Origin of the sequence: Streptomyces sp. NPDC051940 (assembly GCF_040680895.1) — a bacterium.
GTDB lineage: Bacteria > Actinomycetota > Actinomycetes > Streptomycetales > Streptomycetaceae > Streptomyces.
The window spans coordinates 1-44,970 of record NZ_JBFAXR010000073.1 but is presented as its reverse complement, the minus strand read 5'-3'; the positions used below and the strand labels follow the sequence as shown (position 1 = coordinate 44,970).

General features: G+C 72.6%; 36 protein-coding genes. 18 read left to right on the top strand and 18 right to left on the bottom strand.

All coding sequences use genetic code 11. From position 1 onward, the window contains the following. Positions 1–318 precede the first annotated feature (318 nt). Together AB0M28_RS25480 and AB0M28_RS25475 are read right to left on the bottom strand one after the other, a co-directional pair. Positions 319–693, bottom strand: coding sequence for an RNA polymerase-binding protein RbpA (locus AB0M28_RS25480; RefSeq protein WP_365409318.1), 375 nt, complete (start codon positions 691–693; stop codon positions 319–321). 257 nt (positions 694–950) lie between these two features. Beyond that, on the bottom strand, positions 951–1,667 hold the full coding sequence (locus tag AB0M28_RS25475; RefSeq protein ID WP_365409315.1) for a hypothetical protein: 717 nt from the start codon (positions 1,665–1,667) through the stop codon (positions 951–953). 100 nt (positions 1,668–1,767) lie between these two features. Between AB0M28_RS25475 and AB0M28_RS25470 the strand changes: the two genes are divergently transcribed. Beyond that, positions 1,768–3,267 (top strand): PLP-dependent aminotransferase family protein, encoded by a 1,500-nt coding sequence (locus AB0M28_RS25470; RefSeq protein ID WP_365409312.1) that lies wholly within the window; start codon positions 1,768–1,770, stop codon positions 3,265–3,267. Between the two features lie 110 nt (positions 3,268–3,377). Then, positions 3,378–4,208 carry a DUF1028 domain-containing protein gene (locus AB0M28_RS25465; protein WP_365409309.1) on the top strand — a complete coding sequence of 277 codons (831 nt, stop codon included), beginning with the start codon at positions 3,378–3,380 and terminating at the stop codon, positions 4,206–4,208. 23 nt (positions 4,209–4,231) lie between these two features. Here AB0M28_RS25465 and AB0M28_RS25460 read toward each other — a convergent pair whose 3' ends face one another. After that, positions 4,232–4,651: a DoxX family protein gene (locus AB0M28_RS25460; RefSeq protein WP_365409306.1), complete on the bottom strand. Its 420-nt coding sequence runs from the start codon at positions 4,649–4,651 to the stop codon at positions 4,232–4,234. Between the two features lie 148 nt (positions 4,652–4,799). Here AB0M28_RS25460 and AB0M28_RS25455 point away from each other — a divergent pair, with 148 nt between their 5' ends. After that, positions 4,800–6,380: an FMN-binding glutamate synthase family protein gene (locus tag AB0M28_RS25455; protein ID WP_365409303.1), complete on the top strand. Its 1,581-nt coding sequence runs from the start codon at positions 4,800–4,802 to the stop codon at positions 6,378–6,380. 16 nt (positions 6,381–6,396) lie between these two features. Here the strand turns inward: AB0M28_RS25455 and AB0M28_RS25450 are convergent, their stop codons facing one another. Continuing rightward, complete coding sequence (locus tag AB0M28_RS25450; protein ID WP_365409324.1) at positions 6,397–7,554, bottom strand: anhydro-N-acetylmuramic acid kinase; 1,158 nt, start codon at positions 7,552–7,554, stop codon at positions 6,397–6,399. Positions 7,555–7,818: 264 nt separating this feature from the next. On the opposite strand from AB0M28_RS25450, the gene AB0M28_RS25445 reads away from it, so the two are divergent. The 8 genes from AB0M28_RS25445 to AB0M28_RS25410 all read left to right on the top strand — a co-directional run bounded on the left by AB0M28_RS25445 (position 7,819) and on the right by AB0M28_RS25410 (position 19,115). After that, complete coding sequence (locus tag AB0M28_RS25445; protein ID WP_365409300.1) at positions 7,819–8,814, top strand: hydroxyacid dehydrogenase; 996 nt, start codon at positions 7,819–7,821, stop codon at positions 8,812–8,814. A gap of 154 nt (positions 8,815–8,968) precedes the next feature. Further along, positions 8,969–10,255 carry an extracellular solute-binding protein gene (locus tag AB0M28_RS25440; protein ID WP_365409297.1) on the top strand — a complete coding sequence of 429 codons (1,287 nt, stop codon included), beginning with the start codon at positions 8,969–8,971 and terminating at the stop codon, positions 10,253–10,255. Then, a complete protein-coding gene (locus AB0M28_RS25435; protein ID WP_365409294.1) occupies positions 10,252–11,217 on the top strand; it encodes a sugar ABC transporter permease in 966 nt (321 codons plus the stop codon). The genes AB0M28_RS25440 and AB0M28_RS25435 overlap by 4 nt, the downstream gene beginning before the upstream one ends. Positions 11,218–11,230: 13 nt before the next feature. After that, positions 11,231–12,043, top strand: coding sequence for a carbohydrate ABC transporter permease (locus tag AB0M28_RS25430; RefSeq protein ID WP_365409291.1), 813 nt, complete (start codon positions 11,231–11,233; stop codon positions 12,041–12,043). Between the two features lie 39 nt (positions 12,044–12,082). Beyond that, positions 12,083–15,244, top strand: a complete 3,162-nt coding sequence (locus tag AB0M28_RS25425) for an alpha-mannosidase (RefSeq protein WP_365409288.1) — start codon at positions 12,083–12,085, stop codon at positions 15,242–15,244. 198 nt (positions 15,245–15,442) lie between these two features. Next, a complete protein-coding gene (locus tag AB0M28_RS25420) occupies positions 15,443–17,128 on the top strand; it encodes a hypothetical protein (protein ID WP_365409286.1) in 1,686 nt (561 codons plus the stop codon). Further along, positions 17,125–17,991, top strand: coding sequence for an ROK family protein (locus AB0M28_RS25415; RefSeq protein ID WP_365409283.1), 867 nt, complete (start codon positions 17,125–17,127; stop codon positions 17,989–17,991). The genes AB0M28_RS25420 and AB0M28_RS25415 overlap by 4 nt, the downstream gene beginning before the upstream one ends. A gap of 104 nt (positions 17,992–18,095) precedes the next feature. Next, positions 18,096–19,115, top strand: coding sequence for a LacI family DNA-binding transcriptional regulator (locus tag AB0M28_RS25410; protein ID WP_365409280.1), 1,020 nt, complete (start codon positions 18,096–18,098; stop codon positions 19,113–19,115). A 126-nt stretch (positions 19,116–19,241) separates the two neighbouring features. Here AB0M28_RS25410 and fdhA read toward each other — a convergent pair whose 3' ends face one another. After that, complete coding sequence (gene fdhA / locus AB0M28_RS25405; protein ID WP_365409277.1) at positions 19,242–20,468, bottom strand: formaldehyde dehydrogenase, glutathione-independent; 1,227 nt, start codon at positions 20,466–20,468, stop codon at positions 19,242–19,244. A 152-nt stretch (positions 20,469–20,620) separates the two neighbouring features. On the opposite strand from fdhA, the gene AB0M28_RS25400 reads away from it, so the two are divergent. From AB0M28_RS25400 to AB0M28_RS25390, 3 genes are all read left to right on the top strand, one after another. Next, on the top strand, positions 20,621–21,466 hold the full coding sequence (locus AB0M28_RS25400) for an IclR family transcriptional regulator (RefSeq protein WP_365409274.1): 846 nt from the start codon (positions 20,621–20,623) through the stop codon (positions 21,464–21,466). Between the two features lie 154 nt (positions 21,467–21,620). Continuing rightward, positions 21,621–22,856, top strand: coding sequence for an MFS transporter (locus AB0M28_RS25395; protein ID WP_365409271.1), 1,236 nt, complete (start codon positions 21,621–21,623; stop codon positions 22,854–22,856). A 52-nt stretch (positions 22,857–22,908) separates the two neighbouring features. Further along, positions 22,909–24,150 carry a family 16 glycosylhydrolase gene (locus AB0M28_RS25390; RefSeq protein WP_365409269.1) on the top strand — a complete coding sequence of 414 codons (1,242 nt, stop codon included), beginning with the start codon at positions 22,909–22,911 and terminating at the stop codon, positions 24,148–24,150. A 183-nt stretch (positions 24,151–24,333) separates the two neighbouring features. Here AB0M28_RS25390 and AB0M28_RS25385 read toward each other — a convergent pair whose 3' ends face one another. The 4 genes from AB0M28_RS25385 to AB0M28_RS25370 all read right to left on the bottom strand — a co-directional run bounded on the left by AB0M28_RS25385 (position 24,334) and on the right by AB0M28_RS25370 (position 28,390). Next, positions 24,334–25,620: an extracellular solute-binding protein gene (locus tag AB0M28_RS25385; RefSeq protein WP_365409266.1), complete on the bottom strand. Its 1,287-nt coding sequence runs from the start codon at positions 25,618–25,620 to the stop codon at positions 24,334–24,336. Between the two features lie 78 nt (positions 25,621–25,698). After that, on the bottom strand, positions 25,699–26,616 hold the full coding sequence (locus AB0M28_RS25380; RefSeq protein WP_365409264.1) for a carbohydrate ABC transporter permease: 918 nt from the start codon (positions 26,614–26,616) through the stop codon (positions 25,699–25,701). 2 nt (positions 26,617–26,618) lie between these two features. Next, positions 26,619–27,545, bottom strand: a complete 927-nt coding sequence (locus AB0M28_RS25375; RefSeq protein ID WP_365409261.1) for a sugar ABC transporter permease — start codon at positions 27,543–27,545, stop codon at positions 26,619–26,621. Further along, the gene (locus AB0M28_RS25370; protein WP_365409258.1) at positions 27,542–28,390 is read right to left on the bottom strand and encodes an IclR family transcriptional regulator; all 849 of its coding nucleotides are present in this window, start codon (positions 28,388–28,390) and stop codon (positions 27,542–27,544) included. Before AB0M28_RS25370 ends, AB0M28_RS25375 begins: the two co-directional genes overlap by 4 nt. A gap of 210 nt (positions 28,391–28,600) precedes the next feature. Between AB0M28_RS25370 and AB0M28_RS25365 the strand changes: the two genes are divergently transcribed. Next, positions 28,601–29,794 (top strand): family 16 glycosylhydrolase, encoded by a 1,194-nt coding sequence (locus AB0M28_RS25365; RefSeq protein ID WP_365409255.1) that lies wholly within the window; start codon positions 28,601–28,603, stop codon positions 29,792–29,794. A gap of 52 nt (positions 29,795–29,846) precedes the next feature. Here AB0M28_RS25365 and AB0M28_RS25360 read toward each other — a convergent pair whose 3' ends face one another. The 8 genes from AB0M28_RS25360 to AB0M28_RS25325 form a co-directional block, all read right to left on the bottom strand. Beyond that, a complete protein-coding gene (locus AB0M28_RS25360; RefSeq protein ID WP_365409253.1) occupies positions 29,847–32,096 on the bottom strand; it encodes an FAD-dependent oxidoreductase in 2,250 nt (749 codons plus the stop codon). A 123-nt stretch (positions 32,097–32,219) separates the two neighbouring features. Beyond that, the gene (locus AB0M28_RS25355) at positions 32,220–32,939 is read right to left on the bottom strand and encodes an SDR family oxidoreductase (RefSeq protein ID WP_365409250.1); all 720 of its coding nucleotides are present in this window, start codon (positions 32,937–32,939) and stop codon (positions 32,220–32,222) included. Then, positions 32,936–33,850 carry a dihydrodipicolinate synthase family protein gene (locus AB0M28_RS25350; RefSeq protein WP_365409247.1) on the bottom strand — a complete coding sequence of 305 codons (915 nt, stop codon included), beginning with the start codon at positions 33,848–33,850 and terminating at the stop codon, positions 32,936–32,938. The genes AB0M28_RS25355 and AB0M28_RS25350 overlap by 4 nt, the downstream gene beginning before the upstream one ends. Then, entirely contained in the window at positions 33,847–35,028 is a 1,182-nt protein-coding gene (locus AB0M28_RS25345; protein WP_365409321.1) for a mandelate racemase/muconate lactonizing enzyme family protein, read from the bottom strand. The genes AB0M28_RS25350 and AB0M28_RS25345 overlap by 4 nt, the downstream gene beginning before the upstream one ends. 147 nt (positions 35,029–35,175) lie before the next feature. Next, positions 35,176–36,408, bottom strand: a complete 1,233-nt coding sequence (locus tag AB0M28_RS25340; protein ID WP_365409244.1) for a phosphodiester glycosidase family protein — start codon at positions 36,406–36,408, stop codon at positions 35,176–35,178. Between the two features lie 91 nt (positions 36,409–36,499). Continuing rightward, entirely contained in the window at positions 36,500–37,090 is a 591-nt protein-coding gene (locus tag AB0M28_RS25335) for a peptidoglycan recognition family protein (RefSeq protein ID WP_365409241.1), read from the bottom strand. Positions 37,091–37,256: 166 nt separating this feature from the next. Then, the gene (locus tag AB0M28_RS25330; protein ID WP_365409238.1) at positions 37,257–38,444 is read right to left on the bottom strand and encodes an ROK family transcriptional regulator; all 1,188 of its coding nucleotides are present in this window, start codon (positions 38,442–38,444) and stop codon (positions 37,257–37,259) included. Further along, on the bottom strand, positions 38,441–39,067 hold the full coding sequence (locus AB0M28_RS25325) for a TetR family transcriptional regulator (protein ID WP_365409235.1): 627 nt from the start codon (positions 39,065–39,067) through the stop codon (positions 38,441–38,443). Before AB0M28_RS25325 ends, AB0M28_RS25330 begins: the two co-directional genes overlap by 4 nt. Positions 39,068–39,232: 165 nt before the next feature. Here AB0M28_RS25325 and AB0M28_RS25320 point away from each other — a divergent pair, with 165 nt between their 5' ends. After that, positions 39,233–40,837, top strand: coding sequence for an MFS transporter (locus AB0M28_RS25320; protein WP_365409232.1), 1,605 nt, complete (start codon positions 39,233–39,235; stop codon positions 40,835–40,837). Between the two features lie 386 nt (positions 40,838–41,223). Here AB0M28_RS25320 and xylB read toward each other — a convergent pair whose 3' ends face one another. After that, positions 41,224–42,645 carry a xylulokinase gene (xylB, locus tag AB0M28_RS25315; RefSeq protein WP_365409229.1) on the bottom strand — a complete coding sequence of 474 codons (1,422 nt, stop codon included), beginning with the start codon at positions 42,643–42,645 and terminating at the stop codon, positions 41,224–41,226. 113 nt (positions 42,646–42,758) lie between these two features. Between xylB and xylA the strand changes: the two genes are divergently transcribed. Together xylA and AB0M28_RS25305 are read left to right on the top strand one after the other, a co-directional pair. After that, on the top strand, positions 42,759–43,922 hold the full coding sequence (gene xylA, locus AB0M28_RS25310) for a xylose isomerase (protein WP_365409226.1): 1,164 nt from the start codon (positions 42,759–42,761) through the stop codon (positions 43,920–43,922). A 418-nt stretch (positions 43,923–44,340) separates the two neighbouring features. Continuing rightward, a complete protein-coding gene (locus AB0M28_RS25305; RefSeq protein WP_365409223.1) occupies positions 44,341–44,571 on the top strand; it encodes a hypothetical protein in 231 nt (76 codons plus the stop codon). Positions 44,572–44,970: the final 399 nt, after the last annotated feature.

Here is a 44,970-nt window from a genome sequence, read left to right as displayed (position 1 = left end):
GTGGCCGTGCCGGGTGCGGTTCGCACCGCTGCGGGCGGCTGGGCCGCCCAGGGGGCGGCACGGGCGGGCGCAGCGGCCCCGCACGGCGCGCGCCCCCCGGACCACGGCGCGAAGCAGGCGCGCAGCGCCGACACGGTCGCAAGGCGGTCGGTGCGGGTCCGCCGGACCACGGCGCAAGGTGCCCCGTGCGGGTCCGCCGGACCACGGCCGAGGCGGGGGCCCCTGCCTAGGTGCGGTGGACCCGTCGCGCGCGGCCACGGGCGCGCAAAGGGCCCGTCCCCCGGGTGGGGGACAGGCCCGAAACGCTGGATACCGCCGTCAGGCGGACTTGCGCGTGTCGCGTGGATGAACCGCGAGGTTCATCGCGCCGGAACGCAGGACAGCCAGCCGCTCCGCCAGGACCTCCTCGAGCTCGTCGCGGGTGCGCCGCTCCATGAGCATGTCCCAGTGCGTACGCGCCGGCTTGCTCTTCTTCTCCTCGGGGCCGTCGCCGTCCACCAGGAGAGCCGGGGCCCCACAGGTCTTGCATTCCCACTCCGGCGGGATCTCCGCCTCCACCGAGAACGGCATCTCGAACCGATGCCCCTTCTCGCATGCGTACTCCACGGCCTGGCGCGGGGCCAGGTCGATGCCGCGGTCCGTCTCGTAGCTGGTCACCACGAGGCGCGTGCCGCGAAGAGCTCGCTCACTCATGAATCGTGCCTCCCGGGCTTGTCGCCCACAGGACAGGTGTCGCTGTCGTCGTCATCCGGGTCAACGTCCGGTCGGCGATGAAGATTCCCGTATCGGGACATGCGTCGCCCGTCGTGCCGCCCCATTGCTTCTACCCGCAGTCGTCCGGTTCGTCACATCTGACAGGAGATGTCACCCTCTGAAGTCATCTCACGGCTTGCAGTAACGGTCCACCAGGCGGGCCAAGGGCGTACCCTACCGGTCCTTGCCGCCGACATCTAAATTGACGCGGCCGGGGCGGCGTCGCCAGCCGGCTCCGCCGTACGGCCCACCGCGACCACCTCAGAGGGTTCCCGGATCGCGAAAACCCGCAGGAAGAGCTGTGCGAGGGGGCCGATGGCCAGCGCGTACACCACCGTCCCGACGCCGACCGTGCCGCCGAGGACGAAGCCGGTGGCGAGCACCGTCACCTCGATGAGCGTGCGCATCACCCGGATGGACCGGCCCGTACGGGCGTGCAGCCCCGTCATGAGGCCGTCCCGGGGGCCGGGGCCGAAGCGTGCCGTGATGTAGAGGCCGGTGGCCACGCCGTTCAGGAAGACGCCGGCGAGCAGCAGCGGGATCTGCAGCGCCAGGCCGTGCGCGTCGGGGACGAGGTACATCGCGCCGTCCATGGAGGCGCCGACGAGTATGACATTCGACACGGTGCCCAGACCCGGGCGCTGGCGCAGCGGGATCCACAGGAGCAGCACCAGTGCGCCGACGAGAATCGAGACCGTGCCGATCGAGAGGCCGATCCGCTCCGAGAGGCCCTGGTGGAAGACGTCCCAGGGGTCGACGCCGAGCCCGGCGCGCACCGTCAGGCCGCAGCTCGCGCCGTACAGGGCCAGTCCGGCGTAGAGCTGGACCAGTCGCCGGACCAGGTGGTCCTCGCGGGCGGACCGCCGCAGTGAGCCGCCGGCGGTTCGCAGGACAGACAGCCGTACACCGGACAAAGTTCTTCCCCCTCTGGCATTGGTGGATCGTTCCGTGCCACTCTGTGGCCTGGAAACTTCACGCCTCCATGGCCAATCCGGGAAAGGTGGACTGCAAACGATGAGTGAGTGGACCTCCGCCATCGGCGCGGTGCAGCTGGCCCGCCTGCTGCGCTCCCAGCAGGCTCCCGCGTACGGCGGCGGCCGCAAGCCCCCGGCGTACCGGGCGCTCGCGGACGGCGTGCGGCTGCTGGTCCTGGAGGGGCGCATCCCCGTGGCCACCCGGCTGCCCGCCGAACGCGAGCTGGCGCTGGCCTACGAGGTGAGCCGCACCACCATCGCCGCGGCGTACGAGCATCTGCGGGCCGCCGGCTTCCTGGAGTCCCGGCGCGGCGCCGGCAGCTGGACCTCGCTGCCGGCCGGTCATCCGCTGCCCACCCGCGGTCTGGAGCCGCTCCCGCCGGAGTCCTCGGGTTCGATGATCGACCTGGGCTGCGCGGCCCTGCCCGCGCCGGAGCCGTGGCTCACCCGGTCGATGCACGGCGCGCTCGAGGAGTTGCCGCTGTACGCCCACACCCACGGCGACTACCCCGCCGGGCTGCCCGTGCTGCGCAAGGCCATCGCGGAGCGCTACTCGGCGCGCGGCGTGCCGACGATGCCCGAGCAGATCATGATCACGACGGGTGCGATGGGGGCCATGGCGGCCCTGATCCGGCTGTTCACCGGCGGCGGCGACCGGATCGCCGTGGACTCGCCGTCGTACGCCAACATCCTGCAGCTGATGCGGGAGGAGGGCGCCCGGCTGGTGCCGGTGGCCATGGGGGAGGGGCTGACCGGCTGGGACCTGCCGGTATGGCGCCGCATCCTGCGCGACGCGGCGCCGCGGCTGGCGTACGTCATCGCCGACTTCCACAACCCCACCGGCGCGCTGGCCACCCACGAGCAGCGCCGGGCGCTGGTGGAGGCCGCCCGGTCGGCGGGGACGGCGCTGATCGCGGACGAGACGATGCTGGAGATCTGCCTCGACGACGAGCCGGCCGACCTGCCGGCGCCCATGTGCTCCTTCGACCCGGCGGGATCGACCGTGGTGACGGTGGGGTCCGCGAGCAAGGCGTTCTGGGCCGGGCTGCGGATCGGCTGGGTGCGGGCCACGCCGGAGATCATCCGCTCCCTCGTCTCCGCACGTGCGTACGCCGACCTCGGCACCCCGGTGCTGGAGCAGCTCGCGGTGAACTGGCTGCTGGAGACCGGCGGCTGGGACGAGGCGGTCGTGCTGCGCCGCGAGCAGGCGCGCGCCAACCGGGAGGCGATCGCGGGCGCGCTGCGCTCCGAGCTGCCGGACTGGCACTTCGAACTGCCGCGCGGCGGCCTCACCCTGTGGGTGCGCACCGGCGGCCACTCCGGTTCACGGATCGCGGAGGCGGGCGAGCGCTTCGGCGTCCGGATCCCGTCGGGCCCGCGGTTCGGGGTGGACGGGGCGTTCGAGGGGTACGTCCGGATCCCGTTCACCGTGGACGGGCCGGTGGCGCAGGAGGCGGCGTCGCGGCTCGTGTCCGCGGCCCGGTTCGTGGCGGAGGGCGGTACGACGGTGTCGGACCCGCTGCGGACGTTGATCGCCTGAGGGCCCTCAGGGCCCTGAGGGCTTGAGCGCCGGAGGGAGTGCCGCGGCCTGTCGCCGCCATCGACTCCGGCGCTACGATGCGGGCCGATTCCGAGCCCCCAAGGAGTGCCGTGACCTTCTCCATCGTGGCGCGATCCGCCGACGGCGAGTCCCTCGGGGTCGCCGTCGCCAGCAAGTTCCTGGCCGTCGGCGCCGCGGTGCCCGCCGTCGAGGCGGGGGTCGGGGCCGTCGCGACCCAGGCGCATGCCAATCTGGCGTACCGGCCGGAGGGGCTGGCCCTGCTGCGGGCCGGTGCGGACGCGGCCGGTGCCGTCCGGCAGCTGGTCGGGGCCGACGCCGGCAAGGAGGTGCGCCAGCTCGGGGTCGTCACGCCGAACGGGCCGGGCGCCACGTTCACCGGCGCCGAGTGCCACGACTGGGCCGGGGGCGTCGCCGGCGACGGCTACGCGATCCAGGGCAACATCCTCACCGGGTCCGGCGTCGTCGAGGCCATGGAGGCCGCCTGGCTCGCGTCCGATCCGGCCGCGACCCTGGCCCGGCGACTGCTGGCAGCCCTGGCCGCGGGGGACGCGGCGGGCGGCGACCGGCGCGGACGGCAGAGCGCGGCGCTGCTCGTCGCCCGGCGGGGCGGCGGATACGGCGGGCAGAGCGACGTCGAGGTCGATCTGCGTGCCGACGACGACGCCCGGCCGGTCGACGTGCTCGAGCGCCTGCTCGGCCTGCACGAGCTGTACTTCACGCGCCCCGACCCGGCGACCCTGCTGGCACTGGACGGCGAACTGGCCGCCGAGGTGTCCGGGCTGCTGGCCGGGCTCGGGCACACCGGTGAGCCGGACACCGCGCTGGCCGCCTGGGCGGGCATCGAGAACCTGGAGGAGCGCGTCGTACCGGGGCGGATCGACCCCCTGGTCCTCGACTGGCTGCGCAAGGCGGCCGGCTGAGGGCCGGCTGCGGGCCGGGTTGATCAGCTGATGTCGAACAGCGGCCCGGTCAGCGTCAGCCCAAGGTCGCTCCCCGCGAACGAGATCAGGGCCAGCAGCATCAGGGCGGCGCCGCCGAGCGCCATGTCCTTGTTGAACTGGACCATCTCCATCTGCCTGGCCTGCGGATCGCTCTCCTTCCAGAAGGCGTGCATGACGATCGCGGTCGGGAACAGGAACGCCGCCAGCAGCAGCGCCCCGAGGTCCGCCCACACGCCGAGCAGCACCATCAGCCCGCCGGCCACGATCAGCGCTCCGCTGCCGAGCGTCGTCGGCTCGGCCGCCGGGACACCCCGGGTGGAGGCGTAACCGGCCATGGTCTTGGTCTGCGACAGATGGGCGAAACCGGAGCCCAGGAAGAGGGCGGCGAAGAGTATCCGCCCGATGAGTACCAGGACGTCCACGATGACCTCCCAGGAGTATTTGAACCTACAACTACAGTGTGGCACCACACCGCCCTGAAGCGGTCATGCCGCTCACCGGGAAAGCTCGCCCGGGGCGGCAGCCACGTCGCTCACCGGGACGATTCGCCGCATACGCTTCAATGCGGACATGATCCGTAGCGTCGTCCTCGCCACCGCCTGGGCCCTCGCCGCAGGCGCCGTCGTTCTCGCCCTCGGAGCCTCGCCGTGGTGGTGGACCGCCGCGGGCCCGCTGCTCGCTGCCGCGTTCCTCGCCGTGTACGACTGCCTGCAGCGCCGCCGTTCGCTCCTGCGCAACTACCCGCTCGTCGGACGGCTGCGCTACCTCATGGAGAAGATCCGGCCCGAACTCCAGCAGTACTTCATCGAGCGCAACTACGACGGCCGCCCCTACGACCGCGAGGTCCGCACCTCCGTCTACGAGCGCGCCAAGGGCATCCACGGCCAGGAGGCGTTCGGCACGGAGCGGGACGTCTACCAGGACGGCTACGAGTACCTCCTGCCCTCCCTCGCCCCGCGCGCCGTCGCCGAGGAGCCGCCCCGGGTGCGGATCGGCGGCCCCGACTGCTCCCGCCCGTACGACATGGCGCTGCTCAACGTCTCCGCGATGAGCTTCGGCGCCCTCTCGCCGCAGGCGATCGAGGCGCTCAACCGCGGCGCCGCGCTGGGCGGATTCGCGCACGACACCGGGGAGGGCGGGCTCAGCGACCACCACCGCTTCGGCGGGGACCTGATCTGGGAGCTGGGCACCGGCTACTTCGGCTGCCGGACCGCGGACGGCGGATTCGACCCGTCCGTCTTCGCCGCGAAGGCGGCCGACGACCAGGTCAAGTGCGTGGCGCTGAAGCTGTCGCAGGGCGCGAAGCCCGGAATCGGCGGCGTGCTGCCCGGGGCCAAGGTGGATGCCGAGATCGCCCGGGTGCGGGGGGTGCCCCAGGGGGAGACGGTCATCTCGCCGCCGTACCACAGGGTCTTCGGCACGCCGCGCGAGCTGGTGCTCTTCATGGCGCGGATGCGGGAGCTGGCGGGCGGCAAACCGGCCGGGTTCAAGCTCTGCCCGGGCTCGCGGCGGCAGTTCCTCGCCGTCTGCAAGGCGATGCTCGAGGAGGGGACGGGGCCCGACTTCATCGTCGTGGACGGTTCCGAGGGCGGGACGGGCGCGGCGCCGCTGGAGTTCGCCGACAATCTGGGGACGCCCCTCACCGAGGGCCTGATCATGGTGCACAACGCGCTGGTCGGAACGGGGCTGCGCGAGCGGATCCGGATCGGCGCCAGCGGCAAGGTGGCCACCGGGAGCGACATCGTCAAACGGCTGCTGCAGGGTGCGGACTACACCAACGCGGCGCGGGCGATGATGTTCGCGCTGGGCTGCATCCAGGCCCAGCGCTGCCACACCAACGAGTGCCCGGTCGGCGTCACCACGCAGGACCCGCGCCGCACCCGGGCCCTCGACGTCCCCGACAAGGCGGCCCGGGTGCACCGCTACCAGCACTCGGCGGTCGCCAGCGCCCTGGAGATCATGGCGGCGATGGGCGTGGCCGGCCCGTCCGCCCTGCGCCCGCACCAACTGGTCCGGCGTACGGACCCGGTGACGGTGCGCTCGTACCTCGAGCTGTACGACTGGCTGGAGCCGGGCGAGCTGCTTGAGGGCGCGCCGCGCGAGTGGTCCGACGACTGGGAGGCCGCCCACCCCGACCGCTTCGGCGGTTGAGGCGGCCGGATCCCCCTCAGCCGATCCGCAGCCGGCGCGGCATGCGGCCGGCCGGCTCCGGGAGCCGCAGCGGCGCCGCGCCCGGAGTGAGGGAGCCCAGCACCGACGGCGTGCGGGCGCCGGTGGCCGAGGGGACCGTACCGGGGAGGCCGTGCCAGGTGAGGTAGCCGAGCAGGGCGAAGAGGTACGCCTCCTTGGCCTGCGGCGGCAGGCCGAGCGTGGTGGAGACGTCCACCCGCGTCGGGGCCGCCAGTTCGCCGATCCGCTTCATCAGCACCGGATTGCGCACCCCGCCGCCGGCCACCACCAGCTCCGCCAGGTCGTACGCGCGGCAGGCCTCGGCCACCAGCACGGCGGTCAACTCGGTGACCGTGGCCACCAGATCGTCGCCCGTCACGCCCAGCGGCTCGGCCCGCTCGCGCAGATAGGCCGCGTGGAAGACCTCCTTGCCGGTGGACTTGGGCGCGGGCTGCCGGTAGTACGGCTCGTCGAGGAGGCGGTCGAGCAGGGCGCGGGACACCGTGCCGCGCGCCGCGCGGGCGCCGTCGAGGTCCATCGTCTCGGCGCCGCCGGTCAGTTCCACGACGGCCGCGTCGATCAGGGCGTTGGCCGGGCCCAGGTCGTACGCCACGACCCGCCCGTCGTCGGTGCGGACCGTGATGTTGGCGATCCCGCCGAGGTTCAGCGCACCGCGCCGGTCGCCGTCGGCGGGCAGCAGCAGGGCGTCCATGGTGGACACCAGCGGGGCGCCCTGGCCGCCGGCCGCGATGTCGCGCGAGCGGACGTCCGAGATCACGGGCAGGCCGGTCGCCTCGGCGATCCAGGCGGGCGAGCCCAGCTGCAGCGTCCCGAGGGCGGCGCCGTCCTGTACCCAGTGGAACACCGTCTGGCCGTGCGAGACGACGACGTCCGCCGGGCCGAGGGCCACGGTCGCCTCCCCCGCCACGCGGGCGAAGAACCGGCCCAGCTCCGTGTCGAGGCGGCAGACGTCCTCGAGCGTGGTCGGCGCCGGCGGCAGGGCGCCGGCGATCCGGGCGCGCAACTCCTGCGGGAAGTCCGCGCTGTGCAGGCCGAGCGGCCGCAGGACGAGGTCGTCGCCGTCCACCGAGAACGCGGCCACCGCCGCGTCCACACCGTCGTACGACGTACCGCTGAGCATTCCGAGGACTCTGATCTCCGCCATGCCCCCATCCTCGCCCACGGCGAAGAGCTCACCGCCATCGGGACCCTTGCGCAGGCCGACGGCGATGAGCTCGCGTAGCAAAGCTATAGATTTCCGGCAAAACGGACAATGATCCGCACCGCCCGTCAGGGCGCCGGATCCGTCATTACGGCAGAAAGACCCGCATGGCCGACGCGTCCGCTGCGCGGCCCCGAACACAGCATCTAAGGTGCGGGGCAAACCGAATCGCTGTTCGCCGAGCCGAGGAGGCCACGCATGAGCCCCACCATCGCCGTCGCCCTGGAGGAGGGGCTGCGCAGGCTCTTCTTCACCGCGGAGCAGTGGCGGGAGCTGGAGTCGGCCGGAGAGGTGCGGGTGAGCGGTACGGACCCGGACCGCCTCGCGAAGGACCTCACCGACGCGGACATCGTCGTCACCGGCTGGAACACCCCTCGGCTGGACGGTGAACTGCTCGCCGCCGCGCCCCGGCTGAAGCTCGTCGCGCACACCGGCGCCGCCCTGCGCTTCCTGGTCGGCGACGAGGTGTTCGCCCGCGGCGTACGGGTCTCGCAGGCGGGTGAGGCGATGGCCCCCGCGGTCGCCGAGGTCTCCCTCGCGTTCACCCTCGCCCTGCTGCACCGCATCCACCGCTTCGACCACGCGCTGCACTCCGGTGCCGGCTGGACCCGTACCAAGTACGGCACCCTCGAGGCGAGCGAGCTGCGCGGTTCGGTGATCGGCGTGGTCGGCGCCTCGCGGACCGGGCGGGCGTACATGGAGCTGATCCGCGCGCTCGGCGGCGTCCTGCTGCTCACCGACCCGATGGTGGACGCCGGGGAGGCGGCCGCGCTCGGCGCCGAGCTGGTGTCGCTGGACGACCTGCTCAGGCGCTCGCGGATCGTGGCCCTGCACGCCCCCGCGATCCCGGAGACCCGGGAGATGATCGGGCGGCGCGAACTGGCCCTGATGCATGACGGGGCCGGGCTGGTGAACACCGCGCGGTCGTGGCTGGTGGACTCCGACGCGCTCCTCGAGGAGCTTCGCGACGGGCGGCTCGACGGCGCGCTCGACGTGTACGACGAGGAGCCGCTGCCGGTGGCCAGCCCGTTGCGCGGCCTGCCGAACGTGCTGCTCACCCCGCACGAGGCGGCCGGCGCCGTGCAGGTGCGCCGGCGCCAGGGGCGGATCGTGGTGGACGAGATCGGGCGGTTCCTGGCGGGGGAGCCGCTCCGGCACGAGATGACGCGGGAGATCCTGTCGACCACGGCCTGAGGGGCGCGTCCGCCTGCGCCCCCGGAGCGTCTCCGGTACGTCCCCGTAATCCGCCGTGCGCGATCCATTGACAACCCCGCCCCCGCGGGGCCAAGCTCCCATCCGTGAGTGTTAACGATAACACTCACGTCGCATACGCCTGAGGGAGCCGCCCGTGTCAGGTCGTAATCCGCCAACTCCCACCCGCCGCACCCTGCTTCTCGCCGCCGGCGCCGCCGGACTGACCACCGCCTGCGGGGCCGCCGCCGGCCAGGGCCCCGGCAAGGTCGCCGTCCACGGCGACAACCCGGCCTGGGCCGTGCCGATGACCGCCGCGGGCAAGGAACTCAAGGCCGTCGCCGGTCTGGAACTCGTTCCCGAGGTCATCCCCTCCCTCGAGAGCTTCGAGCAGATCGTCAAGTCCTCGCTGCGCACCAACAAGACCCCGGACATGCTCAAGTACTGGTCCGGATACCGGCTGCAGGACCTCGCCCGCACCGGCGGCATCGAGGACCTCACCGCCCAGTGGGAGGCCGCCGCCTCCCGCGGCTGGGTCGACACCTCGCTCCGCGACGCCTTCACCTACCGTGGCCGCGTCTGGGCGCTACCCATGAACCTCGCCTACTGGGTCTTCTACTACAACCCCGAGGTGTTCGCCGACAACGGCCTCGTGGCACCGCAGACCTGGGACGAGTTCGAGACCGCCTGCGACCGGCTGAAGGGCGCCGGCATCACCCCGCTGCACGGCACCGCGGACGGCCGCTGGCCCTCGTTCATCTGGTTCCAGGAGGTGCTCAGCCGCCAGGACCCGCAGTTCTACGAGGACCTGATGAACGGCCGCAGGAAGTACACCGACCCCCGGGCCGAGCGGGCGCTGCGCACCCTCGTCGAGTTCTTCGACAAGGACTGGTTCACCCCGATGGACATGAACCACAACACCGCGGCCGCCGCCGTCCTGCAGGGCAAGGTCGGCATGGTGCCCTGCGGCACCTGGCTCGGCTCCACGCTCGTCGCGGCGGGCGGCAAACCCGGCCAGAACCTCGACGCGTTCGTCCTGCCGATGGCCGACCCGGCCGCCCGGCCCAGCATGATCTTCGAGTCCAGCGCCTTCGTCAGCACGGTCAAGGGACCGGACAAGAAGGAGGCGTTGAAGGCCGCCGGCAGCTGGCTGCACCCCAAGGTCGCGCGGGCGTTCGCCCACACGCTGCAGGACGGCAGCCCCAACCCGCAGGTCCCGCCCGCGAACCCGATGCTCGACGGCGTCGCCCGCAAGGCCCGCGAGGACAAGCTCTGGATGCTCAACCGCTTCTGGGAACAGGGCCCGCCCGAGCTCGTCGAGGCGACGGTGGACGACCTGGCCGGCTTCCTGCTGAACCCGTCCTCGTACCGCAAGGTGCTGCGGACCATGCAGGAGCGGGCGGACGAGGCGTGGAAGGTCTGGCGGGAGGCGGAGCAGTCATGACAGCGAACACCGTGAGCACCGGCACCGCCGTCCCGCGGGCCCGCCGCCGCATTCCCGTGCGCACCCCGCACCAGGCGGCCCGCGCCAAGGGCTCCCGGCTGCGCGGCGGCCGGCTCGCGGCGGTGCCCTGGGCGCTGCCCGCGCTGGCGCTGGTCGGCGTACTGCTGGTCTACCCCTTCTTCCGCAGCGTCTACGGCAGCGTCTTCGAGGACAACGGCTTCACCAGCAGCTACACCGGCCTCGACAACTACGCCCGGCTCGCCGACGACCCGATCTTCGGCCGCTCGCTGCTCAACACCGTGATGTGGGTGGCCGGCACGCTGCTGCTGCCGGTGGTGGCCGGGCTGCTGATCGCCGTCGCCACCCACCGGACGCGCTGGGGACCGGCCGCCCAGCTGGTCATCGTGCTGCCCTTCGCGATCTCCGGGGCCGCGACCGCCGTGCTGTGGCGTTTCATGCTGACCTCCGACGGCGCGGTCAACCAGGTGCTGCGCGGCGTCGGCCTCGACTCGTGGGCCCAGTCGTGGCTCCTGGAGTGGCCGCAGAACACGATCTCGATGATCGTGGCCAGCACCTGGCAGGCCACCGGCCTCAACGTCGTGCTGTTCGCCATCGGCCTGCGCGCCATCCCGCGCGAGACCGTCGAGGCGGCGCAGCTCGACGGCGCCACCGGCTGGCGGATGTTCCGCTTCATCACCCTGCCGCAGCTGCGCGCGATGACGGTCGTCGTGGTCGGTATGGCCATCGTCAACAGCCTCAAGGCGTTCGACATGATCTGGATCCTCACCCAGGGCGGCCCGTCCCGCAGCTCCGAGACGCTCGCGCTGACGATGTACCGCGAGGCGTTCCGCCTCTTCCACGTCGGCTACGGATCCGCCATCGCCCTCGTCCTGTCGGTGATCGTCGTCGCCTCCTCCTGGATCTACCTCCGCCGCCAGATGCCCTCGGCGACCGCCCGCTGAAAGGAGTGACCCCGTGGGACGCACCCTGCGCAACCTCTTCGTGGGCGGCTGTGTCGTGCTCTGGCTCATCCCCCTCTACCTCCTGATCGTCAACGCCCTCACCCCGCCCGAGAAGTACACCGGCAGCGTCGACTGGACGCCGCAGGACCTCGCCCTCCTCGACAACCTCAGGACCGCGTGGACCGACGCGGGCATCGGCGACAGCGTCTACAGCTCGCTGGTCTACGCCGTGGTCTGCGGCGCCGCGGGGGTCCTCGTCGCCGCCCTGGCCGCGTTCGCGGTGGTGGTGCTGCCGATCCCGCGGCCGGCCTTCTGGTTCTGGCTGATCTTCTCCGGGACGCTGTTCCCGCTGCAGATGTTCCTGGCCCCGCTGTTCGGCCTGTACGCCGACGCCAACCTGTACGACACCCGCCTCGGCCTCATGCTCGTGTACGCCGCGTGGGCCGTGCCGTTCGCCTTCTTCCTCGTCCGCAACCAGATGACCACCATGCCGCCGGAGGTCACCGAGGCCGCGATGATCGACGGCGCCTCCTTCTTCCGGATCTTCTGGCGCATCCATGTGCCGCTCATGTCCTCCGGGCTCGGCGCGGCGTTCATCTTCCAGTTCACCGCCGTGTGGAACGACCTCCTCTTCGGCATCACCCTCAGCCGCAGCCCCGACGTGCAGCCGGTGATGGCGGCCCTGACCACCCTCAACAACGCCTACAGCTCCAGCGGACCGCCCGTCATCCTGGCCGGCGCCCTGATCGTCTCGCTGCCCACGCTCGTCGTCTTCCTCGCCTTCCGCGGCCTGTTCCTGCGCGGCGTGACCGCGACCGCACGCTGAGAGCAAGTGCCACCCCCCGCCGAAATCGGAGAGTTCTGTATGACCACCCGGGCACTCGTCCGCACCACCGACTGGGACAACGACCGGATACGCGACAGCCTGCGCGGCTCCGTCGTCAGCGCCGAGGGCAGCCTCGACGGCACCCCGGTCCGGCTCACCGAGGAACCCCTGCTCAAGCGCGCCACCGACGGCGGCCTGCTGCAGTCCCTGCGCGTCGAGGCGGTGAACGGCACCGCCCTGCCGGAGCAGATCACCGTCCGCACCGCCACCGGCGCCCCTCTGCCCTGCGAGCGGATCGCCGGTCCGCGCGGCTCGGTGCGGCTGCTGCTGCCCGCCGTGGACACCGCGCAGCGGATCTCGGTGGGCGGCATCGACGTGGACCTCCACCCGCAGCGCCAGTGGACCCTTCACCTGGTGCACCACTCCCATCTCGACATCGGCTACACCGACCCGCAGGGCCGGGTGCTGGCCGAGCACCTGTCCTTTCTGGACTCGTGTCTCGAACTGACCCGGGCCACCGACGACTGGCCGGCGGAATCGCGCTTCCGCTGGTGCGTGGAGTCGCTGTGGTCCTTCCAGCAGTGGGCGGCCGCCCGGCCCGCCGAACAGGTCGAGGAGTTCGTACGCCGGGTGCGCGAGGGGCGTATCGAACTCACCGCGATGCCGTTCAACCTGCACACCGAGACCTGCTCCACGGACGAGCTGCACGAACTGCTGCGCCCGGCCCACCAGACGCGTGAGCGCTACGGCGTGGAGTTCACCTCCGCCATGCAGACCGACGTGCCGGGCGCCGTGGTGGGCCTGGTCGACGCGCTGGCCGCGGCCGGGGTGACGTACCTGTCCGTGGCGCACAACTGGGCCGGCCGCTCCGTACCGCACCTGGTCGGCGGCGAGAAGCTGCCCCGGCTGTTCCGCTGGCGGGCGCCGAGCGGCAACAGCGTGCTGGTGTGGGTCACCGACACCCCGCACGGCCTGGCGTACATGGAGGGCCCGCTGCTCGGCTTCGACACCGACTACGGCAGCGTCGACGACCTGCTGCCCGCCTACCTCACCTCCCTCGCCACCAACCCCTACCCCTACCGGGGCGGCATCTTCGGCTGGGCGATGGACCAGGAGGAGGTCAAGCGCGAGCCCTACCCCTGGGACATCCTCCACCTGCGCGTCCAGGGCAAGTTCGGCGACAACGCCCCACCGCGCCGCATCATCGCCGACACCGTCCGCCGCTGGAACGAGACCTGGGCCTACCCGCAGCTGCGGCTCTCGCGCAACGAGGACTTCTTCACCGACGCCGAGTCCCGGCTGGCGGGCGAGATCCGCACCTTCGAGGGCGACTGGACGGACTGGTGGGTCGACGGCGTCGGCTCCGGCGCCCACCCCCTGTCGCTGGCCCGCACCGCCCAGTCGGTCGTCGCCGACGCCCAGACCCTCGGCACGTTCGCCGGGATCCTCGGCGCCGAGGGCGCGGCGGACGACAGCCGTGACTCGGCCGGGGTGTACGAGGCGGTGTCGCTGTTCGACGAGCACACCTGGGGCGCCGGCGACCCGTGGACGCACGGCGACCACGGCGGGCACTCCGGCGAGCAGCAGTGGCACTGGAAGTACGGCCAGGCCCTGCGCGCCCACGACGACGGCCACTCCCTGCTGAACCGCGCCGCCGCCCGCCTCGGCCAGCGGCTCGCGACACCGGCCGGCACTGCCGCCTCGTACCACGTGGTCAACACCTGCTCCTGGCCCCGCACCGACCTGGCGCGGATCTTCCTGCCCGAGAGCAGCGTGCCGCTGGACCGGCGCGTGACCGTGCACGACGCCCGCACGGGCGACCCCCTCCCGTACGAGGAGGAAGCGCAGACCAACGAGGAGCACCGCGACGCCGGACGCTGGCTGCGGGTGCGGGTCGACGAGGTCCCGCCCGCCGGATCGGTACGGCTGGACGTGCACGCCGAGGCCGGCGCCTCGGACGGGCAGCCGGGGGACGACGCCGTCCTGAAGGCCGCCACCGGCTGGAACCCCACCGGCGGCACCGAGAGCGAGGACCCGGCCACGACGGCCGCCGCCGCGCACGCCCTGCCCGACCCCACCCTGCTGGAGAACGAGTATCTGGCCGTCCGGGTGGACCTGGCCCGCGCCTGCGTCGCGTCCGTCGTCGACAAGGCGACCGGCCGCGAGCTGGTCCGCCAGGACGCCATCACCGGCTTCAACGCCTATATCCACGACAGCTACACCACCGCCGGCACCTTCAACCACAACTCCAGCCGCACCACCGCCTCCGACCGTCTCGAACACCTCGGCAGCCGGGCCGTCGCCCCGCCCGCCGCCCTCATCGCCCGCACCTCCACCGCGACCGCCGAGACCCTCACCTACGAGACCCGCCCGGCGGGCGCCAACCGGCTGCGCACCACGCTCACCCTGCCGCGCGGTGTCGCCCGGCTCGACATCGACAACCGCCTCGACAAGGACGCGAACCTCGGTAAGGAGAGCGCCTACTTCGCCTTCCCGTTCGCCTTCGACGAGCCGACCGTGCGGATGGAGGCGTCCGGCGGCGCCACGGGGGACGGGCTGCCCGTCGTGCCCGGCTCGGCGCTGCACATGCGGGCCGTCCGCCGCTGGGTGACCCTGGCGCAGGACGACCTCACGGTGGCCTGGGCCACGCAGGACGCCCCGCTCGTCCAGTTCGGCAACATCGCACTGCCCTACGCCCCCTTCCCGAAGACGATGGGCCACGACGAGCCCGCCACCGTCTTCTCCTGGATCCACAACAACCTCTGGGACACCAACTTCCCCAGCGCCCAGGCCTTCGAGTTCAGCTTCCGCTACAGCCTGGCCTGCGCCCCGTCGCCGGACTCCGCGGGCCTCGGGGCGCGTACGGCCGCGGCGTTCAGCCGGCCGCTGCACCCCGTGCGCACCCGGGGCGCCGCGTCGGCCGGGGCCCCGGACCGGCTGGCCTTCGCCGAACTCGGCGACCCGCGGGTCCGCCTGGTCGGCGCCACCACCCCGGACCGGGACGGCCGCGTACTGCTGCGGCTGCAGTCGTTCGCCGAGGAGCCCGTCGACTGCCCGGTGCGGCTGCACTTCCCGGCGGCCACCGCCCACGAGGCGGACTACCTGGGCCGCCCGGGCGACCGGCTCCCGCTCACGGACGGCAGGACGTCCGTCCGCGTACCGGCCCTCGGCACCACGGCGGTGCTCGTCGAACTGCCCTGACCGACGGGCGCACGCGGGCTGCCTGCGGGCGGTCCGCGTGCGCCCGGCCGGCTCAAGCGCACGTCAGCGACCCGGCACGTCAGCGACCCGGCACGTCAGCGGCCCAGCACCTCAGCAACCCAGCACCTTGCACCCACCCCCCGCACGTCAGCACTTCAGCACCCCAGCACTTCAGCACCCCAGCGATAAGGAGACTGCGTGTACCGGCTCGACCCGCGCTACGCCCCCGCCCCCCAGGCCGTCCTGACCGCCGGCTGGCAGGCCGTGGCCGCGGAACTGCCCCCGTACCCCGCGACCGTGGCCGTCGACGGCCCCCCGTCCGTGGACTGGGACACCCTGGCCGGCCGGCTGGCCGCGGGCGCGGCGCAGCGCACCGTGCGCACCCTCGACATGCGCGCGCACCACGCACCGCCCGCCGCGGTCCACGCCCGCACCGTCCGCCCCGAGGACAGGGACGACCCCTACTACTGCAGACTCGCCGACAACCCCCTCTCCGACCTCTTCGACTCCCTCCCCACCCCGCCCGTCCCGGCAGACGGGGAGCTGCTCATCGTCTACGGCCCCGGCGCCGCCCTCCTCCCGCACGACGTGCTCTGGTACGCCGACACCCCCAAGCGCCACGCCGAGGCCGCCATCGCCGCCGGCACGGGCGCGAACCTCGGCCTGCCCGGGGAACCGGCCGACCTCCGGCGGCTGTTCTACGTGGACTGGCCCATGCTCGACCGCCACCGCGACGGATTGGCGGCCCGCCTGGACGCCTGGCTGGACGTCCAGGACCCCGGGCGCCCCGTATACCTCGACGGACCCGGCCTGCGCGCCACCCTGGCCGCGCTGGCCCGCCGCCCGGTGCGCACCCGGCCGTTCTTCAACTCCACCCCCTGGGGCGGCCACTGGGCCCAGCGCGAGCTGGGCTTCAACCCCGGCGCCCGCAACTCCGCCCTGGGCTACGAACTCATCGCCCCCGAGGCCGGCATCCTCCTCGGCACCGGCCCGGAAGCCCAGGCCGAGGTCCCCTTCCAGTTCCTGTGCGTCCTGCACCCCGAGCAACTGCTGGGCCCTGCGGTGCACGCGCGCTTCGGCACCTCCTTCCCCATCCGCTTCGACTATCTGGACACCGTCGGCGGCGGCAATCTCTCCCTGCACTGCCACCCCAAGGAGCAGTACATGCGGGAGCGCTTCGGCTGGGACTACACCCAGCACGAGACGTACTACCTGACGGTGGGGAGCCAGGACACCAAGGTCTTCCTCGGCCTGCGCGAGGACGCGGACACCGAGCTGTTCCGCAAGCAGGTCGAGGAGGCCGCCCGGGACGGCGTGCCCATGGACCCCGAGGACCATGTCCTGTCGTTTCCGGCGGAGCAGGGTCAGCTCTTCATGATCCCCGCCGGCACCCCGCACGCCAGCGGCGCGGGCAATCTCGTACTGGAGATCAGCGCCACCCCCTATCTCTACAGCCTGCGCTTCTACGACTGGCTGCGACCCGACGCCGAAGGCAACCCCCGCCCGCTGCCCTACGAACACGGCCTCGCAAATCTAGAGACCACCAGAATCGGCGATTCCGTTGCCCGCGACCTCGTACAAATTCCACGCGACCTGCGCGAGGGCCCCGGCTGGCGCGAGGAGCTGCTCGGCGCGCTGGACGAGATGTTCTACGAAGTACGCCGTATGACCCTCGACGGGACGGGTCCGGCCGAGGACGATACGGCGGGACGGTTCCATGTGCTCAATGTGGTCGAGGGGGATGGTGTGACAGTAGAGACGGACGCCGGGGACCGGCACGAACTCGCGTACGCGGAGACACTGACCGTACCCGCCGCGGTCGGCGGCTACCGGCTGCACCCGGTGAACGGACCCGTCAGGGTCGTCAAGGCACTCGTCCGTTGACCGCCGCCCCCGGGCCGAGGCCCGTCCTCGAGCTGGGCGGCACCCACATCACCGCCGCCCTGGTCGACCCGCGCCGCACCCGGGTGAGCGCCCGCGTCCGGCGCCGGCTGGACTGCCACGGCAGCGCCGGCGACATCCTCGACGCCGTCCTGCGCTGCGCCGCCGCCGTCCCCGCACCGCAGGACGCGGTGTGGGGCGTGGCGGTGCCCGGACCGTTCGACTACGCCAAGGGCGTGGCCCGCTACGAGGGCGTCGGCAAGTTCGAGAGCCTGTACGGCGTCGACGTCCGCGCGACGCTCCTCGACCGGCTCCGGCACACCCCGCGCGACGCCGTGTTCCTCAACGACGCCCACGCCTTCCTCCTCGGCGAAGCGGTGGCCGGCGCGGCCCGCGACCACCGCCGCGCGGTGGGCATCACCCTCGGTACGGGCGTGGGCTCGGCGTTCCTCGCGGACGGGCGGATACACGAGGAGGGTCCCGGCGTACCGCCCGAAGGCCGGGTGGACCTGCTCGACTTCGCGGACGCACCCCTGGAGGACACGGTCTCCCGGCGCGCCATCCGCACGGCGTACGGCGACCCGGACGCCGACGTACGCGAGATCGGCGAGCGCGCACGGGCGGGGGAGCGGCGGGCCGGCCGGGTACTGGCCGACGCCTTCACGGCGCTGGGGGAGGTGCTGGGCCCCCGGATACGGGAGTTCGGGGCGACGGCGCTGGTGGTCGGCGGGTCGATGACCGGGTCCTGGGATCTCGTAGAGCCCGCGCTGCGGTCCGGACTCGGGCATACTCCGGTCACGGTGCTGCCGAGCGGACTCGGCGAGACGGCGGCACTGGTCGGCGCCGCGCGCGCCGCCGGGAGCTGACGTCAGGCGCCGCCGGGACGGGCGCCGGGAGCGGTTGCCGGAGATCCGCGACAGGACCGCCGTAGCCGAGAGCGAGAGCCGAGCAGAGAGGGGCCACCAGCCATATGCCCGACGCCCGTGCCCCCAGGTCCGGCCCGCCGACCGTGCGCGACGTCGCCGAGCGCGCCGGTGTCAGCGCCATGACGGTGTCGCGCGCCCTGCGCGACGACGCCAAGGTCTCCGCCGCCACCCGCGAGCGGGTGCGGGCGGCGGCGGCCGAGCTCGGCTACCGCCCCAACGAGATGGCCCGCAGCCTGCGCCTGGGCAGGGGCACCGGCCTCGTCGGCCTGCTGGTCACCAATCTGGCCAACCCCTTCTACTCCCGGCTGGCCCTCGGCGTCGACGCCGCCCTCTCCCCGCACGGGCTCAAGGCCGTCATCGCCAACACCGGACAGGACCTCGACAGTGAGCGCAGCCTGGTGGAGGACCTGATCGCCCGCCGCGTCGACGGCATCATCGCCGTCCCCGCCGGCAGCGACCAGCGGCATCTGGCCGCAGCGGCGGCCGGCGGCGTCCCCGTGGTCGTGGCGAGCAGACCGCCGTCCGGCTTCGACGCCGACTGCGTCCTGGTCGACGACTTCGGCGGCGCCCGCGACGCCACCCGCGACCTGCTGGCCCAGGGCCACCGCAGCATCGGCTTCCTCGGCTCCCCGCCCGCCGTCTACACGGGCGCCGAGCGGCTGCGCGGATACGCGGCCGCGCTGGAGGAGGCGGGCGTACGGGTGGACGAGCGGCTGGTGCGACGCGGTCAGCAGCAGACCGACGAGGCCGCCGCCGCGGCCCGCGAACTGCTGGCGCTGCCGCGCCCGCCCACCGCGCTCTTCTGCTCCAACAACCGCAACACCATCGGTGCGTTCCACGCCCTGCGCGCCACGCGCTCGAAGGCCGCGCTGGCCGGCTTCGACGACTTCGAGCTGGCCGACGCGCTCGGGATGCCGCTCACCCTCGTCGCCTACGACAGCGACGAGCTGGGCCGTGAGGCGGGCCGTCTGCTGCTGGGCCGGCTCGGAGACGGAGCGGCCCAGCCGCCGCGGCGCACGCTGGTGCCGACCAGCCTGGTCAGATACGGGGCGGGGGACCCCTGACAAAGGCCACCGGCCGGAGGCGAGGCTCGCCTCCGGCCGGTGGCATCGGCTCATGCCGGGCCGGACGCCGTCCAACCCGGCAGCCGTCGGCTCATCCAGGCCGGACGCCGTCAAACAGCCGTCGGCTCACACAGGCCGGACCCCGCCCAGCGCCCCGTGCGGGTCGAGTACGTACTTGCGGCTCGCGCCCTGATCGAACTCGGCGTAACCGCGCGGCGCATCCTCGAGGCGGATCGCCGTGGCGTTGACGGCCTTGGCGATATGGACCCTCCCGTGCAGGATCGCGCGCATCAGATGGAAGTTGTACTTCATCACCGGGCACTGGCCGGTGACGAACGCCAGGCTCTTCGCCCAGCCGAGCCCCAGCCGCATCTTCAGCGCGCCGATCTTCGCGTCGGAGTCGATGCCGCCCGGGTCCTCCGTGACGTACAGCCCCGGGATCCCCATGCCGCCGCCGGCCCGGGTCAGCTCCATCAACGAGTTGAGGACCGTGGCCGGTGCCTCCTCGGACTTCTCGCCGTGCGCCCGCGCCTCGAAGCCGACCGCGTCGACCGCGCAGTCCACCTGCGGCTCACCCAGGATCTGCTCGATCTGCTCCGCCGGGGTGCCGCGGGTCAGGTCCACCGTCTCGCAGCCGAAGCTGCGGGCCTGCTGCAGCCGCTCCGCGTTGAGGTCGCCGACGATCACCACCGCCGCGCCCAGCAGCTGGGCGCCGGCGGCCGCCGCGAGGCCCACCGGGCCCGCGCCGGCGATGTACACCGTGCTGCCGACCTGCGCGCCGGAGCTGACCACCCCGTGGAAGCCGGTCGGGAAGATGTCGGAGAGCATCGTGAGGTCGAGGAGCTTCTCGCGGGCCTCGGCCGCGTCGGGGAAGCGCAGCGCGTTGAAGTCCGCGTACGGGACCATCACGTACTCCGCCTGGCCGCCGACCCAGCCGCCCATGTCGACATATCCGTATGCCGCTCCGGGGCGTGCGGGATTGACGTTCAGGCAGACACCGGTCTTGCGCTCCTTGCAGTTCCGGCACCGCCCGCAGGCGATGTTGAACGGGACGGAGACGAGGTCCCCGACCTTCAGGAACTCCACATCCGGGCCTGTCTCGATCACCTCGCCGGTGATCTCGTGGCCGAGGATGAGGTTCTCGGGGGCCGTCGTCCGGCCCCGCACCATGTGCTGGTCGCTGCCACAGATGTTGCTGGCCAGGACCTTGAGGATCACTCCGTGAGGAACCTTCCGGCCGACGTTCGCGGGGTTGACGCCGGGTCCGTCCTTGAGCTCCAGGGTCGGGAAGTCGATGGTCTGCACCTCGACGGCCCCAGGCTTGAGATACGCAACTGCCCTGTTCGTGCTCATGCTGCCGCTCCTTGGGTTCGGCATTCGTCAGGAATGGGTCCTTGCGGCGGAGTCTGCTACCCGTCCGGGAAGTGCGCCAGGCACTGGGAGAGGAGTCGGTCCTCTTGGCTCATTCCGCCCGTCCCGCGTCCGTCATTCCATGTAGCATCCACATGCTGGATGACGTAGTCAGGGAGAGGTCAGGGGTCACGATGGTGCGGTCGGGGGCCACAGGTGCGGCGGTCACGGGCACGCAGAGCGTGGAGCGCGCGCTCTCCCTGCTCTCCTATTTCACCGACGAACAGCCCGAGCGGCGCATCGCCGAACTGGTCGAACTGACCGGGCTCGGCCAGTCGACGGTGTCCCGCCTGGTGGCGACGCTCGAGGCGCTCGGCTATCTGGCGCGGGACGAGCGCAGCGGGCTGCACCGCATCGGTCCCAAGGTGGTCGCCCTGGCCGGCATCGCCCTCAACCAGTCGCCGGTCCACCGCGCCTCCCGCCAGATCGCCCAGAACCTCGCGTACGAGCTGGGCCTCGGCGCCAACGTCGCCGAGCGCCACGGCGACCAGATGTTCTACCTGTGCCATTTCGAGGGCCCGCTCGCCCCGCGGTCCTTCACGCTCACCGGGCGGCTCGCGCCGCTGCACTCCACGGCGATGGGCAAGGCGCTGCTCTCCGGGCTCACCGCGCACGAGGTGCGCGAGGTGATGGGCAAGGCGTATCCGGCGTACACCCCGCACACCCTCACCTCCCTCGACCGACTGCAGCAGGCGCTGGACGAGGTACGCGCGCGCGGCTACGCGACCGAGATCGAGGAGCTGGCCTTCGGCCGCGCCTGCCTCGCGGCACCCGTGCGCGACCGCTCGGGGGACGTCGTCGCCGCGCTGTCGGTCTCGGGCTCCCTGTCGGCGATGGACCTCGCCTCCCGCCAGGACTCGCTGGCCGCGAAGGTCATCGAGTACGCGGACCAGATCTCGACGAGCCTGGGCTTCATGGCACATGCCAGGCTGGGGATCTGAGGGCGCGGCTGCCGATGCCGTCTGGCGCCCGGACGGCGCCACTGGTACGGTCCTGCCCATGTTCCTCTCCCGTGCGTAGACGACGCCCGGCCGCACCGTCAGGTGACAGGCCGTCCGCGTCCCTGTCCGCACGCCTGTTGAGGAAACAGATCCCATGTCCACGCCCGAACGGGCGCCGTCGTACGCTGCCGTGCTGCGCACGCCGTACGCCGCCCGCACCTTCCTGTCGTCCCTGACCGGTCGCCTCTCCTACGGCACGGTCTTCCTCTCCCTCATGCTCGCCCTCACCGCGAGCACCGGTTCGTACGCCGTGGCGGGCGGCGTCATCGCGCTGTTCGGTCTGGCCGGCTCGCTGCTCGCCCCGGTGCGCGGTGGGCTCATCGACCGGTACGGCGCCCGCCGTGCCCTCGTACCGATGGCCGTCGTCTACGGCGGCACCCTCACCGCCCTGGCCGCCGCCACCTGGCGGCCCGGGACCGCGCCGGTGTGGCTGCTCGCCGCGCTGGGCGGGCTGGCGGGGCTGTGCGCGCCGCCGCTCGGGCCCACGATGCGCTCCGTCTGGAGCGAGATCGTGCCCGAACCCGCGCTGCGGCAGCGGGCGTACAGCCTCGACACGGTCTGCGAGGAGCTGCTGTTCGTCACCGGACCGCTGATCGCCGGGCTGCTGGCGGCGCTGGTCCGGCCGGCGGCGGGTGTCGCCGTGAGCGCCGGTCTGGTACTGGCCGGCACCCTGGCGTTCACCGCCGCGCCGCCGCTGCGGTCGACGGCCCGGAAGCGGCCCGTCCGGCGACCCCGCGGGCCGGGCGGGGTGCCCGTCCAGCCCGTCGCGGCGGCGGCCGGGCTCGGCCTCATGCTCGGCGCGCTGACCCTGCTGCTCGTCGTGTACGCCGACGGGCGCGGCCGGATCGAGGCCGTCGCCTGGCTGGAGGCGGCGCTGGCCGTGGGCAGCGCGCTGGGCGGGCTGCTGTACGGCACCCGCTCCTGGCGCCGCCCGGCCCGGGTGCGGCTGCCGCTGCTGACCACGGCGCTGGCCGGCGTGCTGGCCGCCGCCGGGCTGGCGCCCGGGCTGTGGGCGCTCGGCGCGGCGCTCGCGGTGGCGGGGGTGCTCGTGTCGCCCGCGCTGACGACCGCCTATCTGCTCGCCGACGAGTCGGCGACGGACGAGAACCGGATCCGGATCGGCACCTGGGTGAACACCGCCTTCAACTTCGGCAGCTCGCTGGGCTCCGCCGGGGCCGGCCAGCTCGCGGGGGAGGTGCCCGTCGCCGCGTGCTTCGCCCTGGCCGCCGTTCCGCTGCTCCTCTCGGCGGCCTTCGCGGTCCGTCGGCGGAAGTTCCGGAGTTCCGGAACCCTGCCGTATGAATTGACGGGTGCGCATCAAGTGCGTTGACTTGCGGACCGCACAGGTATGGACCAAAGCTCGTCCCCACCGAGGCGGTTCCATGAACTCACGACTGCACGTACTCCTGCTCGCCGGCGTGCTCGCCGCCGCGTCCCTCCTCGCGCCGTCCGCGGCGCAGGCGGGTCCCGCGGCGGCGGCACCGCTGGCGGTGACCTTCGAGGACACCTTCGACGGCCCCGCCGGAGCGGCCGCCGACGGCGGTAAATGGCTGATCGAGACCGGCGACAACGTCAACAACCACGAACGGCAGTACTACACGGCGGGCAGCGCCAACGCGGCCCTGGACGGCCAGGGCAACCTGGTGATCACGGCCCGCCGCGAGAACCCCGGCAACTACCAGTGCTGGTACGGCCGGTGCGAGTACACCTCGGCCCGGCTCAACACCTCCGGCCGCTTCACCCAGACGTACGGCCACGTCGAGGCGCGTATGAAGATCCCGCGCGGGCAGGGGATGTGGCCGGCGTTCTGGATGCTCGGCAACGACATCGGCTCCGTCGGCTGGCCGGCCAGCGGGGAGATCGACGTGATGGAGAACGTCGGCTTCGAGCCGTCCACCGTGCACGGCACCCTGCACGGACCCGGCTACTCCGGCGCCGAGGGCATCGGCGGGGCGTACACACTGCCCGGCGGCGGGGCGTTCGCCGACGCCTTCCACACCTTCGCCGTGGACTGGGCGCCCGACGCGATCACGTGGTCCGTCGACGGCAACGTCTACCAGCGGCGCACCCCGGCCGATCTCGGCGGCGACCCCTGGGTGTTCAACAAGCCCTTCTTCCTCATCCTGAACCTGGCCGTCGGCGGCTACTGGCCCGGCGACCCGGACGGCAGCACGGTGTTCCCCCAGCGGCTGGTCGTCGACTACGTCCGGGTGACGTCCTCCGACAGCCCCGGCGGCGGTACGGGCACCTTCACCGGTTACGGCGGCAAGTGCCTGGACGTGGCCGGCGCGAACACCGCGAACGGCACCGCCGTCCAGCTCTACGACTGCAACGGCACCGCCGCCCAGCGCTGGACGGTCGGCTCGGACGGCACCATCCGCGCGCTGGGCAAGTGCCTGGACGCGGCGGCCGCCGGAACGGCCGACGGCACCCGGGTCCAGCTGTGGGAGTGCAACGGCACGGGCGCCCAGCGCTGGGCGTACAACGCGGGCTCCCACGACGTGGTGAACGTCCCGGCGAACAAGTGCCTGGACGTGAAGGACTGGAGCACCGCCAACGGCGCCGCCACCCAACTGTGGACGTGCACCGGCGGCGCCAACCAGAAGTGGACGTTCAACGGTTGATCCCGATCAACGGTTGATTCCGGTCGACGAGTGGGCCCGGCACCCCGGGTGCGGTCCGGGGGCCGGGCTCCCGCAGCCGTTCGCCGAACCCTCGACGGCGACGGCCGCGCTTGACGAGGCGGAGCCTCACAGAGCAGTCGACCGCATCGACCGCATCCGTGTCCACCTCTTGCGGTGACGGGCTCAGTCCTTGATCAGCGTGGCGACCTCCTCGCCGGCCTTCTTCATCGCGTCCTTGGCCGACGACTGGCCCACCAGCACCGCCTGCACCTGCTTGGCGACGGCCTCCTCGATCTGCGCGTTCCTGGCGTACGCCCAGAACGGGCCCGGGGTGGCCGTCTTGGTGATCATCTCGGTCCAGTCGCTGGTGAAGGTGTCCACCGCGACCTTCGGGTCGGCCAGACCCTCCGTCGTGGTGGGCGGCAGCGCCAGCGCCTCGAAGTGCTCCACCACCGTCCTGGTGTCCGAGGTGGTGTGCAGCGCGAAGTCCGTGGCGGCCTCCTGCCCGTCGCCCTTGACCACCGCGATCACTCCGCCCCACAGCAGCGCGCGCGGCTGGTCGCCGGCCTTCACCACGGGCCGCGGCACCGGCACCATCCGCGAGGCGAGGCTCTTGTCCTTGGCGGTGGCCAGGGTGGCGCCCTTTCCGATGACGGCGTCGTCGTAGAAGCCGACCGTGCCCTGGCCGAACAGGGCGCGCGCGTCGAAGCGGTCGACGTCCTTGGCGATCAGCTTCTCGTCGTGCAGCTTCTTGTACCACTCGACCGCGTCGATCGAGGCGTCGTCCCCGATGGTGACCGTCTCGCCCTCCAGGATGGTGCAGCCGAAGGTCTGCATCCACGGGAAGATGTCCTTCAGCTGCGCGACCTTGGTGGCGGCCGCGTACGGCGTGATGCCCTTGAGCTCCTTCAGCGCCCGCAGGGCGTCCTCGAACTCCGAGATGGTCGTGGGGTGCTGCTTGACGCCGGCCTCGATCAGCAGGTCCTGGTTGCCGATGAGGCCGATGGAGCCGGTGGTCCACGGCAGCCCGTACTGCACGCCGCCGTACTGGCCCGACTGCAGGGCCACGTCGGTGTAGCCGCCCTTCGCCGCGACGTCCTTGAGGTCCGCCAGCTTGCCCATCTGCGCGATGGCCGCGAGCCATGCGATGTCCAGGTGCACCGCGCCGGTGATCTCGCCGCCGTTGAGCTTCAGGGTGAACTGCTGCAGGTACTCGTTGTACGGGTACGCGGTGGTCGAGATCTTGGACTTGTGGGCCTTCTCCCAGTCGCTGACGATCTTCTGTATCCGCGCCTTGCTGGACTCCTCGTTCAGCGACCAGGAGGAGAAGCCGAAGTCCTTCGACTTCGTGTCACCCGAGTCGGAGCCGCCTCCCGTCCCGGAGGGGGCGCAGGCGGCCATGGCGGTACCCATCGCGCCGAGGCCGAGAAGTCTGAGGGCGTTGCGGCGGTTCATTCCGTATCCGGACATGCGGGTCTCCTAGAAGGACTGATGAGGGACGGGAGGCCGGCCGTGGGGTGTCAGCCGGCGGTGGTCATGACGTGACCGTCAACTCTTGACCGCGCCGGCGGTCAGCCCGCCGACGAGGTAGCGCTGCAGGAACATGAAGGCGACCGTGACGGGCACCGAGATGACCAGCGAGGCGGCCATCAGTGCGGGCCACGAGGTCTGGAACTCGCCGATGTACGTGTTCACGAGGCCCGGCGGCAGGGTCATGGTGTCCTTGTTGGCCAGCGTGAGGGCGAAGAGGAAGTCGTTCCAGCCGCGGACGAAGGCGAACAGCCCGGCCGCGATCATGCCCGGCGCCGCCAGCGGCGCGACGATGGAGTGCAGGGTCCGCCACCGCGAGGCGCCGTCGATGGCCGCCGCCTCCAGCAGCGCGTCGGGCACGGTGTCGAAGATGCCCTTCAGCATCCACACGCACAGCGGCATGGTGAACGTCGCGAACGACAGGACCAGCGCGGTGTAGGTGCCGAGCAGGCCGAACTGGCGGAACACGGCGTACAGGGTGATCAGCAGCAGCGCCTGCGGGAACATCTGCGAGGCGAGCACGAAGTTCATCAGCGACTTGCGGCCGCGGTAGCGGAACTTCGAGAACGAGTAGCCCATGTACGTCGAGACGACGACGCTCAGCACGGCCGTGACCACCGACACGATGACGCTGTTGACCATGTAGTCGAAGAGCTGCTCGTTCTCGGCGAACTCGCGGAAGTGGTCCAGCGTCAGCCCGGTCGGGACGAACTTCGGCGGGAACTGGAACACCTGCCCTTCCGGGCTGAGCGCGGTGACCAGCATCCAGTACGGCGGGAACAGGCCGAACAGGCCGATCACCGCCACCGCGGTCCAGGCGGCCACGGAGGAGCGGATCTGGTCGGGGCGGCGGCCGCGGCGGCGTGCGGGGGCCGGCGGGGCGCTGCGCACCGGCTCCTGGACCTGCGGCCGCCGGGCGGCTTGTGCGGTGGTCATGGTCACTTGGTCTCCCGCTCCGAGGTCTTGAGGTACACCCCGACGAGGACCAGGAGCAGCAGCATCCACAGTCCGCCGAGTGCGGTGGCGTGGCCGAGGTCGTATCCCTTGAAGGCGTCCTGGTAGACGGCGACGGCGAACGTCTCGGTGGCGCCGGCGGGGCCGCCGCCGGTGAGCACGTAGATGGTGTCGAAGTGCTGGAAGTTCCAGATGAACTCCAGCAGGACCGTGATCCCCGCGACGGCCCGGATGCCCGGCCAGGTGACCGCGCGGAAGCGGCGGACCGCGCCGGCGCCGTCGACCGCGGCGGCCTCGTGCAGTTCCTGCGGCACGGTCTGCAGACCGGCCAGCAGCATCACCATCATCCAGGGGAAGCTGGCCCAGGTCTTGGTGATGATGACGGCGAGCATCGCGGTGGTCGGTTCGCCGAGCCAGCTGACGCTCTCGTCGATGATCCCGGCCTTGAGCAGGGCGCCGTTCAGCACGCCGTAGTTGGCGTTGAAGATCCACATCCACAGGAAGGACACCACGACACCGGGGATCACCCAGGGGAAGAGGAACATCCCGCGCAGGAAACCGGAGCCCCTGATCCCGGAGTTCAGGGCCAGCGCGAGCGCCAGGCCGATGACGAAGGGGGCCACCGTCGCGCCGATCGTGAAGACCAGGGTGTGCTCGAGGATCGCGGTGAAGTCGTCGGACAGGACGTCGGCGAAGTTGTCGAAGCCGACCCAGGTGCGGCCGGGGAAGCGCAGGTCCTGCTTGAAGAAGCCGGTCGTGATCGAGGCGATCAGCGGGTAGAGCACGATCGCGGCGAAGAGGGCCAGTCCCGGGAGGGTGAGCAGGATCGCGAAGGCGCCGTTCGAGAGCTTCCGGCCGTGTGCGGACCCGCCCTCGTCGGAGCTCTTGAGCGTGGGGGAGGCGAGCGTCATGAGCGGCTCCTGTCCGAGATGGCGGCGTGCGGTCCCGGGACGGACGCACGTGTGTCCAGGACGGCGGCGCGCGGGCCGACGTAGCCGAGGCCGACGCTGATCGAGTCGGCCGCCTCGATGGCGGCCCGCGCCAGCTCCTCCTCGCGCCTGTCGAGGGCGACCGTGGACAGCGGCCCGGAGATGGAGATCGCGGCGACGATCGTGCCGGCCCGGTCCCGCACGGGGGCGGCCACGCAGGAGCGGCCGTATGCCAGCTCCTCCACCTCGGTGGCATAGCCGCGCCGGGCGGACACCTCGAGCTCCTTGTCCAGTTCGGTGTGGGTGGTGATCGTCGACGGTGTGAAGCCGTGCAGCCGCTCCTCGGGCAGCAGTTCGCGCCGCTCCTCCTGGGTGAGTGCCAGCAGCAGGCACTTGCCGAGGCCCGTGGCGTGCAGCGGCTTGCGCTGGCCGGTGAGGACCGTGTTGCGCGGGGCGTGCCGGCCCTCGAAGTTCAGCAGGTAGAGCAGCGTGGCGCCGTGGCGGATCGCCACGTTGGCGCCCAGGCCCAGGCGGGCTGCCAGCTCCTGCGCGAGCTGCCGGGCCTCGCGGTGCACGGGGTGGTGGTTCACGGCCACCCCGCCGAGGGTGATCGGCGCGGTGCCGAGCCGGTACAGGCCGCTGATGCCGTCGCGTTCGACGAACTCCAGCGACTCCAGGGTGGCGAGCAACCGGGAGGCGGTCGAGGTGCCGAGCCCGGTCATCCGCACGACGTCGGAGACCCGCAGCTCGGGATGCCCGCCCAGGAAGACCCCCAGGACGGCCATCGCCCGTTCCACGCTCTGGTTGTTGCCTTGATCGGATGCCATCGACCACTCCAGTGAATCTGACTTGCAACATGCGGGATCGTTGCCCACATATTGCGGGTGCGTCAACCCCCTGTGGCTTGGGACTTGCAGAGTTGCCCAGGATCGAGGCCTCGTGCGGGCGATTTCCGCCGCTGCCGCAGGGGTTGACGCGCTTGCAACATGTGGACACTCTTCCTGCGATACGGATGTCACTTGCGAGGAAGGAAGACCATGAAGAGTGTCTGGCGTTACGCAGCCGCCTCCGCGGCCGGCGCCCTGGCCCTGGGTGCCGCCCTGAACGCACCGGCCGCCGCAACCGTGCCCCAGGAGGCGGCAGTCGCCGAGGCGCCCGGCACCGGCTGGGCGCTGGCCTTCGCCGACGAGTTCGACGGGACGGCCGTCGACACCTCCGCCTGGACCTACCGCACCGACGTGAAGGCCAACAGCGCCCAGCGCCCGGAGAACGTCACCGTCTCCGGGGGAGCGCTCAGCATCAACCTCAAGCAGGAGAGCTACGCCGGGAAGAGCTTCACCGGCGGCGGCGTCATCTCCCGCAAGAAACTGCGGTACGGCTACTACGAGACCCGCGCGAGGATCAACGACGGCGCCGGCTGGCACAGCTCCTTCTGGCTGATGGCGGGGGACGGCAGCACGACCTTCCCCGAGGACCGGCGCACCGAGGTCGACGGCTTCGAGACGGACTCCGTCAACCCGACCAGGACCTCGCACAACGTCCACGCCTGGCGGGGACCGACCTCCGACGGCGCCCTTCACTGGGGCTCGGGCAGCTACGACACCGGCCTGGACCTGCGCCAGTGGCACACCTACGGCTTCGACTGGAGGGAGACGGGCGTCACCTTCTCCATCGACGGCGTGCAGCGCTACAGCGCCGCGTACGGCCCGCAGCAGGGCACGCACGACTACACCAGTGTCTGGCTGACCTCCATCGCCTACGGTGGGGCGCCGGACGTGAGCAAGCTGCCGTCCGCCGTCCAGTTCGACTACGTGCGCTACTGGCAGCGCGACTACTACGTCGACAACGACGGTCCCGCCGCCTACGGCTTCACCACCACCGGCACCTGGCAGCCCAGCTCGCTGACCGGCTGGACGCTCGGCTCCCCGGTGGTCTACGGCTGCACGGCGGGTGACAGGGCGACCTGGCGGCCGAACATCCGGGCGGCGGGCTCGTACGAGGCGTACATCTGGAAGTCCGTCTCCGGCACGGGCGGCGATCCGGCGGGGAAGGTCACGCTCGACAACGCGGGCACGGTCTCCACGCGCACCGTCGACGAACGCTCCGGCACCTCGGGCTGGGTGTCCCTCGGCACGCAGTCCTACGCCGCCGGCACCTCGGCCGCCGTCTCCCTGACGGCGAGCGGCACGGGGTGCGCGCACGCGGACGCGGTGAAGTTCGTACAGCGGTGAACTGCGCCTGATACGGCCGCCCCGCCGAGGCCTTCGGCGGGGCGGCCGTATGTCACGCATAGGCGCGGAGCGCCACGACGCGTGCCTCGGCGGCGCCGTGCGTGGCCTCCACCAGCAAGCGCAGCGCAGTCGTCGTCACCGCGGGGAAGTCGTGGACCCGGTGGCGACGGCGATTGCCGCGGACCTCGACGAGCGCCCGCCAGGCGCCGTCCACCAGCGCCTCGAGGCGGTAGCCGCGGACCAGCTCCGGCATCACCTCGTACGGAGTGCGGTGGCGGTGCAGGTTGTTCAGGTACTCGTCGACGTCGTCGTCGAAGACCACGCGGGCCTGGGCCAGGGTGACCGGTGCGTCCCAGTCCAGGCGCAGCCACGATCCGGGCGCGGGTCCGGCCGACTGCCACAGCTGAGGGCCTCCGTACGGCCTCTGGTAGCCGCCCACGGCCTTCAGGGGCGAGTAGGCCCGGGTCGGGGCGTCCAGCCGGAAGCAGAAGCTCCTGCGGCGCATTCCGCGCGCCACCCAGTCGGCGACCGGCTGCCCGTCCTCCTCCGGGATGTCGTGGTCCACGCCGGGCTCGCCCGTGAGCTTGCGGGCCAGGGCCAGCACCCCGGTACGCCGGCTGTCCGCGAGGTGCAGCGCGGCGTGCGGGTTCGCCCGTACCACCACCACGCAGTTGCGCGGCTCGTCCGGCTCCCAGTCCAGGCCGGTGGCGATCCACTGTCCCTTGCCAGCCGCGACCGGGCGGCTGACGGACCGCACCAGCTTCGCCGGCACGGCGTTCTCCGGCCGGACGGTGTCCCACAGTTCGAACCGGAGCGCCGTCTCGGCGTCCGCGTCCGCCAGCAGCTCCAGCCCTTCCAGCCGCGGGTCCACGGGCAGCAGAAGGCCCAGATCGCGGTCCAGCGGACACCGCTCGACCGTGATCCCTTCAGCCGGCTCCACTGCCAGCCGCTCCAGTGCGCTGGAGGCCGACACCCGCGCCGAGCGCGCGAGGTCGTCCGGGTCGTCGTTGCGTACGCCCACCACCGAGGCGTCCTGGCGCAGCAGCGTCTGCTGCAGCTCACGCCCGCGCGCCAGCTCGCGCGGGGTGACGCCGTCGCGTACGCACAGGGCGGCGCCCGTGCCCGCCGCCTCGCCGATCGTGGCGCAGGTGGCCATCACGCGCGTCGAGCCGAAGGCGATGTGGGTGGCGGAGATGTTGCGGCCGGCGAAGAGGAGGTTGCCGACGTTGCGCGAGTACAGGCTGCGGAAGGGGATGTGGTAGACGCCGTCCGAATAGCGCTGCCGGGCGCCCGGGCTGCTGGCGTACATGCCCTCCACCGGATGCAGGTCCACCGACCAGCCGCCGAACGCCACCCGGTCCTCGAACGGTTCCTGCGCCATGACCTCCGTCTGCGTCAGCACATGGTCGCCGAGGAAGCGCCGGTACTCCCGCTTGCCGGGGATGGAGCCGACCCATTCCAGGGTGAGGTGGTCCGCGTCGAACCGGCCGGAGTTCTTGATGTGGTCCCAGATCCCGGTGATGACGGACCACAACTCGTCGCGGATGCGCTCGTTGTCGTGGACGGTGTCCAGTTCGCCGCCCCATTCGATCCACCAGTAGTCGCAGCCGTTGTCGCCGGTGCGGATGAGCCGGTGCTCGGGGATGGGGGTGGTGAGGATGTCCTTGGCGTACGCGGGCGGCACGTACTTGACCGGGCGGCCGGCGTCCTTGGTGTAGAAGAGGATCGTCGACCCCAGCAGCTGTCCGTCGGCCTGCTCGGGCGCCCACTCCTCGCCGTACTCGGCCTTCGACTCGCGGCCGACACGGTGCTCGGCGCCCGCCAGGAAGCCGATCAGGCCGTCGCCGGTGCAGTCGAGGTAGACCGGGGACGTGAAGGTCGTCAGCCGCTCCGAGCCCATCGTCCAGCCGGTGACCGAGGTGATGCGGCGGTCGTCGTCCGGGCCGTCGGCGGCGACCTCGCGGACGTCGGTGTTGAGGAACAGCCGGATGCCCTCCTCGGCGCGCACGGCGTCGAGGACCACCTGGTCCCAGTAGTACGGATTGCCCTCGGGGTTGCGGTACTGGTTCTCGGTGTACAGCTCGCCCATGATGCCCGTCTCGCGGGCCCATCGGTGCACGCCGTGGGCGGTGGCCCCGCACACCCAGACGCGTACCTCGCTGCTGGAGTTGCCGCCGAGGACGGGCCGGTTGTGGACCAGGGCGACGCTGCGGCCGAGGCGGGCGGCCGCGATCGCGGCGCAGACTCCGGCCAGGCCGCCGCCTATGACGGTGATGTCGCTGTGGACGGTTTCCTCACGCACGGGGTGTCCTTTGCAGATGGTGGTGAGTGGTGAGCGGTGGGGGCGCGCGGGCATGCCGGATCGCGGCTCGGCGGGTCGTACGTCGCGGAGCCGGGTCCGGGGGACTGGGGGACCGGGCGGGCTCTAGAGGAACCGCTCCCGCAGGTCGGGGCGGATCCAGGCGGCCGGGGAGGAGATGCTCAGGCCGCCGTCGACGGGCAGCACCGTGCCCGTGACGAAGGAGGCGGCGGGTGAGCCGAGGAAGTGCACGGCGGCGGCGACCTCCTGCGCCGTACCGGTCCGGCGCAGCGGATAGCCCTCGGTGACGTCCGCCAGATGCGTGTTGCCGATCATGCCGGGGGCGACCGCGTTGACCCGGATCCCGCGAGGCCCGTAGTCCAGGGCGAGCTGGCGTACCAGGCCCTCCACGCCCGCCTTCGCCGCCGCGTAGGCGGGCAGACCGGGCGCGGCGAGGAACGCGTTGACGGAGGAGACGGCGACGATCGCCGCCCCGCTGCCCAGATGGGGGAGTGCGGCCCGGGCGGCGAAGAACGCGCTGTCCAAGGTGGCCGCCATCGCCAGCCGCCACTGGGCGTCGGTCGTCTCCTCCGCCCGGGCGACGGGCTGCGCGGCGGCGGCCAAGACGAGGACGTCCAGCCGTCCGAGCGTTTTCAACGCCCCTTCGACGCAGTCGGCGGCGGCCGCGGAGTCACCGCAGTCGGCGACCGTGTACGCCGTGTACGCGGGGTGCCGGCTGGCCCGCAGCCCGCACCCCGCGACGTGGTCGCCGTCCGCCGCGAAGGCGGCGGCGATCGCCTCGCCGATGGAGGACTCGCCGCCGACGACGAGCACGCCGCGCGTCACCGCTGACTCCCCACCACCGCCGTGGACAGCCCGAGCCGGCGCACGATGCCCTCCAGTTGTGTGCGCACCGCGTCGCCCGCGGGCTGCGCCGGCATCCGGACGGCGGCGGACCGGATGATGCCCCTCGATACGAGGACCTCCTTGTGCACCGCCCAGGCGAGCCCCGGCTGCATGCCGAAGCGGATGAGCGGCAGCAGCCTGTCGAAGGCGGCGTGCGCGTCTTCCGCGCGCCCCGCGGACCAGTCGTCGAGCAGCGGCCGCAGCATGTCGGTGAACTCGCAGGCCGGCATCGTGCCCACGGCGCCGGCGGCCAGCTCCTCCAGCAGGAAGAACGCGTTCTGCCCGCCGAGGACCTCGAAGCCCTCCGGAGCGGCCGCGACCGTGGCTCCGATCTTCGGGGCGGTCGGCGCCGTCTCGACCTTGACGGAGTCGACGCCGGCGAGCTTGCCGAACTCCGTGAGCAGCGGCACCGGCATGGCGACGCCGGTGGTGGCCCCCGCGTCCTGCACCATCACGGATAGTCCGGCGCGTTCGCCGATCGTCCCGTAGAAGTCGACGAGTTGCTGAGGGCTGGGCTTGGCGAGGTAGGGCGGCAGGACCATCAGCGCGCTCGCCCCGCCCGCTGCCGCCTGTTCGACCTGTTCCAGGGCGGTGGCCAGGCTCGTGGGGCTCACGCCCGCCACCACCGGCACTGCCCCGGCGACTACGGTCGTCACGTCCTGGAGGATCTCGGCCCGGTCGGCGGCGGTCAGCGCGAAGCCCTCGCTGGCCATCCCGAACACCGCCACCCCGTCCGCGCCGGCGCGCAGCTGGAACTCCGTCAGCCGCCGCAGCGAGCCGCGGTCCAGGCTGCCGTCCGGGTGGAAGGGGGTCGCCAGGACGGGGACGAGCCCACGGACAGGGTTGCTCATGCGGTGATCTCCTCGGCGTGCTTGATGATGAACGCGTCGTCGACGTCGACGCCCAGCCCCGGGCCCTTCGGCAGCGTGATGCCCTTGCCCGGTCCGCCGGCCAGCGGCTCGCGCAGGATGCGTGAGGCGACGTGCCAGGTGGTGGGCTGGTACTCGAAGAACGGCATGTCGGCTACCGCCGCCGCAAGATGGAGTCCGGCGGCTGTGGCCACGCCCAGTCCCACCGAGTGGTGCGGGGCGAGGGGGATGTGGTGGGCGGCGGCCACCTCGGCGATGGCCAGGGCCTCCGTGATGCCCGTACGGCCGATGTCCGGTTGGGCGAGCGACAGGGCGCGGCGGCTGATCCAGTGCTGGAACTCGTAGCGGTTGCGCAGCGCCTCGCCGACGGCCACCGGCAGGTCGAGCCGGGACTGCAGCTCGCGGTGGCCCTCGACGTCCTCCGGGACCAGCGGCGCCTCCAGGAACGCCACCCGGCCGCGCCGCTGCAGCTCCCGCCCCAGCCGCGCCGCCTCGCCCAGGCCGTACGCCCAGTGCGCGTCGACGGCCACTTGCAGCCGCTCGTCGGCGGCCAGCACCGCGTCCACGGTGGCGAGGTCCGTCTCCACGCCGCGGCCCAGGTGCAGTTTGACCAGACGGACGCCCTTCGCGGCCCATTCGGCGGCGAGTTCCGCGCGCTCGGGGTCGGTGTCCCGGGGCAGCCCGGAGACGTAGGCGGGTAGCGTCGTACGGAAGGCGCCGCCCAGCAGCTCCGCCACCGGCAGTCCCGCCCGCCGCCCCGCCAGGTCCCACAGAGCCGTGTCCACGGCCGCCAGCGCGTCCGCCTGGTGCCCGGTGAGATGGCCGCGCTCACGCATCAGGTCGCGCAGCCGGTGCCAGGCGGGGCGGACCGCGCCGACGGGCATGCCGAGCAGCGCGGGGCGCAGCAGGGTGGCGACGATCTGGCCCGGCACCTCCGGGCCGACGGGCGCCAGGGCCTCGCCCCAGCCCTCGGTGCCGTCGTCGGCGGTGAGCCGGACGAGCATGGTCTCGAAGCGGGACGAGTACAAGCTGCGCCACGGCTCGCGCACCACGTACCCGCGGTCGTCCGTCAGCTCGCTGCCGTCGTCGAGTCGGCCCAAGTAGGCATCGTCGTGCGGCAGTTTCAGCACGTACACCCGGACATCGCGGATATGCGGCATGGTCACCATCCCAGCGTCGGCTAGCGGCTCGGCTCAGATGATGGCACATTCCCATATGATGCAAGCGGCATGCAAGGAGTGCATTCGGCTTTACGGTCCGGGAATCGCCGGCCGCCCCTCGCGCAGGGCGAGGGGCAGCACGGCCGGTCAGGGCTGAGTGAACACCCCTATCGCGTTCGGCACGGGCCGCTCGAAGCTGCCCGGCGGGCGGTTGACGGCCGTCGCCGCGGTCGCGCCCGGCGCCCGCACGGCCAGGGTCGACGAACCGCCGCCGTCCAGATTGACGGCGTCCGTCGCGCCCACGTCCAGCAGCAGGGCGGCGAGTTCGCTGATCGTGAGGCCGGCGCTCGTCTCCGCGTTCCCGTCCAGCGACAGCAGGAACAGCCGCTCGCCGTCCGCGCCGAAACCCGCCGCCGAGCGGCCTGCGGCCGTCACGGTGTCGAGACCGGCCAGCGGCTGTCCGCCGCGCGCGATCGGATAGCCGCCGACCGCGAACTTCAGGGGGACGACACCCTCGGCGTCGAGATGGCTCAGCACCTCGACCGGCTCGCCGACGCCGAACTCGCGCAGCTCCTGGGCACCGGCCTCGCGTCCGACCAGCACGGTGGTGTCCGGCGCTATCGGTCCGCCACCGATCACGGCCGAGGCCGACTCAACCCGCCCACGCCGCACGCGCACCTCGTACACGTCGGTGCTGCACGGATCCGCCCGCCGGGTGTCGCTGCCGCAGGTGGAGCGTACGCGCGAGGTGGTGCCCCAGTCGGACGTGAACGCGCCGATGCCGCCGACAGGCAGCGCGTACTGGTTGAGGCCGGCGAGAGGCAGCGACCCGGCGGGGGTGAGCACCGTGCCCTTCAGCTGCAGGGTGTCCAGACGTGCCCGCCGGTCCATACCGACGCCGATCACGTCGCGGGTGGACGTGCCGGGCGGCAGCGCGGGCCCGAAGCGCTGGGCGTTCGGCACGGCCCCCTTCAGCTCGTGCCCGCCCGCTATCTCCGGGCCCACCGGGGCGTTGGTCGCCTGGACGCCCGGGTGCTGGCTCTCGGTGATGTTGAAGAAGTCGCCGTTGACCGCCGCTATCGCGCCGCCGGTGTCGGCCATCCGCGTCACCGGCGCGCTCGCCCCGACGGCGCCGGGATGCAGGAGGTCGGTCGTGACATGCGGGTCGGAGAGGTCGACGGTGACCAGATGGCCCGTCACGTCGCCGTGCGAGGCCGGGAAGGTGAAGGAGCGGTACTCGACCCCGGAGGCGATCTGGGTCCCCGCGGAGAGGCGCGCCCCGGGGTCGTCGGCGGCGACGGCCGCCGGGGCGGCCGAGGAGAGGGCGGCGAACGCGCCCACCGCGGCCAGGATGCTGCGTGACGTTCCGCGACGGTGCACGGTTACTGTCCCCCCACGAAGACGGACGGGGCGCCGCTTCCCGGCGTCCCGTCAAGGCGGGCGGGGCGCCGGAAACGGCGCCCCGCGGAGTTCAGACAGCGGCTTTGACGTAGCTCATGTACTTGGCCCAGTCCCAGTAGGGGCCCGGGTCGGTGTGCGTGGTGCCGGGCACCTCGACGTGCCCGATGATGTGCTGGCGGTCCTTCGGGATACCGAACTTGTCGCAGACGGCGGCCGTCAGTTGGGCGGACTGCCGGTACATGACGTCCGTGAACCACGAGGGGTCGTCGACCCAGCCCTCGTGCTCGATGCCGATGCTGCGGGTGTTGTAGTTCCAGTTGCCGGCGTGCCAGGCGACGTCCTTCTGGCGGACGAACTGGCCGATGTAGCCGTCGCCGGAGGCGACCATGAAGTGGGCGGAGACCTTGCGGCTCGGATCCTGGAAGATCCGCATCGCGTCCTGGAAGGTCTCCTGGGTGACGTGGATGACGACGAGGTTGATCGGATACGTCGTCGGGCGGTTCGAGACCGTGTAGTTGGAGGCGCTGGCCGGGATCCAGTGGGTGACGGGATAGCTCGCCGCGCTCGCGGGGGAGGCGGCGAGCGGTCCGATGGCGGCGGCCGCCGCGCCGGCGGCGGCGCCCTGCAGTAAGCGGCGGCGGGAGGGTCTCGCAAGGTCCATGGGGGCTCCGGTGAGTGAGGGACTGCTGCGAGTACATGACACGTGCGTGGTGCGAGACTCATGATGAGTGCCGGGGTCACCGCTGCCAAGACGTGCTCGGGTATGCCAATGGGCCTGCCAATGGCGGTGGTTGGCGCCCCGTGCGGTCGTGGCCGCCCGAGGGCCGCTACGCGGCCGCGGGCGGCTCGTCGAGGACCGACTGGACGATGCGGAGCGCCGAGCCCCGCAGCGGCCCTTCAGCGCCCGGCCGGGAGACGGTCACCCGTACCGTACGCGCCGGATCCGCCAGCCGGTCCGACAACTCCCGCTCCAGGCGGGGCAGCACCCACGGCGCCAGCTCCGCGAGCGCGCCGCCCAGCACCACGGCCTGCGGGTCGAGCAGGTTCACGGCGCCGGCCAGCGCGATACCCAGGGCCTCGCCCGCGTCGCCCAGCGCCCGGGTGACGGCGTCGTCGCCGGCCTCCGAGCGGCGGGCCAGCAGCGCGATGCGCCCGCCGGGCCCGGGGTGTTCGCGTGCCGCCCGTTCGGGGGCGATCCCGACGGCCCGCAGCACCGCCTCCTCGCCGGCGTACTGCTCCAGGCAGCCTCGCCCGCCGCAGGCGCACGCCGGGCCGTCCGGACGTACCGGCACATGCCCCAGCTCGCCCGCGAAGCCGTGCGCCCCGCGCAGCAGCTCACCGTCCACGACGACCGCCGCCCCGATGCCGATCTCGGCGGAGACGTGGACGAAGTCCCGCCACTCGGCCTCCCGCAGCTCCGCCAGCGCGCCGAAGTTGGCCTCGTTGTCGACGGTGACCGGCAGCGCCGTGGTCAGCAGGGGACGCAGGTCCACCCCCTGCCAGCCGAGGTTCGGCGCCCGTACGACGGTCTGGTCGCGCCCGACGAGCCCCGGCACGGCCACCCCGAGCCCGGCGGGCTCGAGCCCCGCGCGGCGGGCCTCCACCGTGATCTGCTGGATCAGCCCGTTCAGCTCGGCCAGTACCGGCTCGGGGGCGCGGCCCCGGTTGGCGGCGTCGACGGCGATCCGCGCGCGCACGGTGCCCCGCAGGTCGACCGCGCAGACGGAGAGGTGGTCGACGCCGATCTCGGCGCCGATGCCGCACGGCCCCTGGTCGTTCAGCGCCAGCGCGCTGCCCGGGCGGCCGACGGTGCCCGGCCGGCCCCGGCCGAGCTCCACGATCAGACCGGCCCGCAGCAACTCCTCCACCAGCGCGGAGACGCCCGCCCGGGTCAGCCCGATCCGGGCCGCGACGGACGCGCGCGAAAGGGAGCCCTCCTCGGCGAGGGCGTGCAGGACCAGGGAGAGGTTGCGCCGGCGCATCGCCTGCTGGGTGCCGGGTGCGGGTGCGCTCATCGGGCGGGCTCCCAGACGCCGACCGCCTGCGGCAGCTGGTCGAGATAGGCCATCGTCGCGGCCCGGGCCCCGGCCAGCGTGGCGTCGTCCCCCGTACTCCACAGACGGGCGGCGGCCTGCATGACGGCGGTGAACGCGGCCACCAGGACGCGGGGCCGCGGGTCGGTGTCGGGATCGACGCCCTCCCGGCGGGCGATCTCTGCCGCCAGCAGCTCCGACATCCGCGTCGTACGGTGCAGCGCCACGGCGATGAGAGCGGGCGTCGTCTCGATCGTGCGCCACATCCGCGTGTACGTGGCCACCGGCACGGTGTCCTCGATGGTCGTCCCGATGCCGTCCCACACCGACTCGAGCGCCGCCCTCAGGGCGACCGGCGGGGGCTCCTCCGCGGGACGGCGGCGGACGGCCTCGTAGAACGAGGACTCGATCATGTCCTGGAGCGCGAAGGCGACCTCCTCCTTCGTCGCGAAGTAGCGGAAGAAGGTGCGCTGCGACACGTCGGCGGCCGCGGCGATCTCGTCGACGGTGGTCCGCTCGTAACCCTGCTCCACGAACAGCTCGATGGCGGTCCGGATCAACGTCTCACGTGTGCGCTGCTTCTTGCGTTCGCGCAGTCCGGTCACTTCACGGCCGCCTTCCGACTGGTCGCGCGACAGCTTACCGGCGCGGTCGCGGAACGCCGTCCGGCGAAGAGCCGGCCCGGGTCCGCTTACCGCCCGGTTAACTGTCAGTTACTGTCGCATGGGGGTGTTTGTTATTTGGCAGCGACTGACACTAGGGTCGATCGTATGACCAGTCCGACCGCCACCCGCCTCTCCAAGCAGCCCCCGGATCCGGATTCCCGGCAGCGGACAGCGCTGCGGGGACATCCCTGGCTCACCCTGTTCGCCGTCGCCATCGGCGTCATGATGGTCGCCCTCGACGGCACCATCGTCGCCATCGCCAACCCGGCCATCCAGCAGGACCTCGGCGCCTCGCTCGCCGACGTCCAGTGGATCACCAACGCCTATCTGCTCGCCCTCGCCGTCTCGCTCATCACCGCCGGAAAGCTCGGCGACCGGTTCGGCCACCGGCAGACCTTCCTCATCGGCATCGTCGGCTTCGCCGCCTCGTCCGGTGCCATCGGGCTGTCCGGCAGCGTGGCCGCCGTCATCGCCTTCCGCGTCTTCCAGGGCCTGTTCGGCGCCCTGCTGATGCCCGCCGCGCTCGGCCTGCTGCGTGCGTCCTTCCCGGCCGAGAAGCTGAACGCCGCCATCGGCATATGGGGCTCCGTCATCGGCGCCTCCACCGCCGCCGGGCCCATCGTCGGCGGGCTGCTCGTGGAGCACGTCAGCTGGGAGTCGGTGTTCTTCATCAACGTCCCGGTCGGCGTCCTCGCGCTGGCGCTCGGGCTGTTCATCCTGAAGGACCACCGTGCCGAGCACGCGCCGCGCTCCTTCGACGTCCTCGGCATCGCGCTGCTGTCCGGGGCGATGTTCAGCCTCGTCTGGGCCCTGATCAAGGCGCCCGTCTGGGGCTGGGGCGATACGAAGACCCTCGTCTTCCTGGGCGCGGCGGTGCTCGGCTTCCTGCTGTTCGTCCTGTGGGAGTCGAAGGCGCGCGAGCCGCTGCTGCCGCTGTCCATGTTCCGGTCCGTGCCGCTGTCCGCCGGGACCGTTCTGATGGTGCTGATGGCCTTCGGTTTCATGGGCGGGCTGTTCTTCGTCACCTTCTATCTGCAGAACGTGCACGGCATGAGCCCGGTCGACAGCGGGCTGCATCTGCTGCCGCTGACCGGCGGCATGATCGTCGCCTCGCCGCTGGCTGGTGCGGTCATCACCAAGACGGGTCCGCGCGTTCCGCTCGTCGTCGCGATGGGGCTCACGGCGGTCGCCATGTTCGGCATGTCGACGCTGGACGCGGACAGCGGCACCGCGGTGACGGCGCTGTGGTTCACCCTGCTGGGCTTCGGGCTCGCGCCCGTCATGGTCGGCGCCACGGAGGTCATCGTCGGCAACGCCCCGCTGGAGCACGCCGGTGTCGCCGGCGGACTGCAGCAGGCGGCCATGCAGGTCGGCGGCAGCCTCGGCACGGCGGTGCTGGGCGCCGTGATGGCGTCGCGGGTGGGCGGCACGCTGCCCGAGCGGTGGCAGGAGGCGGGCCTGCAGCCGCTGGACGCGAAGTCGCAGGAGGCGCTCACCAGCGCCGCCGAGGTCGGGCTGGCGCCCCCGCCGCCGAAGGGCACTCCGGCGGAGGTCGCCCAGTCGATGGCGGACGTCGTCCACGGCGCGTTCATCTCCGGCATGGGCCTGGCCCTGACGTGCGCGGGCGTGGTCGCGGTCTTCGCGGCGGGCGTCGCGCTCTTCACGAAGGCGGGCCAGGGAGGGGACGGCACTCCGTCGGTCCACATCTGACCTCACCGGGCGGGCCCGGCGGTCAGGAGGCGCTGGGGGCGGGCCGCACCCGGCCCTCCAGCGCCACGAAAGCGACGAGGTACCCACGTGCCTCCACAGGCCGCGGGTGAAGCCTCCAGGGGCTGCTGCGGGTTGGACGGCGAGGCGGGCGCCGACCGGCAGGCCCGGGGGCTGCGGGCCAGCCACAGACGCGGCGAGCCGGGGGTCTGGGGGCGGAGCCCCGGGATGGTGTGGGCTCGCCCCCGAGTCGGCGTCCCGGGGGTCTGGGGGCGGAGCCCCCGGATGGTGCGGGCTAGCCACTGACGCGGCGAGCTGGCGCCCGGGGGTCTGGGGGCGGAGCCCCCAGGGCCCTCGTCATCCGTACACGAACCGGCACGGGCGACCACTCAACGCGCCCGCCGCAACAGCGCGTCCGCCCCGTCCACCACCGAGCCGATACGCCGCAACGCCTCCTCGTCCCGTTCCACGGCCTCGTACGAACGGCCCTCCGCGGTCCCCCAGCGGCGCGCCACCTCCGCCGGGTCCTCGCCCAGCAGCAGACCCGCCGCCTGCGCGGCCGCGCCGAGCGCCACCGCCTCCCGCGCGTGCGGGACCCGGACCGGTCGCCCGCTCAGCCGCCGCACCGTGTTGCGCCACGCGGTGCCCTGCGCGCCACCGCCGATGAGCAGCAGCGGCTCGTCCGGGGCGGCCTCCGGGCCCGCCACCAGCTCGAGCGCCGCGAGTAGGGCGTACACTGCGCCGTCGTACGCCGACTGCAGCACCTGTCCCGCCGTCGTGTCGTGCCGCAGCCCGTACAACAGCCCCGACGCGTGCGGCAGATCGGGCGTCCGTTCCCCGTCGAGGAAGGGGAGCATGACCGCCGTCGACCCCTCCTCGACCTCCTCCCGGTAGCGCCCCAGCAGCGCCGCGACCCGGTCGACCGCCTGCGTGCAGTTCAGCGTGCACGCCAGCGGCAGCCAGTCACCGCGGGCGTCCGCGAAACCGGCGACCGTCCCGGTGGGGTCCGCGGGGCGCCGGCCGGTCACCGCGTACACCGTGCCCGAGGTGCCGAGGCTCAGCACCGGCTGGCCGGGCCGCAGCCCGAGGCCGAGTGCCGCCGCCATGTTGTCGCCGGTCCCCGCGGCCACCAGGGCGCCGTGGGGGAGCGGCAGATCAGCCTGGACGGTGCCGGCCGCCTCGCCGGGCGCGAGGACGCGGGGGAGCCGGTCCGCACTCAGCCCGACGTGCTCCAGGGTCTCCTCGTCGTACGCGCCGGTGCGGGCGTCCCACCAGCCGGTGCCGGAGGCGTCCCCCCGGTCCGTGACGGCGACACCGGTGAGGCGCTCCGTCAGATAGTCGTGGGGGAGTCGCACGCCCGCGGTGGCGGCGGCAGCCCCGGGCTCGTTGTCCCTCAGCCACGCCCATTTGGTGACCGTGAAGGACGGCGCGGGGACACTGCCGGTGCGCTCGGCCCACGCCTTCGGTCCGCCGAGGGAGGCGACCAGGCGGTCGCGCTGCGGGGCCGAGCGGACGTCGTTCCACAGCAGCGCCGGGCGGACCGGTTCGCCGTGCCGGTCGAGGGTCACCAGCCCGTGCTGCTGGCCGGCGACGGCGACCGCCGCGACCTCGCGGACCACGTCGCCGCAGTCGGCGAGAGCCGTGCCGAGGGCGTCCCACCAGTCCCGCGGATCACTCTCCCGTGCCGCGTCACCCGCCGAGACCTTGTGCGGTGCCTGCGCCTGGGCCACGACGTGGCCGGTGTCGACGGCCACCACCAGCACCTTCGTGGACTGCGTCGAGCTGTCCACCCCTGCGACGAGCGGCCCCATTGCTACCTCCGTGCCCCGCGGCTCTTCCACTGACCGGAAGTGCATACTAATTTGTCAAAGGCTCTAACGAAATACTTCCGACCGACGACGCGACGAGCACCATGGAGGGCGCCATGACCTACACCCCCACCCCCGAGGACAGGTTCACCTTCGGTCTGTGGACCGTCGGCTGGCAGGGGCGCGACCCCTTCGGCGAGGCGACCCGGCCCGCGCTCGACCCGGTGGAGACCGTGGAGCGGCTGGCGGAGCTCGGCGCCTACGGCGTGACCTTCCACGACGACGACCTGATCCCCTTCGGCGCCTCGGAGGCCGAGCGGGAGTCGTGCGTCAAGCGCTTCCGGCAGGCGCTGGACGCCACGGGCATGAAGGTCCCGATGGCGACCACGAACCTCTTCGCCCACCCCGTCTTCAAGGACGGCGCCCTCACGGCCAACGACCGGGACGTCCGCCGCTACGCCATCCGCAAGGTGATCCGCAACATCGACCTGGCCGTCGAACTGGGCGCCACCACCTACGTCGCCTGGGGCGGCCGGGAGGGCGCCGAGTCCGGTGCCGCGAAGGACGTGCGCGCCGCGCTCGACCGGATGAAGGAGGCGTTCGACCTCCTCGCCGAGTACGTCACCGGCCAGGGCTACGACCTCCGCTTCGCCATCGAGCCCAAGCCCAACGAGCCCCGCGGCGACATCCTGCTGCCCACCGTCGGGCACGCCCTGGCGTTCATCGAGCGCCTGGAGCGGCCCGAGCTCTTCGGCGTCAACCCCGAGACCGGCCACGAGCAGATGGCCGGGCTCAACTTCCCGCACGGCATCGCCCAGGCCCTGTGGGCCGGCAAGCTCTTCCACATCGACCTCAACGGCCAGAACGGCATCAAGTACGACCAGGACCTGCGCTTCGGCGCCGGCGATCTGCGCGCCGCCTTCTGGCTCGTCGACCTGCTGGAGAGCGCGGGCTACGCCGGCCCGCGGCACTTCGACTTCAAGCCGCCGCGTACCGAGGACTTCACCGGCGTGTGGGCCTCCGCCGCCGGCTGCATGCGCAACTACCTGATCCTCAAGGAGCGCGCGGCCGCCTTCCGCGCCGACCCCGAGGTCCAGCAGGCGCTGCGCGACAGCAGGCTGCACGAGCTGGCGCAGCCCACCGCGGACGAGTCGGGGCTGGCGGGACTGCTCGCCGACCGCGGCGCGTTCGAGGAGTTCGACGTCGAGGCGGCGGCCGCGCGCGGGATGGCGTTCGAGCGGCTTGACCAGCTGGCGATGGACCATCTGCTCGGCGTGTGACCGTACGCGGGCCGGAATGCGGGGTTCAGGCGGGAGATAGGTCGCGGGTCGGTTACGACGGGCGTGGCGGACCGGTGAGTCCGACCATGCTGAACGTATGAGCTATCCGCCGCCAGGATCCCCGCCCACTCCTCCGCCGCCCAGTGGTCCCCCCGGAGAGCCGCCGGGAGGAGGCTTCGGCGGGCCGCCCGCAGGGGGGTTCGGCCAGCCACCGGCGGGCGGCTTCGGAGGCCCCCCGGGCGGCGGGTTCGGCGAGCCGCCCGGGGGAAGCTTCGGCGGTCCGCCCGACGGCGGCTTCGGCGGGGGATCGTCGGGCGGCGGTTTCGGCGCACCGCCGCCTGGCCCGCCCGGACCGCCGGAGCCGGCTCCGCCCACGGGTCCGCGGCGCGGTCCGCTCATCGCGGCCGCGGTGGTGGGCGTGTTGCTGCTGGGCGGCATCGCGGCCTACGCGTTGGCGGGCGGCGGCGACGACGGCTCGGACGGCGACAAGGGCGGTACGTCGACGCCGTCGGCCGGTCTGCCGTCGGGGCTGCCCTCGGGCCTGTCGAGCCTCCTTCCCTCGGACATGCCGAGCGGGATGCCGTCCGGTCTGCCGTCCGACCTCCTCCCCAGCGGCGAGCTGCCGAGCGACCTGTTCGGGGACCAGTAGCCGGGCGCCCGTCGATTTCGGGAACGTAACAGCTGAACCCGCTGCTGATCACGCCTTCACCTGGGGCGCGGCGCGGGATAGCTTTACGGCTCACGGAATCTGCCGAAGCGTTGCCGGATCCCTCCGGTCCCCCTGCCGTTCGCTGATTCCCTTCCATCGGACAGCCGCCGGCCCGCGCCGCGGCCACCACGTGGTGCTCAGACCGCCGGCCCCGGCCGACGGAGGGGGAGGAACTCCGGGTGAAGCCTTCGCTGCGGCCCGAGATACGGCGTCCTGCGGCCGTCCTGTCGCTGCTGGCGCTGGCCGGCCCGGCCCCGCCGCCGACATGTGGTCCCTGGGCGGTCTGCTGTACGCGGCCGTGGAGGGGCATCCGCCGTACGACCTGGGCTCGGCGATCGC

Bases quoted from the DNA above. Each gene is read 5' to 3' on its own strand.
- fdhA (WP_365409277.1), bottom strand. From the start codon at position 20,468: ATGAGCACGAACAGGGCAGTTGCGTATCTCAAGCCTGGGGCCGTCGAG.
- xylA (WP_365409226.1), top strand. From the start codon at position 42,759: ATGACCTACACCCCCACCCCCGAGGACAGGTTCACCTTCGGTCTGTGG.
- xylB (WP_365409229.1), bottom strand. From the start codon at position 42,645: ATGGGGCCGCTCGTCGCAGGGGTGGACAGCTCGACGCAGTCCACGAAG.
- AB0M28_RS25365 (WP_365409255.1), top strand. From the start codon at position 28,601: ATGAAGAGTGTCTGGCGTTACGCAGCCGCCTCCGCGGCCGGCGCCCTG.
- AB0M28_RS25445 (WP_365409300.1), top strand. From the start codon at position 7,819: ATGAGCCCCACCATCGCCGTCGCCCTGGAGGAGGGGCTGCGCAGGCTC.
- AB0M28_RS25380 (WP_365409264.1), bottom strand. From the start codon at position 26,616: ATGACCACCGCACAAGCCGCCCGGCGGCCGCAGGTCCAGGAGCCGGTG.
- AB0M28_RS25455 (WP_365409303.1), top strand. From the start codon at position 4,800: ATGATCCGTAGCGTCGTCCTCGCCACCGCCTGGGCCCTCGCCGCAGGC.
- AB0M28_RS25370 (WP_365409258.1), bottom strand. From the start codon at position 28,390: ATGGCATCCGATCAAGGCAACAACCAGAGCGTGGAACGGGCGATGGCC.
- AB0M28_RS25470 (WP_365409312.1), top strand. From the start codon at position 1,768: ATGAGTGAGTGGACCTCCGCCATCGGCGCGGTGCAGCTGGCCCGCCTG.
- AB0M28_RS25410 (WP_365409280.1), top strand. From the start codon at position 18,096: ATGCCCGACGCCCGTGCCCCCAGGTCCGGCCCGCCGACCGTGCGCGAC.
- AB0M28_RS25320 (WP_365409232.1), top strand. From the start codon at position 39,233: ATGACCAGTCCGACCGCCACCCGCCTCTCCAAGCAGCCCCCGGATCCG.
- AB0M28_RS25345 (WP_365409321.1), bottom strand. From the start codon at position 35,028: ATGCCGCATATCCGCGATGTCCGGGTGTACGTGCTGAAACTGCCGCAC.
- AB0M28_RS25400 (WP_365409274.1), top strand. From the start codon at position 20,621: ATGCTGGATGACGTAGTCAGGGAGAGGTCAGGGGTCACGATGGTGCGG.
- AB0M28_RS25385 (WP_365409266.1), bottom strand. From the start codon at position 25,620: ATGTCCGGATACGGAATGAACCGCCGCAACGCCCTCAGACTTCTCGGC.
- AB0M28_RS25350 (WP_365409247.1), bottom strand. From the start codon at position 33,850: ATGAGCAACCCTGTCCGTGGGCTCGTCCCCGTCCTGGCGACCCCCTTC.
- AB0M28_RS25375 (WP_365409261.1), bottom strand. From the start codon at position 27,545: ATGACGCTCGCCTCCCCCACGCTCAAGAGCTCCGACGAGGGCGGGTCC.
- AB0M28_RS25425 (WP_365409288.1), top strand. From the start codon at position 12,083: ATGACCACCCGGGCACTCGTCCGCACCACCGACTGGGACAACGACCGG.
- AB0M28_RS25435 (WP_365409294.1), top strand. From the start codon at position 10,252: ATGACAGCGAACACCGTGAGCACCGGCACCGCCGTCCCGCGGGCCCGC.
- AB0M28_RS25390 (WP_365409269.1), top strand. From the start codon at position 22,909: ATGAACTCACGACTGCACGTACTCCTGCTCGCCGGCGTGCTCGCCGCC.
- AB0M28_RS25330 (WP_365409238.1), bottom strand. From the start codon at position 38,444: ATGAGCGCACCCGCACCCGGCACCCAGCAGGCGATGCGCCGGCGCAAC.
- AB0M28_RS25335 (WP_365409241.1), bottom strand. From the start codon at position 37,090: ATGGACCTTGCGAGACCCTCCCGCCGCCGCTTACTGCAGGGCGCCGCC.
- AB0M28_RS25395 (WP_365409271.1), top strand. From the start codon at position 21,621: ATGTCCACGCCCGAACGGGCGCCGTCGTACGCTGCCGTGCTGCGCACG.
- AB0M28_RS25480 (WP_365409318.1), bottom strand. From the start codon at position 693: ATGAGTGAGCGAGCTCTTCGCGGCACGCGCCTCGTGGTGACCAGCTAC.